The organism is Staphylococcus sp. FSL K6-0223, assembly GCF_038008285.1.
In genome coordinates this window covers 519,045-576,715 of the sequence record NZ_JBBOYX010000002.1, presented here as the reverse complement: position 1 = coordinate 576,715, position 57,671 = coordinate 519,045, and the positions used below count along the sequence as shown (strand labels likewise).

Annotated in this window: 49 protein-coding genes and 2 pseudogenes (2 of these 51 cut by a window edge); 50 read left to right on the top strand and 1 reads right to left on the bottom strand. The window is 33.0% G+C overall.

The window, feature by feature from the left end; all coding sequences use genetic code 11:
* From trmFO to rny, 37 genes and pseudogenes are all read left to right on the top strand, one after another.
* Window positions 1-544, top strand: the end of a protein-coding gene (gene trmFO / locus MHI13_RS13710; RefSeq protein WP_030064791.1) for an FADH(2)-oxidizing methylenetetrahydrofolate--tRNA-(uracil(54)-C(5))-methyltransferase TrmFO. 764 nt of this gene lie to the left of the window's left edge; 544 of the gene's 1,308 nt are visible here — the last part of the coding sequence; the start codon falls outside the window, past its left edge; the stop codon is at window positions 542-544.
* Window positions 545-779: 235 nt separating this feature from the next.
* Complete coding sequence (xerC, locus tag MHI13_RS13705; RefSeq protein WP_064210561.1) at window positions 780-1,670, top strand: tyrosine recombinase XerC; 891 nt, start codon at window positions 780-782, stop codon at window positions 1,668-1,670.
* 3 nt (window positions 1,671-1,673) lie between these two features.
* Window positions 1,674-2,216 (top strand): ATP-dependent protease subunit HslV, encoded by a 543-nt coding sequence (gene hslV / locus MHI13_RS13700; RefSeq protein ID WP_023350393.1) that lies wholly within the window; start codon window positions 1,674-1,676, stop codon window positions 2,214-2,216.
* 83 nt (window positions 2,217-2,299) lie between these two features.
* Window positions 2,300-3,703 carry an ATP-dependent protease ATPase subunit HslU gene (gene hslU / locus MHI13_RS13695; RefSeq protein ID WP_064210562.1) on the top strand — a complete coding sequence of 468 codons (1,404 nt, stop codon included), beginning with the start codon at window positions 2,300-2,302 and terminating at the stop codon, window positions 3,701-3,703.
* A 22-nt stretch (window positions 3,704-3,725) separates the two neighbouring features.
* Complete coding sequence (gene codY / locus MHI13_RS13690; protein WP_002436324.1) at window positions 3,726-4,499, top strand: GTP-sensing pleiotropic transcriptional regulator CodY; 774 nt, start codon at window positions 3,726-3,728, stop codon at window positions 4,497-4,499.
* A gap of 253 nt (window positions 4,500-4,752) precedes the next feature.
* Window positions 4,753-5,541 carry a 30S ribosomal protein S2 gene (gene rpsB / locus MHI13_RS13685; protein WP_002436327.1) on the top strand — a complete coding sequence of 263 codons (789 nt, stop codon included), beginning with the start codon at window positions 4,753-4,755 and terminating at the stop codon, window positions 5,539-5,541.
* Between the two features lie 150 nt (window positions 5,542-5,691).
* Window positions 5,692-6,570 carry a translation elongation factor Ts gene (gene tsf, locus MHI13_RS13680; protein WP_030064793.1) on the top strand — a complete coding sequence of 293 codons (879 nt, stop codon included), beginning with the start codon at window positions 5,692-5,694 and terminating at the stop codon, window positions 6,568-6,570.
* Between the two features lie 136 nt (window positions 6,571-6,706).
* Complete coding sequence (pyrH, locus tag MHI13_RS13675) at window positions 6,707-7,429, top strand: UMP kinase (RefSeq protein ID WP_002436299.1); 723 nt, start codon at window positions 6,707-6,709, stop codon at window positions 7,427-7,429.
* Window positions 7,430-7,445: 16 nt separating this feature from the next.
* Window positions 7,446-8,000 (top strand): ribosome recycling factor, encoded by a 555-nt coding sequence (gene frr, locus MHI13_RS13670; RefSeq protein ID WP_002436295.1) that lies wholly within the window; start codon window positions 7,446-7,448, stop codon window positions 7,998-8,000.
* Between the two features lie 280 nt (window positions 8,001-8,280).
* On the top strand, window positions 8,281-9,051 hold the full coding sequence (locus tag MHI13_RS13665; protein ID WP_002436351.1) for an isoprenyl transferase: 771 nt from the start codon (window positions 8,281-8,283) through the stop codon (window positions 9,049-9,051).
* A gap of 3 nt (window positions 9,052-9,054) precedes the next feature.
* The gene (locus MHI13_RS13660) at window positions 9,055-9,837 is read left to right on the top strand and encodes a phosphatidate cytidylyltransferase (protein ID WP_002436308.1); all 783 of its coding nucleotides are present in this window, start codon (window positions 9,055-9,057) and stop codon (window positions 9,835-9,837) included.
* Window positions 9,838-10,076: 239 nt separating this feature from the next.
* Window positions 10,077-11,363, top strand: coding sequence for an RIP metalloprotease RseP (gene rseP, locus MHI13_RS13655; RefSeq protein ID WP_064210563.1), 1,287 nt, complete (start codon window positions 10,077-10,079; stop codon window positions 11,361-11,363).
* Between the two features lie 19 nt (window positions 11,364-11,382).
* A complete protein-coding gene (locus tag MHI13_RS13650) occupies window positions 11,383-13,086 on the top strand; it encodes a proline--tRNA ligase (RefSeq protein WP_064210564.1) in 1,704 nt (567 codons plus the stop codon).
* Between the two features lie 255 nt (window positions 13,087-13,341).
* Window positions 13,342-17,652 carry a PolC-type DNA polymerase III gene (locus MHI13_RS13645; RefSeq protein ID WP_107361350.1) on the top strand — a complete coding sequence of 1,437 codons (4,311 nt, stop codon included), beginning with the start codon at window positions 13,342-13,344 and terminating at the stop codon, window positions 17,650-17,652.
* Between the two features lie 225 nt (window positions 17,653-17,877).
* Window positions 17,878-18,345, top strand: a complete 468-nt coding sequence (gene rimP / locus MHI13_RS13640; RefSeq protein WP_002436317.1) for a ribosome maturation factor RimP — start codon at window positions 17,878-17,880, stop codon at window positions 18,343-18,345.
* A gap of 20 nt (window positions 18,346-18,365) precedes the next feature.
* Entirely contained in the window at window positions 18,366-19,589 is a 1,224-nt protein-coding gene (gene nusA, locus MHI13_RS13635) for a transcription termination factor NusA (RefSeq protein ID WP_064210566.1), read from the top strand.
* 16 nt (window positions 19,590-19,605) lie between these two features.
* Window positions 19,606-19,890 (top strand): RNase P modulator RnpM, encoded by a 285-nt coding sequence (rnpM, locus tag MHI13_RS13630; protein WP_002436310.1) that lies wholly within the window; start codon window positions 19,606-19,608, stop codon window positions 19,888-19,890.
* Window positions 19,887-20,204, top strand: a complete 318-nt coding sequence (locus MHI13_RS13625) for a L7Ae/L30e/S12e/Gadd45 family ribosomal protein (RefSeq protein ID WP_064210567.1) — start codon at window positions 19,887-19,889, stop codon at window positions 20,202-20,204. Before rnpM ends, MHI13_RS13625 begins: the two co-directional genes overlap by 4 nt.
* A 4-nt stretch (window positions 20,205-20,208) precedes the next feature.
* Complete coding sequence (infB, locus tag MHI13_RS13620; protein ID WP_064210568.1) at window positions 20,209-22,383, top strand: translation initiation factor IF-2; 2,175 nt, start codon at window positions 20,209-20,211, stop codon at window positions 22,381-22,383.
* A 156-nt stretch (window positions 22,384-22,539) separates the two neighbouring features.
* Entirely contained in the window at window positions 22,540-22,890 is a 351-nt protein-coding gene (gene rbfA / locus MHI13_RS13615; protein WP_002436301.1) for a 30S ribosome-binding factor RbfA, read from the top strand.
* 148 nt (window positions 22,891-23,038) lie between these two features.
* Complete coding sequence (gene truB / locus MHI13_RS13610) at window positions 23,039-23,956, top strand: tRNA pseudouridine(55) synthase TruB (RefSeq protein WP_064210569.1); 918 nt, start codon at window positions 23,039-23,041, stop codon at window positions 23,954-23,956.
* A gap of 15 nt (window positions 23,957-23,971) precedes the next feature.
* Window positions 23,972-24,943, top strand: a complete 972-nt coding sequence (gene ribF / locus MHI13_RS13605; protein ID WP_064210570.1) for a riboflavin biosynthesis protein RibF — start codon at window positions 23,972-23,974, stop codon at window positions 24,941-24,943.
* 121 nt (window positions 24,944-25,064) lie between these two features.
* Window positions 25,065-25,334: a 30S ribosomal protein S15 gene (gene rpsO / locus MHI13_RS13600; protein ID WP_340761294.1), complete on the top strand. Its 270-nt coding sequence runs from the start codon at window positions 25,065-25,067 to the stop codon at window positions 25,332-25,334.
* Window positions 25,335-25,651: 317 nt separating this feature from the next.
* A complete protein-coding gene (gene pnp, locus MHI13_RS13595) occupies window positions 25,652-27,751 on the top strand; it encodes a polyribonucleotide nucleotidyltransferase (protein WP_064210571.1) in 2,100 nt (699 codons plus the stop codon).
* A gap of 232 nt (window positions 27,752-27,983) precedes the next feature.
* Window positions 27,984-29,657, top strand: coding sequence for a ribonuclease J2 (rnjB, locus tag MHI13_RS13590; RefSeq protein WP_064210572.1), 1,674 nt, complete (start codon window positions 27,984-27,986; stop codon window positions 29,655-29,657).
* Between the two features lie 257 nt (window positions 29,658-29,914).
* A pseudogene (locus MHI13_RS23490) lies at window positions 29,915-30,862 on the top strand (cell division protein FtsK); the annotation flags it as partial.
* Window positions 30,863-30,874: 12 nt separating this feature from the next.
* A pseudogene (locus MHI13_RS23485) lies at window positions 30,875-32,335 on the top strand (DNA translocase FtsK); the annotation flags it as partial.
* A gap of 2 nt (window positions 32,336-32,337) precedes the next feature.
* Window positions 32,338-33,048 carry a GntR family transcriptional regulator gene (locus MHI13_RS13580; RefSeq protein WP_037548864.1) on the top strand — a complete coding sequence of 237 codons (711 nt, stop codon included), beginning with the start codon at window positions 32,338-32,340 and terminating at the stop codon, window positions 33,046-33,048.
* Between the two features lie 41 nt (window positions 33,049-33,089).
* Window positions 33,090-34,364 carry an EF-P 5-aminopentanol modification-associated protein YfmF gene (gene yfmF, locus MHI13_RS13575; protein WP_081253944.1) on the top strand — a complete coding sequence of 425 codons (1,275 nt, stop codon included), beginning with the start codon at window positions 33,090-33,092 and terminating at the stop codon, window positions 34,362-34,364.
* The gene (yfmH, locus tag MHI13_RS13570) at window positions 34,364-35,650 is read left to right on the top strand and encodes an EF-P 5-aminopentanol modification-associated protein YfmH (protein WP_064210575.1); all 1,287 of its coding nucleotides are present in this window, start codon (window positions 34,364-34,366) and stop codon (window positions 35,648-35,650) included. Before yfmF ends, yfmH begins: the two co-directional genes overlap by 1 nt.
* Complete coding sequence (ymfI, locus tag MHI13_RS13565) at window positions 35,650-36,357, top strand: elongation factor P 5-aminopentanone reductase (RefSeq protein WP_064210576.1); 708 nt, start codon at window positions 35,650-35,652, stop codon at window positions 36,355-36,357. Before yfmH ends, ymfI begins: the two co-directional genes overlap by 1 nt.
* A gap of 158 nt (window positions 36,358-36,515) precedes the next feature.
* Window positions 36,516-37,343: a YmfK family protein gene (locus MHI13_RS13560; protein ID WP_002436330.1), complete on the top strand. Its 828-nt coding sequence runs from the start codon at window positions 36,516-36,518 to the stop codon at window positions 37,341-37,343.
* Window positions 37,344-37,361: 18 nt separating this feature from the next.
* Window positions 37,362-37,754 carry a helix-turn-helix domain-containing protein gene (locus MHI13_RS13555; protein WP_002436354.1) on the top strand — a complete coding sequence of 131 codons (393 nt, stop codon included), beginning with the start codon at window positions 37,362-37,364 and terminating at the stop codon, window positions 37,752-37,754.
* Between the two features lie 27 nt (window positions 37,755-37,781).
* Window positions 37,782-38,363, top strand: a complete 582-nt coding sequence (gene pgsA / locus MHI13_RS13550) for a CDP-diacylglycerol--glycerol-3-phosphate 3-phosphatidyltransferase (protein WP_002469863.1) — start codon at window positions 37,782-37,784, stop codon at window positions 38,361-38,363.
* A gap of 141 nt (window positions 38,364-38,504) precedes the next feature.
* The gene (locus MHI13_RS13545) at window positions 38,505-39,653 is read left to right on the top strand and encodes a CinA family nicotinamide mononucleotide deamidase-related protein (protein ID WP_064210577.1); all 1,149 of its coding nucleotides are present in this window, start codon (window positions 38,505-38,507) and stop codon (window positions 39,651-39,653) included.
* Between the two features lie 168 nt (window positions 39,654-39,821).
* Window positions 39,822-40,874, top strand: a complete 1,053-nt coding sequence (gene recA / locus MHI13_RS13540) for a recombinase RecA (RefSeq protein WP_002437037.1) — start codon at window positions 39,822-39,824, stop codon at window positions 40,872-40,874.
* Window positions 40,875-41,106: 232 nt separating this feature from the next.
* Window positions 41,107-42,666 (top strand): ribonuclease Y, encoded by a 1,560-nt coding sequence (gene rny, locus MHI13_RS13535; RefSeq protein WP_064210578.1) that lies wholly within the window; start codon window positions 41,107-41,109, stop codon window positions 42,664-42,666.
* 343 nt (window positions 42,667-43,009) lie between these two features.
* Here rny and MHI13_RS13530 read toward each other — a convergent pair whose 3' ends face one another.
* A complete protein-coding gene (locus MHI13_RS13530) occupies window positions 43,010-43,225 on the bottom strand; it encodes a hypothetical protein (protein ID WP_002437019.1) in 216 nt (71 codons plus the stop codon).
* A gap of 160 nt (window positions 43,226-43,385) precedes the next feature.
* On the opposite strand from MHI13_RS13530, the gene MHI13_RS13525 reads away from it, so the two are divergent.
* The 13 genes from MHI13_RS13525 to glpK form a co-directional block, all read left to right on the top strand.
* Window positions 43,386-44,180, top strand: a complete 795-nt coding sequence (locus MHI13_RS13525; RefSeq protein WP_064210579.1) for a TIGR00282 family metallophosphoesterase — start codon at window positions 43,386-43,388, stop codon at window positions 44,178-44,180.
* Window positions 44,181-44,314: 134 nt separating this feature from the next.
* Window positions 44,315-46,075: a 2-oxoacid:acceptor oxidoreductase subunit alpha gene (locus MHI13_RS13520; protein ID WP_340761283.1), complete on the top strand. Its 1,761-nt coding sequence runs from the start codon at window positions 44,315-44,317 to the stop codon at window positions 46,073-46,075.
* Window positions 46,076-46,942: a 2-oxoacid:ferredoxin oxidoreductase subunit beta gene (locus MHI13_RS13515; protein ID WP_023350371.1), complete on the top strand. Its 867-nt coding sequence runs from the start codon at window positions 46,076-46,078 to the stop codon at window positions 46,940-46,942.
* Window positions 46,943-47,099: 157 nt separating this feature from the next.
* A complete protein-coding gene (locus tag MHI13_RS13510; RefSeq protein ID WP_064210580.1) occupies window positions 47,100-47,717 on the top strand; it encodes a poly-gamma-glutamate hydrolase family protein in 618 nt (205 codons plus the stop codon).
* 75 nt (window positions 47,718-47,792) lie between these two features.
* Window positions 47,793-48,089, top strand: a complete 297-nt coding sequence (locus MHI13_RS13505; protein WP_030064827.1) for a thiamine-binding protein — start codon at window positions 47,793-47,795, stop codon at window positions 48,087-48,089.
* 192 nt (window positions 48,090-48,281) lie between these two features.
* Window positions 48,282-49,826, top strand: a complete 1,545-nt coding sequence (gene miaB, locus MHI13_RS13500; RefSeq protein WP_064210581.1) for a tRNA (N6-isopentenyl adenosine(37)-C2)-methylthiotransferase MiaB — start codon at window positions 48,282-48,284, stop codon at window positions 49,824-49,826.
* A gap of 3 nt (window positions 49,827-49,829) precedes the next feature.
* The gene (locus MHI13_RS13495; protein WP_023350366.1) at window positions 49,830-50,195 is read left to right on the top strand and encodes a RicAFT regulatory complex protein RicA family protein; all 366 of its coding nucleotides are present in this window, start codon (window positions 49,830-49,832) and stop codon (window positions 50,193-50,195) included.
* A gap of 23 nt (window positions 50,196-50,218) precedes the next feature.
* Window positions 50,219-50,713 (top strand): energy coupling factor transporter S component ThiW, encoded by a 495-nt coding sequence (gene thiW, locus MHI13_RS13490; protein ID WP_064210582.1) that lies wholly within the window; start codon window positions 50,219-50,221, stop codon window positions 50,711-50,713.
* 202 nt (window positions 50,714-50,915) lie between these two features.
* On the top strand, window positions 50,916-53,525 hold the full coding sequence (gene mutS / locus MHI13_RS13485; RefSeq protein WP_064210583.1) for a DNA mismatch repair protein MutS: 2,610 nt from the start codon (window positions 50,916-50,918) through the stop codon (window positions 53,523-53,525).
* 15 nt (window positions 53,526-53,540) lie between these two features.
* Window positions 53,541-55,508 carry a DNA mismatch repair endonuclease MutL gene (mutL, locus tag MHI13_RS13480; protein ID WP_064210584.1) on the top strand — a complete coding sequence of 656 codons (1,968 nt, stop codon included), beginning with the start codon at window positions 53,541-53,543 and terminating at the stop codon, window positions 55,506-55,508.
* Between the two features lie 13 nt (window positions 55,509-55,521).
* Window positions 55,522-56,055, top strand: coding sequence for a glycerol-3-phosphate responsive antiterminator (locus MHI13_RS13475; protein WP_002433652.1), 534 nt, complete (start codon window positions 55,522-55,524; stop codon window positions 56,053-56,055).
* 303 nt (window positions 56,056-56,358) lie between these two features.
* Window positions 56,359-57,177 carry an MIP/aquaporin family protein gene (locus tag MHI13_RS13470; RefSeq protein ID WP_064210585.1) on the top strand — a complete coding sequence of 273 codons (819 nt, stop codon included), beginning with the start codon at window positions 56,359-56,361 and terminating at the stop codon, window positions 57,175-57,177.
* Between the two features lie 148 nt (window positions 57,178-57,325).
* Window positions 57,326-57,671: the beginning of a glycerol kinase GlpK gene (glpK, locus tag MHI13_RS13465; RefSeq protein WP_002433942.1), read on the top strand. It continues 1,154 nt past the right edge of the window; the window shows 346 of its 1,500 coding nt (coding positions 1-346); the start codon lies at window positions 57,326-57,328; the stop codon falls past the right edge of the window.

Genomic DNA, 57,671 nt, shown 5'->3' with positions numbered 1-57,671 from the left:
TGAACGTCCATATGCAGTTGTACAATTGAGACAAGATGATGCAGCAGGAACACTTTACAATATCGTAGGGTTCCAAACACATTTAAAATGGGGCGCGCAAAAAGAAGTTATACGTCTTATTCCTGGATTAGAGAATGTGGATATCGTGAGATATGGTGTGATGCACCGTAATACATTTATCAACTCTCCTGACGTTTTAAATGAAAAATACGAGCTTGAGGGTCATGAGCATCTTTATTTTGCAGGTCAAATGACTGGTGTAGAAGGTTATGTAGAAAGTGCGGCAAGCGGTTTAGTTGCGGGAATTAATCTCGCTCATAAACTTGCTGGTAAAGGAGAAGTTATTTTCCCTAGAGAGACGATGATAGGAAGTATGGCCTATTATATTTCTCATGCTAAAAATGAGAAAAACTTCCAACCTATGAATGCTAATTTCGGCTTATTACCATCATTAGAAAAGCGAATTAAAGATAAAAAAGAAAGATATGAAGCTCAAGCAAATAGAGCGCTCGAATATCTAGATAATTATAAACAAACACTTTGATGAGCATAATAGTTTAACTAGGTAGTAAAATAATTACTACCTAGTTTTTTTATGGAATGATTCGATTGTTTGAGGTGAATAAGTAATATGTAAATCTTGCATTATAGGTTTAATAATTCAAGGATTTATAAATTCTTTTTGACATTAATTCTCTAAAGATTTTGAATTGATTACCAAATTACTGTATGCCCTATCATTCATATGCTACAATGCAATATGATGGAGGGGAATTATATTGAATGAAATCCAAAAAACATTTTTATACATGTTGAAGGTAGAAAGAAATTTTTCAGAATATACTTTGAAATCCTATCATGATGATTTGATTCAATTTAATGACTTTTTAGTTAGTGAACATTTAGAATTAGCTACATTTGAATATAAAGATGCTCGAAATTATTTATCATTTTTATATTCACATAATTTAAAAAGAACGACAGTATCGAGAAAAATTTCTACTTTACGTACTTTTTATGAATATTGGATGACTCAAGATGAATCAATAGTTAACCCCTTTGTTCAACTTGTACACCCTAAGAAAGAACAGTACCTTCCTCAATTCTTCTATGAAGAAGAAATGGAAGCTTTATTTCAAACTGTGGAGCAAGATAGTAAAAAGGGCATGCGAGATAGGGTTATTATTGAATTATTATATGCAACAGGAATACGTGTGTCTGAATTAGTTAATATCAAAATTAAAGATATAGATATGAATTTACCTGGAGTGAAAGTTTTAGGTAAAGGAAATAAAGAACGTTTCATTCCCTTTGGTGAATTTTGTAAGCAGAGTATTGAAAGATATTTAAACGAATTTCAACCTAGAAAAACTAATGACCATGAATATCTTATAGTTAATATGAATGGTGCGCCTATTACTGAACGTGGTGTGAGGTATGTTCTTAATGATGTAGTAAAACGCACTGCTGGTGTCACAGATATACATCCCCATAAACTCAGACATACGTTTGCAACGCATTTATTAAATCAAGGTGCTGATTTGAGGACAGTTCAATCTCTTTTAGGTCACGTTAATTTATCAACGACAGGCCGCTATACTCATGTTTCAAATCAACAACTCCGCAAGGTTTATTTAAATGCACATCCTCGAGCAAAAAAAGGAGAGTAAGTTATGAGTAATACTTTACATGCAACAACTATTTACGCTGTACGTCATAATGGTGAAGCTGCAATGGCAGGTGATGGACAGGTTACTCTTGGTCAACAAGTTATTATGAAACAAACTGCTAGAAAAGTTAGACGTTTGTATGAAGGGAAAGTCTTAGCAGGATTTGCTGGTAGTGTTGCTGATGCATTCACGCTTTTCGAAAAGTTTGAAACAAAACTACAACAATTTAGCGGTAATTTAGAACGTGCGGCAGTTGAATTAGCACAAGAATGGCGTGGAGATAAGCAGTTAAGACAATTAGAAGCAATGCTTATTGTTATGAATAAAGATGCAATTCTTGTTGTAAGTGGTACAGGCGAAGTTATTGCGCCAGATGATGATCTTATCGCTATTGGGTCTGGAGGCAATTATGCTTTAAGTGCTGGTCGAGCGCTTAAAAGACATGCTTCACAACTTTCTGCTAAAGAAATGGCTTATGAGAGCTTGAAAGTTGCTGCAGACATCTGCGTATTTACTAATGATAATATTATCGTTGAAACATTGTAGTTGAATTGCATAATGTGATTTTATTTTTAAGAATTAGGAAATGAATCTTAGTTACAAAGTAACAAGATGGAGGAATGTTATATATGGATACAAATGGAATTAAATTGACTCCAAAAGATATCGTATCTAAATTAAATGAATACATTGTTGGACAAGATGACGCAAAACGTAAAGTAGCGATTGCATTAAGAAATCGCTATAGAAGAAGTTTATTAGATGAAGAAGCTAAACAAGAAATCGCACCTAAAAATATTTTAATGATTGGACCAACTGGGGTAGGTAAAACTGAAATAGCTAGAAGAATGGCTAAAATAGTTGGTGCACCTTTCATTAAAGTTGAGGCTACTAAATTTACTGAGGTAGGTTATGTAGGTCGAGACGTTGAAAGTATGGTAAGAGACTTAGTTGATGTAGCTGTTCGTTTAGTGAAAGAAGAAAAGAAAGCACTCGTCAAAGATGAAGCGATTGCTAAAGCGAATGATAAGCTTGTTAAATTGTTAGTTCCAAGTATGAAGAAGAAGGCTTCTCAAGGAAATAATCCTCTTGAAAATCTTTTCGGAGGTGCAATTCCTAACTTTGGTCAAAATAATGAAGAAGAGGAAGAGCCACCTACTGAAGAGATAAAAACTAAGCGTTCAGAAATTAAGAAGCAATTAGAAGAAGGTAAACTTGAACAAGAAAAAGTAAGAATAAAAGTAGAACAAGATCCAGCAGCTATGGGCATGCTAGGAACGAATCAAAATCAACAAATGCAAGACATGATGAACCAATTGATGCCTAAAAAGAAAGTTGAACGAGAGGTATCTGTTGAAACAGCAAGAAAAATACTTGCTGATGATTATGCTGATGAACTTATAGATCAAGAAACAGCAAACCAAGAGGCTCTAGAGCTTGCAGAACAAATGGGTATTATCTTTATAGATGAAATTGATAAAGTAGCAACAAATAATCAAAATAGTGGTCAAGATGTTTCACGCCAAGGTGTTCAAAGAGATATTTTACCAATCCTTGAAGGTAGCATGATTCAAACTAAGTATGGTACTGTAAATACTGAACACATGCTATTTATTGGCGCTGGTGCGTTTCACGTTTCAAAACCTAGTGATTTGATTCCAGAATTACAAGGTCGTTTCCCAATCAGAGTAGAACTTGAAAGTCTTACTGTTGACGACTTTGTCAGAATTCTTACAGAGCCTAAGTTATCATTAATTAAGCAATACGAAGCGTTGCTTCAAACTGAAGAAGTGACTGTAAACTTCACTGAAGAAGCGGTCAAACGTTTAGCTGAAATTGCTTACCAAGTCAACCAAGACACTGATAATATTGGTGCTCGTAGATTACACACAATTTTAGAAAAGATGCTTGAAGATTTATCATTCGAAGCACCAAATATGCCACATGCTGTTGTAGACATAACACCACAATATGTTGATGATAAACTAAAAACTATCTCAACGAATAAGGATTTAAGTGCATTTATTTTATAATATAAATAGAAGGAGAAAAATTATGAGCTTATTATCTAAAACTAGAGAATTAAACACGTTATTACAAAAACATAAAGGCATTGCAGTAGACTTTAAAGATGTTGCACAAACGATCAGTAGCGTTACAGTCACAAACGTATTTATCGTATCAAGAAGAGGTAAAATTTTAGGGTCGAGTCTTAACGAGTTATTAAAGAGTGAGCGAATTATCAATATGTTAGAGGAAAGACATATTCCTAGTGAGTATACTGAAAAACTTATGGATGTTAAACAAACACAATCTAACATTGACATTGATAATGTTTTAACAGTGTTTCCTCCTGAAAACAAAGACGTTTTTGTAAACAGTAGAACAACTATTTTCCCTATTTTGGGTGGAGGAGAACGACTTGGTACACTCGTTTTAGGTCGAGTTCAAGATGACTTTAATGAGAACGACCTAGTTTTAGGTGAATACGCTGCAACTGTAATTGGTATGGAAATCTTACGTGAGAAACATAACGAAGTTGAAAAAGAGGCTCGTGATAAAGCTGCAATCACAATGGCTATCAATTCACTATCTTATTCTGAAAAAGAAGCGATTGAACATATCTTTGAAGAGTTAGGCGGAAATGAAGGTTTACTTATCGCTTCTAAAGTGGCTGACCGTGTTGGTATTACTAGATCTGTTATTGTAAATGCATTACGTAAATTAGAAAGTGCTGGTGTCATTGAATCACGTTCACTAGGTATGAAAGGTACTTTCATCAAAGTTAAAAAAGAAAAATTCTTAGATGAATTAGAAAGAACAAAATAATTAATAAAACATCAAATATAAAAAAAGAGTGTCAGCTATATCATGAGCGATACTCTTTTTATATGTGATCATAAATATTATTCATTGTTCAGACACAAAGGCATTGCGTTTCTGGACAAGTTATGATATATTAATTGACGGCTATTAAGCCAATACACACATAATTAATGTAAATATAGAGGGTGCAAATCTTTGGATTTGTCTTTATATGAGTTAATTATGGAGGTAAATAACCAATAGGAGGAATTTTAAAATGGCAGTAATTTCTATGAAACAATTACTTGAAGCCGGTGTTCACTTCGGTCACCAAACACGCCGTTGGAACCCAAAAATGAAAAAATATATCTTCACTGAAAGAAATGGTATCTATATCATTGACTTACAAAAGACAGTGAAAAAAGTTGAAGAAGCATACAACTTCCTTAAACAAGTATCAGAAGATGGCGGTAAAGTCTTATTCGTAGGTACTAAAAAACAAGCACAAGAATCAGTTAAAGCTGAAGCAGAACGTGCTGGACAATTCTACGTTAACCAAAGATGGTTAGGTGGAATCTTAACTAACTACAAAACAATCTCTAAACGAATTAAACGTATTTCTGAAATTGAAAAAATGGAAGAAGATGGATTGTTTGAAGTATTACCTAAAAAAGAAGTTGTTGAACTTAAAAAAGAATACGACCGTTTAATTAAATTCTTAGGCGGTATTCGTGATATGAAATCTATGCCTCAAGCATTATTCGTTGTTGACCCTCGTAAAGAGCGCAACGCTATTGCTGAAGCACGTAAATTAAATATTCCTATCGTAGGTATTGTTGACACTAACTGTGATCCAGACGAAATTGATTACGTTATCCCAGCAAACGATGATGCTATCCGTGCCGTTAAATTATTAACAGGCAAAATGGCAGATGCTATCTTAGAAGGTCAACAAGGTGTATCTAATGAAGAAGTAGCTGCAGAACAAAACATCAATTTAGATGAAAAAGAAGAATCTGAACAAGCAGAAACAACTGAAGAAAACACTTCTGTTGAATCAAACTAAGATATAGTTTAAATGGGTGATAAGATACTAATGCTTATCACCTTTTTTTAAAAGTAAAACAAATCATAATAGAGTATTGGAAATATCACCTAAAATAATGGTAAAATTTGGGTATATCATAAATACAATTATATATTGGAGGAGAAATTAATGGCAATTTCAGCAAAACTTGTTAAAGAATTACGTGAAAAAACAGGCGCAGGTATGATGGATTGTAAAAAAGCGCTAACTGAAACTGATGGTGACATCGATAAAGCAATCGACTACTTACGTGAAAAAGGTATCGCGAAAGCAGCTAAAAAGGCTGACCGTATCGCTGCTGAAGGTCTTGTACACGTAGAAGTTAAAGGAAATGAAGCAGCTATCGTTGAAATCAACTCAGAAACTGACTTCGTTGCTCGTAACGAAGGATTCCAAGAATTAGTTAAAGAAATTGCTAACCAAATTCTTGATAGTAAAGCTGAAACAGTTGACGCTTTATTAGAAACTAAATTATCAAGTGGCAAAACTGTTGATGAAAGAATGAAAGAAGCTATCTCTACAATTGGTGAAAAATTAAGTATCCGTCGTTTTGCTATTAGAACTAAATCTGATAATGACGCTTTCGGTTCTTACTTACACATGGGCGGACGCATTGGTGTGTTAACTGTTGTTGAAGGTACAACTGATGAATCAGCTGCAAAAGATGTAGCTATGCACATCGCTGCAATCAACCCTAAATATGTTTCTTCTGATCAAGTAAGCGAAGAAGAAATCAACCACGAAAAAGAAGTATTAAAACAACAAGCATTAAACGAAGGTAAACCAGAAAACATCGTAGAAAAAATGGTTGAAGGTCGTTTACGTAAATATTTACAAGAAATTTGTGCTGTAGATCAAAACTTCGTTAAAAATCCAGATGAAACAGTTGAAGCATTCTTAAAATCAAAAGGTGGTCAACTTACTGACTTCGTTCGTTACGAAGTAGGCGAAGGTATGGAAAAACGCGAAGAAAACTTCGCTGATGAAGTTAAAGGACAAATGAAATAATCTGTCATAATTTTAACAAGAAAGAAGACACCTATTAAGTTTCCTTTCTAATAGTTTTAGAGCTATAGAAAGGAGCCATCCGTGTCTTCTTTACTTATATATTTTTACATATTTCTACTATAGAGAGGATAAGAAAATGGCTCAAACTTCTAAATATAAACGTGTAGTCTTGAAATTGAGTGGAGAAGCTTTAGCTGGAGATAAGGGATTCGGTATCAATCCAATTATCATCAAAAGTGTAGCGAAACAAGTTGCTGAAGTTGCTAAAATGGACTGTGAAATTGCAGTTATTGTTGGTGGCGGAAACATTTGGAGAGGTAAAACAGGCAGCGATTTAGGAATGGATCGAGGCACTGCTGACTATATGGGCATGTTAGCAACTGTAATGAATGCTTTAGCGTTACAAGATAGTTTAGAACAATTAGATTGTGATACACGTGTTTTAACTTCAATTGAAATGAAACAAGTTGCTGAACCATATATTCGTCGACGTGCAATCAGACATCTAGAGAAGAAGCGCGTAGTTATCTTTGCAGCTGGTATAGGTAACCCTTACTTCTCAACTGATACTACAGCAGCTTTACGAGCAGCTGAAGTTGAAGCAGATGTAATCTTAATGGGTAAAAATAATGTAGATGGTGTTTATTCAGCTGACCCTAAAGTTGATGAAAATGCCGTTAAATATGAACATTTAACACATATTCAAATGTTACAAGAAGGTTTACAAGTAATGGATTCTACTGCTTCATCATTCTGCATGGACAATAATATTCCATTAAATGTATTCTCAATTATGGAAGAAGGAAATATTAAGCGCGCCGTTATGGGAGAAAAAATCGGTACGCTGATTACAAAATAAATTAGAGGTGTAAAAAATGAGTGACATTATTAAAGATACTAAAGCTAGAATGCAAAAATCTATCGACAACTTATCACGTGAATTAGCTAACATCAGTGCTGGTCGAGCTAATTCAAATTTACTAAATGGTGTAACAGTTGATTACTATGGTGCACCAACACCAGTACAACAATTAGCAAGTATCAATGTTCCTGAAGCACGTTTATTAGTAATTTCACCATATGATAAAACTTCAGTAGATGATATTGAGAAAGCAATCATCGCAGCAAACTTGGGCGTTAACCCAACAAGTGACGGTGAGGTCATCCGAATTTCTGTTCCTGCATTAACAGAAGAAAGACGTAAAGAACTAGTGAAAAACGTTAAAAAAATTGGTGAAGATGCAAAAGTTTCAATTAGAAATATTCGCCGTGACATCAATGATCATCTTAAAAAAGAAGAGAAAAATGGTGACATTACTGAGGATGACTTAAGAAGTCAAACTGATGACGTTCAAAAAGCAACTGATAACTCTATTAAAGAAATAGATCAGTTAGTTGACGATAAAGAACAAGATATCATGTCTGTTTAATCATGTGACTTGTCACTGAGTAGATTAAAATTTATAACTACTCTTCACATGATATTTATAAAGTGTCTAAGAATGAATTAGTGAGCTCGACTTGAGGTCATACTTCTTTAATACTTTATGAATCTTTATGTTTTAATAGTCTAAACTGTACCAAGTAGGACTTTGGTACAGTTTTTTTATTTGCTTATTCAATGGAATAAATGAGTATGATAAAATGGTAGATGATTGTTTAATTAACCTATACAATAAAACAGAGATGATCAGGCTCGGAGGAAAGACCATGTTTAAAAAGCTAAAAAATAAAAATAAGACTGAAAATAATCTAAATAATGATTTAGATTTACATAATATTCCTGAACATGTTGCCATCATTATGGATGGAAATGGTCGATGGGCTAAAAAACGTAAAATGCCAAGAATAAAAGGACATTATGAAGGCATGCAAACAATCAAAAAAATTACTCGAGAAGCGAGTAATATTGGTATTAAGTATTTAACACTTTATGCTTTCTCCACAGAGAATTGGTCTAGACCTGAAAGCGAAGTTAATTATATTATGAATCTGCCTGTTAATTTTCTTAAAACATTTTTACCAGAGTTAATTGAAAAAAATGTTAAAGTTGAAACAATTGGATTCGGTGAAGGCTTACCCCAATCAACTATTGAAGCTATTAATCAAGCGAAAGAAAAGACGAAGAATAATACAGGATTAACATTAATTTTCGCTATTAATTATGGTGGACGTGCTGAAATTATTCAAAGTATGAAAGAAATATTTGAAGAGTTACAATCTGCGCATCAAAGTTCTGAAGCTATTGATGAAAATCTATTAAACAAACATTTAATGACTCGCGATTACCCTGATCCGGAATTACTAATTCGTACTTCTGGAGAACAAAGAATTAGTAACTTTTTAATTTGGCAAGCTTCATACAGTGAATTTATTTTTAATGAGAAGTTATGGCCAGATTTCGATGAAAATGAATTAAAAGAATGTTTAAAAATTTATCAATCGCGCCAAAGACGCTTTGGGGGATTAAGTGAGGAGTAAAGTATGAAAGTAAGAACATTAACTGCAATTATTGCCTTATTAATATTCTTGCCATTCTTACTAAAAGGTGGCATGATTTTAATGCTTTTCGCTTACTTATTAGCTTTAATTGCATTAAAAGAACTATTAAACATGAACATGATTAAGTTCTTATCTATACCAGGATTTATTAGTGCATTAGCCTTAATTATTATTATGTTGCCTCAAGATGCTGGGGAATGGGTACAAACTATACAACTTAAAAGCTTAATAGCTATGAGTTTTATTGTCCTAAGTTATACAGTGTTATCTAAGAACAGATTTAGTTTTATGGATGCAGCTTTTTGTCTTATGTCGGTAGCATATGTAGGTATTGGATTTATGTATTTCTATGAAACACGTTCAGAGGGATTACATTACATATTATTTGCCTTTCTAATAGTTTGGTTAACAGATACTGGAGCATATATTTTCGGTCGATTGATGGGTAAACATAAATTATGGCCTGTGATTAGCCCTAATAAAACGATTGAAGGTTTTATTGGGGGAATCATTTGTAGTTTACTCGTACCTTTAATTATGCAATTTTTCGTGAATTTCCATCTAAACATATGGCTGTTATTAATAGTTACAGTGATTTTAAGTATGTTTGGCCAATTAGGAGATTTAGTTGAATCTGGATTTAAGCGACACTTTGGTGTCAAAGATTCAGGCCGTATTTTACCAGGTCACGGTGGTATTTTAGATAGATTTGATAGTTTTATGTTTGTTTTACCACTATTAAATATTTTATTAATCCAAATTTAATTTGTGGTACAGTCTATAAAATAAAATAGATGTTATAATAAAGGAGTTATTGAGATATTGGAGAGAGTGCAATGTCTCTTAACTCCTTTTGAACACTATCACTGTATAAATCGTTAACTACAATTATACATATTTATTCGAGAATGAATCTAAGCGTATTATAATGTTTTATATTATTTGTTTATTCTAGTACTTAGATTTTTTGAAAATTAAACATAATATCAATAGAGGTGTAGAGTATGAGCTATTTAATAACAATAGTTTCATTTATCATCGTATTTGGTGTACTAGTTACTGTACATGAATACGGTCATATGTTCTTTGCTAAAAGAGCAGGTATCATGTGTCCTGAATTCGCGATTGGCATGGGGCCTAAAATTTTTAGTTTTAGAAAAGATGAAACATTATACACAATACGTTTATTACCTGTAGGCGGTTATGTAAGAATGGCTGGAGATGGACTTGAAGAGCCACCAGTTCAACCAGGTATGAACGTAAAAATTAAATTAAATGAAAAAGATGAAATTACGCATATTATTTTAGATGATCAACATAAATTCCAACAAATTGAAGCTATAGAAGTTAAAAAATGTGACTTTAAAGATGATTTATATATAGAAGGTATAACATCTTATGATGAAGAAAGACATCATTACTCAATCGCTAAGAAGGCATATTTTGTTGAAAATGGAAGTCTTATACAAATCGCCCCTAGAGATAGACAGTTTGCACATAAGAAACCATTACCCAAATTTTTAACACTTTTTGCCGGCCCGCTCTTCAATTTTATTCTAGCATTAGTGTTATTTATAGGTTTAGCTTATTACCAAGGTACGCCTACAAATACAATTGGAGAAGTAGTAAAGCATTCACCTGCAGATCAAGCTGGGTTACATAAAGGTGATAAAATTGTTGAAATCGGTGATCATAAAATTAAAGACTTTAGTGAAATAAGAAAAGTATTAGATGATAATAAAACTTCTAAAACAACAATTAAAGTACAAAGAGATCACCATTCAAAAACAATGCAACTTGAACCCAAAAAGGTAGAAAACAAAATTAGCAAAAACAAAAAGCAAACAAGTTACCAAATCGGATTTGCACCTAAGTTGGAGCACAGTATCTTTAAACCAATCAGTTATGGAATTTATAATTTCTTTGATAAAGGTAAATACATCTTCTCAGCGGTTGTTGGTATGATTGCTAGCATCTTTACTGGTGGTTTTTCATTCGACATGCTTAATGGTCCAGTAGGTATTTACCATAATGTGGACTCAGTTGTAAAGTCTGGTATTATCAACCTAATAGGCTATACAGCATTATTAAGTGTAAACTTAGGTATCATGAACTTATTACCTATTCCAGCGTTAGATGGTGGTCGAATTTTATTTGTATTATATGAGGCTATTTTCAGAAAGCCAGTGAATAAAAAGGCTGAAACAGCTATTATTGCAACAGGTGCATTATTTGTTGTTATTATTATGATTATCGTAACTTGGAACGATATACAACGGTATTTCTTATAATTAGGGAGGAAAATAGAGAATGAAACAATCTAAAGTATTTATACCAACGATGAGAGAAGTTCCTGCAGAAGCTGAAGCACTAAGTCATCGTTTATTACTTAAAGCAGGTTTAATCAAACAAAGTACTAGTGGAATCTATAGTTATTTACCACTAGCAACAAGAGTTTTAAATAACATTTCTAACATCGTACGAGAAGAAATGGAAAGTATTGATGCCGTTGAAATTTTAATGCCCGCTTTACAACAAGCTGAATTATGGGAAGAATCTGGACGTTGGGGAGCTTATGGTCCAGAGTTAATGCGACTCAAAGATAGAAATGGAAGAGAATTCGCATTGGGGCCTACGCATGAAGAGGTTGTAACTTCTCTAGTTAGAGACGAACTAAAATCATACAAACGTCTACCTCTTACCTTATTCCAAATTCAATCAAAATACCGTGATGAAAAGAGACCCCGCTTTGGATTATTACGCGGCAGAGAATTTATTATGAAAGATGCATATTCTTTCCACGCTGACGAAGAATCTTTAGATGCAACATATCAAGATATGTACAATGCATATAGTAAAATTTTCAAGCGTGTTGGGATTAACGCACGCCCTGTAGTCGCTGATTCAGGAGCGATTGGTGGTAATCACACTCATGAATTTATGGCACTAAGTGAAATTGGCGAAGATACAATTGTTTATAGTAACGAAAGTGACTATGCTGCTAATATTGAAAAAGCAGAAGTTATTTATCATCCTTCAGAAAAACATACTGAAACAGCTGAACTATCAAAAATTGAAACACCAAATGTCAAAACAGCACAAGAACTCGCAGATTTCTTAAATCGTCCACTAGATGAAATTGTTAAAACAATGATTTTCAAAGTAGATGGCGAATTTATTATGATTCTAATAAGAGGGCACCATGAATTAAACGATGTTAAATTAAAAGCATATTTCGGTACTGAAAATGTTGAAATGGCATCACAAGATGAAATTGTCAATTTAGTTGGTGCAAATCCTGGTTCTTTAGGCCCAATTCATAATAAAGAAATTAAGATATACGCAGATAACTATGTAAAAGATTTAAATAATCTTGTTATAGGTGCTAATGAAGATGGCTATCATTATGTTAATGCTAATGTAGAAAGAGATTTTAACATTGATGAATATGGTGATTTTAGATTTATTTTAGAAGGCGAAATGTTAAGTGATGGTTCTGGTAAAGCTCAATTTGCAGAAGGTATTGAAGTTGGTCAAGTCTTCAAGTTGGGTACAAAATACTCTGAAGCAATGAACGCTACTTTCCTTGATAATCAAGGTAAAGCGCAACCATTAATTATGGGATGCTACGGTATTGGTATTTCGAGAACTCTTAGCGCCATTGTTGAACAAAATAATGATGACAATGGTATTATTTGGCCGAAATCAGTCACACCATTTGATTTACACCTAATAACAATTAACCCTAAAAAAGATGATCAACGTGAATTAGGAGATCAATTATATGACCAATTAAATGGTAAATTCGATATTCTTTATGATGATAGAAAAGAACGCGCAGGTGTTAAATTTAACGATGCTGACTTAATTGGATTACCATTGCGAGTTGTAGTCGGTAAAAGAGCTGAAGAGGGTATTGTTGAGGTCAAACAACGCTTGAATGGTGAAAGTGAAGAGATTCACGTTAATGATTTAGAAAATTATTTAAAAGATTTATATGACAATTTAAAATAGATTTAGATTTTGAAAGTTAACTAGTTGAAGTAGGGCGGGGAATGAATTTTGAGTTTGAAATTCAAACCTGCTCTTCTTTATTGTTTTAAATATACAAATAATTTCTCATGAAAATTAATCAAATGAGTAGTATAATATGAATCAAATTTGCTATAAGATTTGAGTGTGCAGCAATAGTAGTTCTTATCACATACATAATTAGAATTTAAATAAAAGTACAAGTATTAAAAATTTAAGGTGGTTATTATTTTGGCAATGACAAATCAAGAAAAATTCAAAGTACTTGCCGATCAAATTAAAATATCAAATCAATTAGAGACTGATATTCTAAATGAGGGTGAACTGACTCGAATTGATGTTTCTAATAAGAATAGAACATGGGAATTTCAAATCTCATTACCACGTTTTCTTTCACATGAAGATTACCTATTATTTACTCATGCAATTGAAGAAGAGTTTAAAGAAATAGCCACAGTTACCATCCATTTCTCAATTAAAGATACAACTAACCAAGACGAACATGCATTAAAATACTTTGCCCATTGTATTGATCAAACGAGATTATCACCTAAAGTTAAAGGTCAATTAAAACAAAAGAAATTGATTATGTCTGGTAATGTAATCAAAGTTTTAGTATCCAATGATATTGAACGTAACCATTTTGACAAAGCATGTAATGGAAGTTTAGTTAAAGCTTTTCAAAAATGTGGTTTTAATATAGACAAGATTATCTTTGAAACAGATACTACGAATCATGATGATGATTTAGCCTCATTAGAAGCTCATATTCAACAAGAAGATGAACAAAGTGCTAGAGAAGCTACTGAAAAATTAGAAAAAATGAAGGCTGAAAAGGCTAAACAACAAGATAACAATGAAAGTTCTGTTGATAAGTGTCAAATTGGGAAAACAATTCAAGTTGAAAACATTCGCTCTATTGATTCAATTATCGAAGAAGAATTCAAAGTAGCAATTGAAGGTGTTATTTTCGATATAAATTTAAAAGAATTAAAAAGTGGACGTCATATCGTAGAGCTTAAAGTGACAGACTATACAGATTCTTTAGTTTTAAAAATGTTTACTCGTAAAAATAAAGATGACCTAGACCATTTTAAAGCTTTAAGTGTAGGAAAATGGGTCAGAGCACAAGGGCGTATTGAAGAAGATACATTTGTGCGTGATTTAGTCATGATGATGTCAGATATTGAAGAAATAAAAAAAGCACCAAAAAAAGACAAAGCTGATGAAAAACGTGTAGAATTTCACTTGCATACTGCAATGAGTCAAATGGACGGTATACCAAATATTGGTTCTTATGTTGAACAAGCTGCTGAGTGGGGTCATTCAGCTATTGCAGTTACTGATCATAATGTCGTTCAAGCATTTCCAGACGCACATAATGCTGCAGAGAAACACGGTATCAAAATGATTTATGGAATGGAGGGCATGCTTGTTGATGACGGTGTGCCTATCGCTTACAAACCTACTGATCGAGTATTAAAAGATGCTACTTATGTGGTATTTGACGTGGAAACAACTGGTTTATCTAATCAATACGATAAAATTATTGAGTTGGCAGCTGTCAAAGTTCATAATGGTGAAATTATTGATAAATTTGAGCGCTTTAGCAATCCTCATGAACGTTTATCTGAAACTATCATTAACTTAACTCATATTACAGACGATATGTTAACTGATGCTCCCGAAATTGAAGAAGTATTAACTGAATTTAAAGAATGGGTTGGAGACGCGATATTTGTAGCTCACAATGCCTCATTTGATATGGGATTTATTGATACTGGTTATGAGCGCTTAGGCTTTGGACCATCTACTAACGGAGTGATCGATACATTAGAACTTTCACGTACGATTAATACAGAATACGGTAAACACGGTTTAAACTTCCTTGCTAAAAAGTATGGCGTCGAACTTACACAACACCATAGAGCCATTTATGATACAGAAGCAACCGCTTATATTTTCATTAAAATGATTCAACAAATGACGGAACTGGGCGTTCTCAATCACAATGAAATAAATAAAAAACTAACAAATGAAGACGCATATAAAAGAGCACGTCCATCTCATGTAACACTTATAGTTCAAAACCAAGAGGGACTTAAAAATTTATTTAAAATTGTGAGTGCATCCTTAGTTAAATACTATTATCGTACGCCTAGAATTCCACGATCTCTTTTAAATGAATATAGAGAAGGTATATTAGTTGGTACTGCTTGTGATGAAGGTGAATTATTTACTGCTGTTATGCAGAAAGACCAAGCACAAGTTGAGAAAATTGCTAAGTACTATGACTTTATAGAAGTTCAACCACCTGCATTGTATCAGGACTTAATGGATAGAGAATTAATCCGAGATAACGAAACATTAACAGAGATTTATCAACGGTTAATTGAAGCGGGAGATAGTGTAAATATTCCAGTTATTGCGACAGGAAATGCACATTATTTATATGAACATGATGCAATTGCACGAAAAATTTTAATAGCGTCACAACCGGGTAATCCTTTAAATCGTACTACATTACCAGAAGCGCATTTTAGAACTACAGATGAAATGCTAGATGAGTTTCATTTTCTAGGAGAAGAGAAAGCTTATGAAATCGTAGTTAAAAATACGAATGAATTAGCAGAACGTATTGAAAGAGTTGTACCGATTAAAGATAAATTATTTACACCCAGAATGGAAGGTGCAAATGATGAGATCCGTGAGTTAAGTTACTCAAATGCTAAAAAGTTATATGGGGAAGATTTACCACAAATCGTTATAGATCGATTAGAAAAGGAATTAGAAAGTATTATAGGTAATGGTTTCTCTGTAATTTACTTAATTTCACAAAGATTAGTTAAAAAATCACTAGATGATGGTTATTTAGTAGGATCACGTGGTTCAGTAGGATCAAGTTTCGTAGCTACTATGACTGAAATAACCGAAGTCAATCCTTTACCACCTCATTATATATGTTCACATTGTAAAACAAGTGAGTTCTTCAATGATGGTTCAGTAGGTTCAGGTTTCGATCTTCCTGATAAAAAATGTCCTACATGTGGCAATGAACTCATAAAAGAGGGACAAGATATTCCTTTCGAAACATTCTTAGGTTTCAAAGGAGATAAAGTTCCCGATATTGATTTAAACTTTAGTGGGGAATATCAACCAAATGCGCATAACTATACCAAAGTTTTATTCGGAGAAGATAAGGTTTTCCGTGCAGGAACAATTGGTACAGTTGCTGAAAAAACTGCTTTCGGTTTTGTAAAAGGATACCTAAATGATCAAGGTATTCATAAACGTGGAGCTGAGATTGATAGATTGGTTAAAGGTTGTACTGGTGTAAAACGTACGACTGGACAACATCCGGGTGGTATTATAGTAGTCCCTGATTATATGGATATTTATGATTTTACACCTATACAGTTTCCGGCAGATGATCAAAGTGCAGCTTGGATGACAACTCACTTTGACTTCCACTCCATTCATGATAACGTATTAAAACTCGATATCCTTGGTCACGATGATCCAACAATGATACGTATGCTTCAAGACTTATCAGGTATTGATCCTAAAACTATTCCAGTTGATGATAAGGATACGATGCAGATTTTCAGTGGACCTGAAAGTTTAGGCGTTACTGAAGATGAAATACTATGTAAAACTGGTACATTTGGAGTTCCTGAATTTGGTACTGGGTTCGTTAGACAAATGTTAGAAGATACGAAACCAACAACCTTCTCAGAACTTGTACAAATTTCTGGATTATCACATGGTACTGATGTGTGGCTTGGTAATGCTCAAGAATTGATACGGCAAGGTATTTGTGATTTATCAAGCGTAATAGGTTGTCGTGATGATATCATGGTCTATCTTATGTATGCAGGATTAGAACCATCTATGGCCTTTAAAACAATGGAGTTTGTACGTAAAGGCCGTGGATTAACCGATGAAATGGTTGAAGCTATGAAAGAAAATGATGTACCTGACTGGTATTTAGATTCATGCCGAAAAATTAAATACATGTTCCCTAAGGCACATGCTGCAGCATATGTTCTAATGGCAGTAAGAATTGCTTATTTTAAAGTACATCATCCTTTATATTATTACGCAGCGTACTTCACAATAAGGGCTTCTGACTTTGATCTCATTACAATGATTAAAGATAAAACGAGTATACGTAACACTGTTAAAGATATGTACTCACGTTATATGGACTTAGGCAAAAAAGAAAAAGATGTTTTAACAGTTTTAGAAATTATGAACGAAATGGCACATCGAGGGTTCCGTATGCAACCAATTAGTCTCGAAAAAAGTCAGGCTTTCGACTTTGTTATTGAAGAAGATACGCTTATTCCTCCGTTTGTTGCAGTACCAGGTCTAGGTGAGAATGTTGCCAAACGGATTGTTGAAGCACGTGAAGAAGGACCTTTCTTATCCAAAGAAGATTTAAATAAGAAAGCAGGACTTTCACAAAAAGTTATTGATTACTTAGATGAGATGGGATCCTTACCAGGTTTACCAGATAAAGCACAATTATCTATTTTTGATATGTAATTTCCCCTTGAAAATGATTGCTATATATCAAATAGATTACCAAAATACAGGATTTAGGTGCTAAACAATAGAATGATAATAGCACCTCTATCCCTTCTACAACTTATGAAATTTGTTTAGTATCATGAGTTATGATATACTTTAATTGTGTAAAAAATGATTAAACTCAGGCAGAAGAGTGGGCATATACCCGCTCTTTTCTATTTGCCAAAAAAGGAGGCCTGTATGAGTAAAATTACTGAACAAGTAGAAACTATAATTCAGCCTATATTAGATGATTTAAAATTTGAACTTGTTGAAATTGAATATGTTAAAGAAGGTAAAGATCGCTTTCTTAGAGTGTCCATCGATAAAGAAGGTGGCGTAGATCTTAATGATTGTACTTTAGCTTCAGAAAAAATTAGTGAAGCAATGGATGAAAATGACCCTATCCCGGAAATGTATTACCTTGATGTAGCATCTCCAGGGGCAGAACGACCTATTAAAAAAGATAAAGATTTTCAAAATGCTGTAAGTCAACCTATATTTGTTTCACTTTATGCACCAATCGAAGGTGATAAAGAGTGGTTGGGAATATTAAAATCTGTAGATGAAGACAATATAGTTATGGAAGTAAAAGAAAAATCAAAAACCAAAGAAATTGAAATACCAAGAAATAAAATCGCTAAAGCACGTCACGCTGTTATGATTTAACGTGATGAGGAGGAAAAACTGTGTCAAGTAATGAATTATTATTAGCTACTGAATATTTAGAAAAGGAAAAGAAAATTCCTAGAGAAGTACTTATCGATGCTATTGAAGCTGCGCTAATCACTGCATATAAGAAAAATTATGACAGTGCAAGAAATGTAAGAGTAGAATTGAACATGGACGAAGGTTCGTTTAGAGTAATTGCTCGAAAAGAAGTCGTAGAGGAAGTCTTCGATGATAGAGATGAAGTAGATCTAAGCACTGCATTGGTAAAAAATCCAGCTTATGAAATTGGTGATATCTATGAAGAAGATGTTACTCCTAAAGACTTTGGACGAGTAGGCGCACAAGCAGCTAAACAAGCAGTTATGCAACGTTTAAGAGACGCTGAAAGAGAAATCCTATATGATGAATTTATTGATAAAGAAGAAGATATTTTAACAGGTGTGATTGACCGTGTCGATCATCGCTATGTTTACGTAAATTTAGGTAGAATTGAAGCTGTTTTATCTGAAGCTGAAAGAAGCCCTAACGAAAGTTACATCCCTAATGAACGTATTAAAGTTTATGTAAACAAAGTTGAACAAACAACAAAAGGACCTCAGATTTATGTTTCAAGAAGTCATCCTGGTTTATTAAAACGTTTATTTGAACAAGAAGTTCCAGAAATTTATGATGGAACTGTCATTGTTAAATCTGTAGCACGTGAAGCAGGAGACCGTTCTAAAATCAGTGTTTACTCTGATAATGCAGATATCGACGCAGTAGGTGCATGTGTAGGTTCTAAAGGTGCACGTGTTGAAGCTGTTGTTGAAGAACTTGGTGGAGAGAAAATAGACATTGTTCAATGGAATGAGGATCCGAAAGTATTCGTTAGAAATGCTTTAAGCCCATCACAAGTTCTAGAAGTTATTGTTGACGAAGAAAATCAATCAACAGTAGTAGTTGTACCTGATTACCAACTTTCTCTAGCAATAGGTAAACGTGGTCAAAATGCGCGTCTAGCAGCTAAATTAACTGGTTGGAAGATTGATATTAAATCTGAATCTGATGCACGTGAAGCAGGCGTTTACCCTGTAATTGAATCTGAAGAAGTTGCAGATGAAATCGTAAACACTGGTGATGAAGCTGTTGAATTTGATGACGTTAATTTAGAAGAATCTAATTTAACAACAGCAGAATTAGCTGCAGAGACTGATGAAGAAAAAGACTCTGATGCTGAAGAAGATAAAAATACAGAAGAATAGATTGGAGTGTTAACTTATGAAAAAGAAAAAAATTCCAATGCGAAAATGTATTATATCTAATGAAATGCATCCAAAGAAAGATATGATTCGAGTAGTCATCAATAAAGAAGGCGAAATCTTTGCAGATGCGACTGGTAAGAAACAAGGTCGTGGAGCATATGTTTCTAAAGATGTTTCTCTAGTTGAAAAGGCTCAACAAAAAGAGTTACTTGAAAAGTACTTTAACGCCTCTAAAGAAACACTAGAGCCGGTATATAAAGAAATTATTCGTTTAATTTATAGAGAAGAGATTCCTAAATGATTAAAGATCAAATATTTAATTTCCTGGGCTTAGCAATGAGAGCAGGAAAAGTTAAAAGTGGAGAATCTGTTATTTTAAACGACATTAAAACCAATAAGATTAAACTCGTAATCGTAGCAAACGACGCGTCTGACAATACTTTGAAAGTTATGAAAGATAAGTGCAAAAGCAATCAAGTTCCATTAAGGAATTTTGGAACGAGGGCTGAATTAGGGGGAGCACTTGGTAAAGGCGAGAGAGTTAATATTGGTGTAACAGATAATGGTTTTGCTAAAAAGTTATTATCAATGATAGATGAATATCGTAAGGAGTGATTATATGAGTAAAAAAAGAATTTACGAATATGCAAAAGAATTGAATCTAAAGAGTAAAGAGATTATAGATGAGTTAAAAAGTATGAACGTTGAAGTGTCGAACCATATGCAAGCTTTAGAAGACGACCAAATTAAAGCTTTAGATAAAAAGTTCAAAAAAGAACAAAACACAGACGACAAACAAAATACTCAAAATAATCACCAAAAATCTAATAATAAACAAAATCAAAATAATAAAGGCAATCAATCGAATAAAGATAAACAAAATAACAAAGGTAATCAACAAAAAAACAATAACCAACAAAAGAATCAAAACAAAAAAAATGGTCAGAACAATAAAGGCAAGCAACAAAATAAAAATAATAAAAGCAATAAAAATAACAAAAATAATAAACAGCTAAATCAAGATGCAGAACCTAAAGAAATGCCTTCAAAAATTACTTATCAAGAAGGAATTACTGTTGGTGAATTAGCTGAAAAACTTAATGTTGAATCTTCAGGTATCATCAAAAAATTATTCTTATTAGGAATTATGGCTAACATTAACCAATCATTAGATGAAGAAACATTAGAATTAATTGCAGATGATTATGGTGTGGAAATTGAACAAGAAGTAGTTATTGATGAAGAAGATTTATCTATTTATTTCGATGATGAAACTGAAGATCCTGATGCGATTGAAAGACCAGCTGTTGTTACAATTATGGGACACGTTGACCATGGTAAAACAACATTATTAGACTCTATTCGTCATACTAAAGTTACTGAAGGAGAAGCTGGAGGTATCACTCAACATATTGGTGCTTACCAAATTGAAAATAATGGAAAGAAAATTACTTTCTTAGATACTCCTGGACACGCAGCATTTACAACTATGCGTGCGCGTGGTGCTCAAGTAACAGATATTACAATTCTTGTAGTAGCTGCTGACGATGGTGTTATGCCACAAACAATTGAAGCAATCAACCACGCAAAAGAAGCAGATGTCCCTACAATTGTGGCAGTTAACAAAATTGATAAACCAACTGCAAATCCTGACCGTGTAATGCAAGAATTAACGGAATATGGTTTAATCCCAGAGGATTGGGGCGGTGACACAATCTTTGTACCACTTTCTGCTTTAAGTGGTGATGGTATCGAGGATTTACTAGAAATGATTGGACTTGTTGCAGAAGTTCAAGAACTTAAAGCTAATCCTGACAAACGTGCAGTAGGTACAGTTATTGAAGCTGAACTTGATAAATCACGTGGACCAGCTGCTTCCTTATTAGTACAAAACGGTACATTAAACGTTGGTGATTCAATTGTAGTAGGTAATACGTATGGTCGTATCCGAGCAATGGTTAATGACTTAGGTAAACGTATTAAATCAGCAGGCCCTTCAACACCTGTAGAAATCACTGGTATCAATGATGTACCACTTGCTGGAGATCGATTTGTAGTATTTAGTGATGAGAAACAAGCACGTCGTATAGGTGAAGCGCGTCATGAAGCAAGCGTGATTCAACAACGTCAAGAAAGTAAAAATGTTTCATTAGATAACTTATTTGAACAAATGAAACAAGGTGAAATGAAAGATTTAAATGTAATTATTAAAGGTGACGTTCAAGGTTCAGTAGAAGCATTAGCTGCTTCATTAATGAAAATTGATGTAGAAGGCGTAAATGTACGTATTATCCACACTGCAGTAGGTGCAGTTAATGAATCAGACGTAACATTAGCAAATGCTTCTAATGGTATCATCATTGGCTTTAACGTACGACCAGATGCTGGCGCAAAACGTGCTGCTGAAGCTGAAAATGTTGATATGAGATTACACCGCGTTATCTATAACGTAATTGAAGAAATTGAATCTGCTATGAAAGGTTTACTGGACCCTGAATATGAAGAACAAGTGATTGGTCAAGCTGAAGTTCGTCAAACATTCAAGGTGTCTAAAGTTGGTACAATTGCTGGTAGTTACGTGACTGAAGGTAAAATCACACGTAATGCGGGTGTACGAGTAATTAGAGACGGTATTGTATTATTCGAAGGTGAATTAGATACATTAAAACGTTTCAAAGATGATGCTAAAGAAGTAGCTCAAGGTTATGAGTGTGGTATTACTATTGAAAAATATAATGACCTAAAAGAAGGCGACATTATCGAAGCGTTTGAAATGGTTGAAATTCAACGATAATAAATATTTGAACTAATGAAATCTCCTCGCTATTTAGTAAAATAGGGAGGAGATTTTTAATAAAGCACATTGCTAAGAATAATATGATTTAATAAAATATTACTTGCTAAAGTAAATTTAATTTTAAAGAAAAATAAAATAAAGAGGTGAAATAAGATGAGTAATATGAGAGCTGAACGTGTTGGAGAACAAATGAAACAAGAAATCATGGATATCGTTAATAATAAAGTAAAAGATCCAAGAGTGGGATTCCTAACTATTACTGACGTTGAACTAACTAATGACTTATCTCACGCTAAAGTTTATCTCACAGTATTAGGTAGTAAAAAAGAGGTCGACAACACATTTAAAGCACTTGAAAAAGCTAAAGGTTTCATTAAATCTGAGCTAGGTTCAAGAATGCGTTTAAGAATTATTCCTGACTTAACATTTGAATATGATGAATCAATAGAATACGGAAATAAAATTGAACGCATGATTCAAGATTTACACAAAGAAGATAAATAAATTCTCAATTATAGTAGGTAGGCAGATTCATACAAATTTAAATGTATCTGCTTACCTACTTTTTTATATAAAAATAGTGGGCAATTATATCTAAAGAGATGTTATAATGATTGAGGTAAAATTAACTATAAATTAAAGGTGTGACAACATGTATAACGGTATATTACCCGTATTCAAAGAAAGAGGTTTGACGAGCCATGATGTCGTTTTTAAACTTAGAAAAATATTAAAAATGAAGAAGATCGGACACACAGGTACGTTGGACCCTGAAGTGGATGGGGTTCTGCCAATATGCCTTGGTAATGCTACTAGAGTGAGCGATTATGTGATGGAAATGGGAAAAACATATAAAGCTAAAGTTACTCTAGGAGTAAGCACAACAACTGAAGATCAAACTGGGGATACATTAGAGGTTAAAGGAATTAATAAAGACGATGTTACAGAACGGGATATTGATCAAACGCTTGAGAAATTTTTAGGCGTTATCGAACAAATTCCACCAATGTATTCATCAGTTAAAGTTAAAGGAAAAAAACTTTATGAGTATGCCCGTAATAATGAAGAAGTCGAAAGACCTGTAAAACATGTTCTTATCAAAAATATTTATAGAACTTCAAATTTAACTTTTCAAAATAACCAATGTCATTTTGAAATTGAAGTGAGTTGCGGTAAAGGCACATACATCAGAACTTTAGCTACTGATATTGGTAAGAAATTAGGTTATCCAGCGCATATGTCACGTTTGACAAGAGTTTCCTCAGGTGGTTTTCAAATCGACAAAAGTTTTAAATTAAAACAAATTAAGGACATGCATGAGCATGATTCATTACAAGATAAGCTATTTCCTATAGAATATGGCTTAAAAGGATTGCAAGAGATTGAAATAAATGATGAAGCATTTAAGAAAAGAATTTTAAATGGACAAAAATTTAATGTTATGGACTTAGATCAAGAAATAGAGTCACAGTTTGTTTTTATTGATCAAATGTCAAAAAAAGCATTAGCCATTTATATGGTACATCCTGAGAAGATAAATGAAATTAAACCGAAAAAAGTATTTAACTAAAGGAGAAATACATTTATGAAAGTGATAGAAGTTACCCATCCCATTCAAAAAAATCAATTAATTAATGAAAATGTTGCGATGGCGTTTGGTTTCTTTGATGGCATGCATCGAGGTCATGACAAGGTGTTTCAAGCTTTGAATCAAAAAGCGGAAGAAAATAATCTTAAGAAAGCTGTAATGACATTTGACCCGCATCCATCTGTTGTTTTGAATCCCGAACGTAAACGTACGACTTATTTAACACCACTTTCAGATAAATTAGAAATGATTGAACATCATGACGTTGACTACTGCATAGTTATTAATTTTTCTTCTCGTTTCGCTAGCGTCACTTCTGAAGAATTTATTCAAGAATATGTAATTAATAATAATGTAAAAGAAGTGATTGCTGGATTTGATTTTACTTTTGGGAAATTCGGAAAAGGGAACATGACTGTTTTACAAGAATCTAATGATTTTAAAACTACAATCGTAGGTAAACAAGAATTGGATTCTGAAAAGATTTCAACTACAGCTATAAGAGAAGCATTAACTGAAGGCAATTTAAGAAAAGCAAACGAAGAACTTGGTTATCTTTATAGAATTAAAGGAACAGTTGTTCAAGGAGAGAAACGAGGCAGAACTATAGGCTTCCCAACGGCAAACGTTCAACCAAGCGACGATTATGTGTTACCAAAAAAAGGTGTATATGCTGTTAGTATGGAAATTGGTCCAGAAAGTAAAATATATAGAGGCGTGGCCAATGTAGGAGTTAAACCAACTTTCCATGATCCTGCTAAAGCTGAAGTGGTTATAGAAGTAAATATTTTTGATTTTGATGAAAATATTTATGGCGAACGAGTTACTGTGTATTGGCACTATTTCTTGAGACCGGAAGTTAAATTTTCAGGTATAGATCCATTAGTTGAACAAATGAATGAAGATAAAGACCAAGCAAAATATTTATTATCTGTTGATTTCGGTGATGATGTATCGTATAATATTTAAAGTTGAGGAAGAAAAGCTAAGATAAATAGCTTACTTCTAAAATACCTTTTTCTTAGTAGGTCGAGTCTCCGACGCCTAACTCAGATTAAGGAGTTAAATTATATTAAGGAGGAAATTGATTATGGCAATTTCACAAGAACGTAAAGATGAATTAATTAAACAATACCGTGTACACGAAATTGATACTGGTTCTCCAGAGGTTCAAATCGCTGTTTTAACTGCAGAAATCGCTGCATTAAACGAGCATTTACGTGAACACAAAAAAGACCACCATTCACGTCGTGGATTATTAAAAATGGTAGGTCGTCGTAGACACTTATTAAACTACTTACGTAGTAAAGATATTCAACGTTACCGTGAATTAATTAAATCATTAGGTATCCGTCGTTAATCTTAATATAGAATTACGAAAGTACCAGTTGAATGATACTTTTATTATAGTTTACTACTAAATAAATTTAATTAAGATGACTGTTTGAAAGCACTTTTCAAACGAGGAGTCAAAATGTATTACGGCGGGATTTTACTATTAGTAAATGAGCTAGTCATGCATAAGACGACAATGAGTGAAAGAGCTTGTCTACAGTCAAAGGAAAGCACCAGTTGAATGGTACTTTCCTTTTTTTATTATCGTACATAATAAAAAATATAAAAATATGTGAATAAATGATATGATGTAAGTAATAGAATGAAGAGAGGAGATTCATAATGTCTCAAGAGAAGAAAGTTTTCAAAACTGAATGGGCTGGACGCTCTTTAACGATTGAGACAGGGCAATTAGCTAAACAAGCTAATGGTGCTGTGTTAGTACGTTATGGAGATACAGTTGTGTTATCAACTGCTACTGCTTCAAAGGAACCTAGAGATGGTGACTTTTTCCCATTAACAGTGAACTATGAAGAAAAAATGTATGCAGCAGGTAAAATTCCTGGTGGATTTAAAAAAAGAGAAGGACGACCAGGTGATGAAGCGACGCTGACAGCTCGTTTAATCGATAGACCTATTCGTCCCCTTTTCCCTAAAGGATACAGACATGATGTTCAGATTATGAATATCGTCTTAAGTGCTGATCCAGATTGTTCACCTGAAATGGCTGCAATGATTGGTTCTTCAATGGCTTTAAGCGTCTCAGATATTCCTTTCCAAGGACCAATCGCAGGCGTAAACGTAGGTTATGTTGATGGAAATTATGTTATTAACCCTTCAGTTGATGAAAAGGAAGTTTCTAGATTAGATTTAGAAGTAGCTGGCCATAAAGATGCCGTAAATATGGTAGAAGCTGGAGCTAGCGAAATTACAGAAAGTGAAATGCTTGAGGCAATCTTCTTTGGACATGAAGAAATCAAACGTTTAGTTGCATTCCAACAAGAAATCATCGATCATATTCAACCTGAGAAACAAGAATTTATTCCAGTTGAACGTGATGAAGCACTCGTTGAAAAAGTAAAAGCTTTAACTGAAGAAAAAGGATTAAAAGAAACAGTTTTAACTTTTGATAAACAACAGCGTGATGAAAATCTAGATGCGCTAAAAGAAGAAGTAGTTGCACATTTTATTGATAAAGAAGATCCAGAAAACGAAGCGCTTATTAATGAAGTGTACGCAATTTTAAACGATTTAGTGAAAGAAGAAGTTAGACGTTTAATTGCAGATGAAAAAATTCGTCCAGATGGTCGAAAAGTTGATGAAATACGACCACTTGATTCAGAAGTTGGCTTGCTTCCAAGAGCTCATGGTTCTGGATTGTTCACACGTGGTCAAACACAAGCGTTATCCGTGTTAACGTTAGGTGCTTTAGGTGATTATCAACTTATTGATGGTTTAGGGCCAGAAGTAGAAAAACGCTTTATGCATCATTATAATTTCCCTAACTTCTCAGTAGGTGAGACAGGACCTGTTCGTGCACCAGGACGTCGTGAAATTGGTCATGGTGCTCTAGGTGAAAGAGCTTTACGTTATATTATTCCTGACACAGCTGATTTCCCTTACACAATTCGTATAGTAAGTGAAGTATTAGAATCAAATGGTTCTTCTTCGCAAGCATCAATTTGTGGATCAACATTAGCTTTAATGGATGCCGGCGTACCTATTAAAGCTCCTGTAGCGGGTATTGCAATGGGTCTTGTGACTCGTGATGATAGCTATACTATTTTAACTGATATTCAAGGTATGGAAGACGCACTTGGTGATATGGACTTCAAAGTGGCTGGTACTAAAGAAGGTATTACTGCTATTCAAATGGATATTAAGATAGATGGATTGACACGTGAAGTTATTGAAGAAGCACTTGAACAAGCACGTCAAGGCCGATTAGCTATTATGGATCATATGCTACAAACAATTGATCATCCTCGAAAAGAACTAAGTGCTTATGCACCGAAAGTTGTTACTATGCATATTAATCCTGATAAAATCAGAGATGTTATAGGACCTGGTGGTAAAAAAATTAACGAAATTATTGATGAAACAGGTGTCAAATTAGATATCGAACAAGACGGTACAATCTTTATAGGTGCTGTAGATCAAGCTATGATTGATCGTGCGAAAGAAATTATTGAGGATATTACACGTGAAGCTGAAGTAGGTCAAGTTTATAATGCTAAAGTTAAACGTATTGAGAAATATGGTGCTTTCGTCGAATTATTCCCAGGAAAGGACGCATTACTTCACATTTCACAAATATCTAAAGAACGAATCAATAAAGTTGAAGATGTATTAAACATTGGCGATTCAATTGAAGTTAAAATTACAGAAATTGATAAACAAGGTCGTGTCAATGCATCTCATAAAGCTTTATTAGATGATTAGATTTAACTATTAAGGTTGAGTATTCTTAAATGAATGCTCAATCTTTTTATTTTATTGTAAAAATAAAATCAGTTTAAAAGTTTCATTTCAATTAGTTATTTTAATTTAAATGATAATTCAAAATGTTCAAGCGGTTCAACCGTGCAATAATAGTGTACATCACGCATATTTTAACTTATAATAAATGGTGAGTTTATATATGGACGGGTCATTATTTATAGGAGGTAACATTTTGAATTTAATAAAGAAAAAAAATAAAGATATTCGCATCATACCACTTGGTGGTGTAGGCGAAATCGCTAAAAATATGTACATCGTTGAAGTAGACGATGAAATGTTTATGTTAGATGCGGGATTAATGTTCCCTGAAGATGAAATGTTAGGTGTGGATATCGTTATTCCTGACATTCAGTACGTAATTGAAAACAAAGATAAATTAAAAGGTATTTTCCTTTCACATGGTCATGAGCACGCAATTGGTGCAGTTAGCTATATTTTAGAGCAAATTGACGCGCCAGTTTATGGTTCTAAATTAACGATTGCACTTATTAAAGAAAATATGAAGGCCCGTAATATTAAGAAAAAAGTGCGCTACTATACAGTATCTCATGATTCAGTAATGAAATTTAAAAATGTGAATGTGAGCTTCTTTAATACTACACACAGTATTCCAGATAGCTTGGGGATTTGCATTCATACTTCTTATGGTTCAATTGTATATACAGGAGAATTTAAATTCGACCAAAGTTTACATGGTCAATATGCACCTGATATGAAGCGCATGGCTGAAATTGGTGATGAAGGTGTATTTGCTTTAATTAGTGATTCTACAGAAGCAGAAAAACCTGGCTATAACACTCCTGAAAATGTCATTGAACATCACATGTATGACGCATTCACTAAAGTTAAAGGAAGACTTATTGTTTCTTGCTATGCATCAAATTTTATTCGCATACAACAAGTTCTAAATATAGCTAGTAAATTGAATCGAAAAGTATCATTCTTAGGTCGCTCACTTGAAAGTTCATTTAATATTGCTCGTAAGATGGGATATTTTGATATTCCGAAGGATTTATTAATTCCTATCAATGAAGTTGATAATTATCCTAAAAATGAAGTTATTATTATTGCAACTGGTATGCAAGGCGAACCTGTAGAGGCTTTAAGCCAAATGGCTCAAAAGAAACATAAAATTATGAATATTGAAGAAGGCGATTCAGTATTCTTAGCAATCACGGCTTCTGCTAATATGGAAGTTATCATAGCTGATACTTTAAATGAACTTGTACGTGCAGGGGCACACATCATCCCTAACAATAAAAAAATCCATGCTTCAAGTCATGGTTGTATGGAAGAATTAAAAATGATGTTAAATATAATGAAACCTGAATACTTTATTCCAGTGCAAGGTGAATTTAAAATGCAAATTGCTCACGCTAAATTAGCAGCAGAATCAGGTGTAGCACCTGAAAAGATTTTCTTAGTTGAAAAAGGTGATGTGATCAATTACAACGGTAAAGATATGGTACTCAATGAAAAGGTAAATTCAGGTAATGTACTTATCGATGGTATTGGTGTCGGAGACGTAGGTAATATTGTCTTAAGAGACCGCCATTTATTAGCTGAAGATGGAATTTTCATTGCTGTTGTCACGCTAGATCCTAAGAATAGACGTATCGCTGCAGGACCTGAAATTCAATCAAGAGGGTTCGTTTATGTTAGAGAAAGTGAAGAATTATTAAATGAAGCCGAAGAAAAAGTGCGTACAATTGTAGAAGCAGGTTTACAAGAAAAACGTATAGAATGGTCTGAAATTAAGCAAAATATGCGAGATCAAATTAGCAAATTATTATTTGAAAGCACGAAACGTCGTCCAATGATTATTCCAGTAATTTCTGAGATTTAATCTTAATAAATAACATTTGAAGAGGTTGGGACAATTGTGTATAGCAAATCATTTAAGGGATTTAAGATGATTATGCTCTGCAACGAGGTCTTCTTAATTTTTGTTCAAACATATCTAATTGGGATATAAGAATAATTGAGATGGCTTTAAACAATTAATTGTCCCTGCCTCTTTCATCTTATTAAATATATACATAATAGTTATTATTAGGCCGTAATTAAATAACTGTGAAAGATTAAAAAAGAAGGTGTGAAATCTTGCCACAAACAAAGAAAAAAACAACGACTAGAAGGAAAAGTAATGCTACGCGTAAAAATAGTAAAAGAAAAAAACAAAATGAGAGCCCTTTACGCTACATCATTGCTATTGTCATAATCATTCTTGTCGTTTTAGGAGCTTTTCAATTAGGCATAGTTGGTCAAATGATTGATAGTTTCTTCAATTATCTATTCGGTATGAGTAGATTTCTGACTTATATTTTAGTGATTCTAGGTACAGTCTTCATTACATATTCTAAAAAAATTCCTAAAACGCGTCGAAGTATTGGTGCGCTTGTTTTGCAATTTGCTTTGCTATGTATAACGCAACTTTATTACCATTTTAGTAAAGGCGTGTCATCTGAAAGAGAGCCAGTATTATCATATGTTTATAAATCATATGAACATACACACTTTCCTAACTTCGGAGGAGGTTTAATAGGTTTTTACTTATTTAAATTATTAATACCTCTTATATCAATAGCTGGCGTTATAATTATTACTGTTCTACTAATAGCTTCAAGTATCATACTTTTATCAAACTTAAGACATAGAGATGTAAGTAAAAGCCTATTTGAAAGTATGAAATCATCTAGTAAAAGTGCTTCAGAATCATTTAGAGACAAAAGAGAAACGAGTAAAGCTAGAAAAGAAGAGAGGGCTCAATTAAAAGCAGAGAGATCTGAAGAGAAAAAGAGAAAGAAAGAACAAGAAAGATTGCAACAAGAAAATGTCAAAGATGTTAGTGATCTTCCTGAAGTTCCACAAAATAATGACATACCTATTTACGGGCACAGTGACCAAGAAGATAAAAGCAATAGTGCACCTAAGACACGTAAAAAGCGTATTTTTGATCATGAGGCTAATAGTAGTGGAATCACTTCAAACTCACAAGATATTAAACAGAGTGACAACAAAGGTAATGTTTCAAGTTCTAATGAAGACAATGACAATGATAGCAGTAACGCTGAAGGATCAATCTCTGAAGCTGGAGAAGTAGCAAATGTGGAGTATGTGGTTCCACCTTTATCATTACTTAATCAACCAGCTAAACAACAGTCTACTTCTAAAGCTGAAGTTCAAAGAAAAGGTCAGGTCTTAGAATCTACAATGAAGAATTTTGGTGTCAATGCGAAAGTGACCCAAATTAAAATTGGTCCTGCGGTAACTCAATATGAAGTTCAGCCAGCTCAAGGTGTTAAAGTAAGTAAAATCGTTAACTTACATAATGACATTGCTTTAGCATTAGCAGCGAAAGATGTTCGTATAGAAGCTCCTATTCCTGGACGTTCAGCAGTAGGAATCGAAGTTCCTAATGACAAAATTTCATTAGTATCACTTAAAGAAGTTTTAGAAGAGAAGTTTCCATCTCAACATAAATTAGAAGTTGGTATTGGACGAGATATATCTGGAGAACCTGTATCTATACAACTCAATGAAATGCCTCATTTACTTGTAGCAGGTTCTACAGGTAGTGGTAAATCAGTATGTATCAATGGAATAATCACAAGCATTTTACTTAATGCTAAGCCGCATGAGGTAAAACTTATGTTAATTGATCCGAAAATGGTAGAATTAAACGTATATAATGGCATACCTCATCTACTTATCCCGGTAGTAACTAATCCACACAAGGCATCGCAAGCGCTTGATAAAGTAGTTGCAGAAATGGAACGTCGTTATGATTTATTCCAACATTCTTCAACAAGAAATATCGAAGGATATAATCAGTATATTCGTAAACAAAATGAAGAGTTAGAAGAGAAACAATCAGAACTTCCTTACATTGTAGTTATTGTTGATGAGTTAGCAGATTTAATGATGGTCGCAGGTAAAGAAGTTGAAAATGCGATTCAACGAATTACTCAAATGGCTAGAGCTGCAGGTATTCATTTAATAGTAGCCACTCAAAGACCTTCAGTAGACGTAATCACTGGTATCATTAAAAATAATATTCCTTCACGTATAGCTTTTGCAGTAAGTTCACAAACTGATTCTAGAACTATTATAGGTTCAGGTGGTGCCGATAAGTTATTAGGTAAAGGCGATATGTTATATATTGGTAATGGTGAATCGACTCAAACACGTATCCAAGGTGCCTTCTTGAGCGATAAGGAGGTTCAAGATGTAGTGGACTACGTTGTAGAACAACAAAAAGCAAATTATGTAAAAGAAATGGAACCTGACGCACCAGTTGATAAATCAGAGATGAAAAGTGAAGATTCCTTATATGATGAAGCCTACTTGTTTGTAATAGAACAACAAAAAGCGAGCACATCTTTATTACAAAGACAATTTAGAATTGGTTATAATCGTGCTTCACGATTAATGGACGATTTAGAACGTAATCAAGTCATCGGTCCTCAAAAAGGAAGTAAACCAAGACAAATTCTAGTTGATTTAGATAATGATGAGGTGTAAAAATGTCGGAAATGAATGCGATTTATAGAGTTAAACAATACATTTTAAAGTTAATAAAAAATGGAGAATTGGATAATACTGGTAAGCTACCAAGTAATTTATCAATTGCACGTGCACTCAACGTGAAAACGGACGATGTTTATGATGGGATTGGTGAATTAATTACCGAACAAATTGTAACTGATAATTTTGAAGAGGGGACTAGTGTTAAAAAACAGCCTCCCTTCTTTTATCCATTAGATAAGTTAGTAAGTATTAGTAATATGATTGAAGAAGCTGGGTATAAAGCAGGTATAGAATATTTAAATTTTGATGAACAACCAGCAACTATTCTTGATGCTGAATTATTAGAAATAAGTGATAAAGAACCTGTGACTATCATTGAAAGATTAAGAACGGCTGATCAAATACCAGTAGTTTACTGTTTAGATAAAATCGCTAAACAAAATCTAACTTGTACAGACTATCAAAAAAGTAGTGGCTCTATGTTAAGAGCTATTAAAGAATCAACAGGACATGAGGTTAAACATGCAGAAATGGACTTAGAAGCAATTAGTTATGAACCTCATATTTCAGAAGTGTTAAACGCTTCTCCACATGAAGGTTTAATGCTATTAAAGGTTGTTCATTATGATGAGCAAGATCAACCTATTTTATATTCATTAAACTATATTAAAAGTAGTTTGGTTAAATTTAAAATAAATAAAAGCTAAGTAAATATTAAATGTTTTTACAGGAATGGGAGGTATGCCGTTTGGAAAATAATACATTAGACAATTCCAATATACATATTAACGTTTTACCAACTAAAAAATTTAAAACAACCATGGTGACCTTTAAATTTATGGCGCCATTAGATTATAAAACAATAACGGCGCGTTCAATTTTAAGTAAAGTCTTAGTACGTGCTACACAACAATGGCCTAACGATAAAGTGTTAAATAGACATTTATCATCATTATATGGTGCATATATCAATAGTTTTGTATCTAAATTTAAGGATAAACATGTGATTACAATTTCTTTAGAAATTGCTAATGAGCGTTATTTAAAGGACTCAACTCCATTATTTGAGAAGGGTCTTAAGACGCTTAAAGAACTTATTTGGAATCCTTTAATTATTGATGAACAGTTTAATGAGAACTATGTAGCACAGGAAAAATCTTTGCTTACTAAAAAGCTTGAAGCAATGATTGATAATAAAGCTCAATATTCATTTTTAAAATTAATGAATCATATGTTTGAAAATGAACCCTATAAATATTTAGCTACAGGTCAAGTAGAACAAATACCTCATGTTACTGCTAAAAACTTGTATGATACATATAAATCAATGTTACATAACGATGATTGTGCAATTTACGTAGTTGGAAATGTAGATAAACAAAATGTGATAGATACAATACAAGAAAACTTTAATATTAAACCATTCAAATTTGAAAGTAATACTCGACCTGAGCATATAGATCCAAATAAATCATCTAAATTTATCATTGATAATGATGAAGTGGACCAAGCTAAACTCAATCTTGGTTATCGTTTCCCAACTTATTTTGGGAAAGAGAACTATTATGCATTCGTAGTTTTAAACATGATGTTTGGTGGCGACCCTTCTTCAGTGCTATTCAATGAAGTTCGAGAAAAGCAAAGTTTGGCCTATTCTATACATTCACAAATCGATGGAAAGAATGGATTTTTATTTGTTCTTAGTGGAGTTTCGGCTTCTAAATATGAGATTGCCAAAGTTACTATTTTAGATGAATTTGAAAAATTAAAGGATGGTAATTTTGATGATGATAAATTAGAATTGGCAAAGAAAATTATTATCTCTCATAGACATGAATCTACTGACAGACCTAAAAGTATTATCGAACTATTACATAATCAGGTGTTATTAGACAAACCTCAATCTGAAGAAGAATTCATCACTGCAATTAATGCTGTCACAAGAGAAGATGTTATAAAATTAGCTAATGAAGCCATGCTAGATACAATCTATGTTTTAACGAAAGGAGGTCAAAGTGAATAATGAAGGTACATAATTATGAATTGATAGATGAGAAAGTCTATGAACATGAACTTGATAATGGGCTTAAGCTGTTTATAATACCTAAACCAGGATTCCAAAAAACATTTGTGACTTATACGACACAATTTGGTTCTTTGGATAATCATTTCAAATCTATTGGAAGCCAACAATTTGTAAAAGTGCCAGATGGTGTAGCACATTTTTTAGAACATAAACTTTTTGAAAAAGAAGAAGAAGATTTATTTACAGCTTTTGCTGAGGAAAATGCTCAAGCTAACGCATTTACAAGTTTTGACCGTACAAGTTATTTATTTAGTGCTACAAGCAATATTGAAAGTAATATTAAGCGTTTATTAGATATGGTTGAAACGCCTTATTTTACTGAGGAAACGGTTAATAAGGAAAAGGGTATCATTGCTGAAGAAATTAAAATGTACCAAGAACAACCTGGTTACAAATTAATGTTCAATACTTTGAGAGCGATGTATTCAAACCATCCTATTCGCGTCGATATTGCTGGTAGTGTGGAGAGTATTTACGATATCACTAAGGATGATTTATACCTTTGTTATGAAACTTTTTATCATCCATCAAATATGGTTTTATTTATTGTTGGTGACGTAAACCCTCAAAATATGATTGATTTAGTAGAACAACATGAGGCAAAGCGAAATAAGACCAACCAACCTAAGATTGAGCGTGCAGAAATTGATGAACCCATTGAAGTGAATCAACACAACGTTACAGAGCAGATGAAATTGCAATCTTCAAGGTTAATGTTAGGTTTTAAAAATCAACCACTTAAAGAAAACTCGGAAAAATATGTACAAAGAGATTTAGAAATGACATTTTTCTATGAGTTGATTTTTGGAGAAGAAACGGATTTTTATCAAAACTTATTAAATAAAGATTTAATTGATGAAACTTTTGGATATCAATTTGTGCTTGAACCTAGCTATAGCTTTTCTATTATTACCAGTGCAACACAGCAACCGGATGAATTAAAAGAATTATTACTCAATGAATTGAAGAAGTACAGAGGACAATTAGTTGATCAAGAAGCTTTCGACTTATTAAAAAAACAATTTATCGGAGAGTTTATTTCAAGTTTAAATTCACCTGAGTACATTGCTAATCAATATGCGAAATTATATTTTGAAGGTGTAAGTGTTTTTGACATGTTAGAAATTGTTGAAAATATAACACTCGAAAGTGTTAATGAAACATCTGAACTATTTCTAAATTTTGAACAACTTGTCGATAGTCGTTTGGAGATGAAACCATAATGAAAGCACTCGTACTTGGTGGTTCAGGTACTATAGGTTCAGCGATTGTCAAGCAACTCTTAAACGAAGGGTATCACGTAACTGTTCACTATCATTCTTCTAAATTAGAAGCCTTGAAACAAAAATTTAATCATAACCAAAATGTAGAATTTCTCAAATGTGATCTATCTCAAAATATAAAATTAGAGGATTATTTTGGACACATTAATGAATTAGACTGTCTCGTTTATACTAGCGGCACAGCATTATATGGCATGTTACAAGATATGAGCGATGATGATATTGATAAAAGTTACGCTCTTCACTTAAGACAATTTATTCGTTTATCCAAATTTTTTGTAGATATTTTAAGAAGAAGTGAAAACGGCCGAATTGTAGTTATTTCTTCTATTTGGGGAGAAACAGGTGCAAGCATGGAAACTATTTACTCAGCTATGAAAAGTGCTCAAATAGGTTTCGTTAAAGCGCTTAGTCAAGAACTTGCGCTTACGTCAGTAACCGTAAATGCTATAACTCCAGGATTTGTTTCAGGTAATATGAGCAAGGTGTGGTCAGAAGAGGAAAGAGATTCAATACTTCAAGAATTACCTCAGAATAGAATGATTGAACCTGAAGAGGTGGCCCATGTCTGTGCGTATTTGTGTCATCCCATGTCTAGAAGTATTACAGGTACTGTTCAAAAGGTAAATGGAGCATGGTATTTATAAAAATTTAAAGTATTTTGTAAGTAATTTAGGTTTTGATTTTATATGAAAATAAATACAATTCCTAAGTGCGCGTTTCCTAATCGATGTTATAATGTTTTTAAATCATACTTTGAAAAAAGCTTTCAAGTGCGTGATTGAAAACAAGGGGTGGTTAAATCATGGCAGTAGCAGAAAGAAAAGAATGGTATCTTGAATATGAGATTACAATTAATCGTGCAGGATTACTTGGGGACATATCAAGTTTATTAGGTATGTTAGGAATTAGTATTGTTACAATTAATGGTGTTGATCAAGGCAAAAGGGGTTTACTTATCAAAACTGATAAACTAGAAAAAGTTGAACGTTTTGAACAAATAGTTAAAGAAATTAATGAAATTGACATTACCAAATTAAGAATACCAGAACTTAGAGATCGTCTTGCAGTTAGACATGGTAGATACATAGAACAAGATGCGGATGATAAAAAAACGTTTAAATTTGAGAGAGAAGATTTAGGTTTACTTGTAGACTTTTTGGCTGAACTTTTTAAAGAAGAAGGACATAAGTTAATAGGAATACGAGGTATGCCACGTGTGGGTAAGACAGAATCAATCGTGGCTGGAAGCGTATGTGCGCATAAAAGATGGCTGTTTATTAGTTCTACTTTAATTAAGCAGACAGTAAGAAGTTCTTTAATCAAAGGTGAATATGATTCAAATCATGTTTATATTATTGATGGAGCAGTGACGGCTCGTGAATCTAATCCTAAGCACCAAGATTTAGTTAGAGAAGTTATGACACTCCCTTCGATTAAAGTAGTTGAGCATCCAGATTTATTTGTAGAAGCGTGTAATTATAGTATGGAAGACTTTGACTATATCATTGAATTAAGAGAAAATGAAAATCAAGAAATACATTATGATGAAATGAAAAAACAGACGATTCAAAGTAAAAATAATTTAGATTTCGGTGATCCATTTGGTGGAGGATTTGGATTCTTTGAATAGGTTTGAGGAGGGCTATGTGTGAAAACTGTTGGTGAAGCATTAAAAGGTAGACGTGAAAGATTAGGTATGACTTTAAATGAACTTGAGCAACGAACACAACTTAAGCGTCAAACTCTGATACATATAGAGAATAATGATTTTGATTTATTAGCCAAAAAGGATTACACAGAGGGATTTATCCGTAAATATGCTAATGTAGTCAACATTGAACCTAATCAACTTATTGAGGCTCATCGTGACGAAATACCAAATAATCAGAATCAAATTGATGAATTAATTGCTGCTTTCTCGAACGGTGAAGCTCCCTCGTATCGAAGTAAGTCAAAAGAAACGATGCAATTGATAATGCTAATTGGTTTTATAGTAATAGTTTCTTTAATACTTTGGATTCTTGCAGTGTTAATTATATAAATAAAGTTTAAGAAATGAGGATTTATTATGAATATACCGAATCAGATTACGGTATTTAGAGTTATATTGATACCCGTTTTCATACTATTTGCGTTAGTAGATTTCGGATTTGGAAAGGTATCTTTTTTAGGCGGGTATCACATTAGAATTGAAATTTTAATAAGTGCAATTATTTTTATTCTTGCATCGTTAAGTGACTTTGCAGATGGATATTTAGCACGTAAATGGCAACTTGTTACAAATATGGGTAAATTTTTAGATCCATTAGCTGATAAACTTTTAGTAGCGAGTGCTCTTATTGTAATGGTGCAATTAGGTTTTACGAATTCAGTTGTAGCTATAATAATTATTGCACGTGAATTTGCGGTTACAGGCTTACGTTTATTACAAATTGAACAAGGATTTGTAAGTGCGGCGGGTCAACTAGGTAAAATTAAAACAGCAGTCACAATGGTTGCGATTATTTGGATACTACTAGGTGATCCACTCGTTCATTATATTCATTTTCCACTCGGTGTGACATTACTTTATATAGGAGTGTTCTTCACTATCCTTTCTGGCATTGAGTATTTCTACAAAGGTAGAGATGTATTTAAACAATCTAAATAACATACGAATTTACAAGACTAGGCTTTATAAAAGTATGATTATAAAGTTTAGTCTTTTTTGAACTCTTTTTTTAGATTTATTAAATCAGAAAATATATAATGAATTTATTGCGAAAAAAGATGGTCAAAGGGGTGAAAGTTGATGAAAGTATCTATAATTGCTGTAGGTTCTGAATTACTTTTAGGTCAAATAGCAAACACGAATGGTCAGTATTTATCCAAACTATTTAATAGTATTGGTAAAAACGTGGTTGAGCATACTGTAATTGGAGATAATCCGGAAAGATTGGAATACATTATCAGTCAAGGATTAGAACGTTTTGATACTCTTGTGTTAACAGGTGGGTTAGGACCTACTAAAGACGATTTAACTAAACATACTGTAGCTAAAGTTTTAGGTAAAGAATTAGTTACTGACGAGGCTTCTCTAGAATATATTGAGAGTTATTTTAAAGAGCAAGGACAAGAAATGACACCTAATAATAAACAACAAGCATTGGTTATTGATGGTTGCAAAGTATTACCAAATAAAACTGGTATGGCGCCGGGAATGTTAATTGAAAAGAATGATAAAAAGGTTGTGCTTTTACCAGGGCCTCCTAGTGAAATGAAGCCCATGGCAAAGAATGAGCTATTACCTTACTTACTAGATGACGATAGCGTCATTTTTTCAGAGTTATTAAGATTTGCCGGAATAGGTGAATCTAAAGTTGAGACGATACTCATGGATCTTATAGAAAATCAAACTAATCCAACTATAGCTCCTTTAGCTGGAACACATGAAGTTTATATTAGAATTACTGCCAATTCTGATTCAAAGAATGATTGCAAAAATCTTATTGCCCCCGTCAAGAGGGAAATACTCGACCGTATAGGTGATTATTACTATGGATCTGATGACATTACTCTTGAAGAGGCTGTGATGTCTAGAATAAATGAAACGTTTGCTATATATGATGGAGTAACAAATGGTGCTTTATATACAAGACTTAAAAATGTAGATCAAAATAATGTACTTAATGGATTGTTACCACACAATGGTTTATTTATAGACACTACAGATAGTATCCACGACCAATTATTTAATGCAGCGCAATATGTAAAAGATTTATACCAAACTGATTTGGGTATTGTTTTATTACATGAAAATGAAGACGTCTACTTAGCAATGTACGATGGAGAGGTATTAAACGTCGATACTTTTAAAATGACTCAAAGTAGAAATTTATTAAGAAGCAGAAGTCAAAATTATGCGATGATTAAATTATTAAAATGGTTTGAAAATCAATGATTATTCTTTTACTGTTTTAAAAATAAGTACGTTTGTTCGATTTTGCATCACTTATTATTAGAATTACACGAACAAATATTCGTAAAACGCTTGTGTTTTAAATGGATAGCTTGTATAGTAAAGATAAGATATTAAAAAAGATTACTTTCGTAATTAGGAGGTCTCGCTTTGGATAACGAACGTCAAAAAGCTTTAGATACAGTTATAAAAAATATGGAGAAATCATTTGGTAAAGGTGCTGTTATGAAATTAGGCGACAATAAAGGTCGTAAAGTATCAAGCACATCAAGTGGTTCTGTAACAGTGGATAATGCCCTAGGTGTAGGTGGTTATCCTAAAGGAAGAATTATAGAAATTTATGGACCTGAGAGTTCAGGTAAAACAACAGTTGCTTTACATGCAATTGCAGAGGTTCAAAAAAACGGTGGAGTAGCTGCATTCATTGATGCTGAACATGCACTTGATCCTGTATACGCTCAAGCTTTAGGCGTAGATATTGACAACTTATACTTATCTCAACCTGATCATGGGGAACAGGGACTTGAAATTGCTGAAGCATTTGTTCGAAGTGGTGCAGTTGACATCGTCGTGGTTGACTCAGTGGCAGCATTAACTCCTAAAGCTGAAATTGAAGGTGAAATGGGAGATACACATGTCGGTTTACAAGCAAGATTAATGTCTCAAGCTTTAAGAAAATTATCCGGTGCAATTTCTAAATCAAACACAACTGCAATCTTTATTAACCAAATTCGTGAAAAAGTTGGTGTGATGTTTGGTAACCCAGAAACTACACCAGGTGGACGTGCATTAAAATTCTATAGTTCTGTAAGATTAGAAGTAAGAAGAGCTGAACAATTAAAACAAGGCCAAGATATCGTAGGTAACAGAACTAAAATTAAAGTTGTTAAAAATAAAGTAGCACCTCCATTCAGAGTAGCTGAAGTAGATATTATGTACGGTCAAGGTATTTCTAAAGAAGGCGAATTAATTGACTTAGGTGTTGAAAATGACATCGTTGATAAATCTGGTGCTTGGTACTCTTATAATGGTGATCGAATGGGTCAAGGTAAAGAAAACGTTAAAACTTATTTAAAAGAAAACCCTCAAATTAAAGAAGAAATTGATCGTAAATTACGAGAAAAATTAGGTATATTCGATGGAGACGTTGAAGAAACAGACGCTGAAGAAGAAGCACCTAAAACTTTATTTGATGAAGAATAATTTTTATTCAAAAGCATATATGTAAGTTTAAAATGGATGGCTTTTTGCTATCCATTTTTTTAGACTAAATTTTCACAATAACTAAGGATTTTAAACGTAGGATAAGGAATTTCATACCTTGACACTTCTCTGTCGAAAAACGTACAATTAGTGTGTATGATTCTTATATAATTTCATATAATCATATTGATTTTGATATACAGAGCAAACCCTAGATAAAGGAGGTGTTTATGTGAATTTATTAAGCCTCCTACTCATTTTGCTGGGGATAATTCTAGGCGTTGTTGTAGGGTATGTCGTTGCCCGAAATTTATTACACCAAAAACAAGTTCAAGCAAGACAAACTGCCGAAGATATTGTCGCTTATGCTAATAAAGAAGCTGACAATATTAAAAAAGAAAAGTTACTTGAGGCAAAAGAAGAGAACCAAATTTTAAGAGAACAAACTGAAAGTGAACTGCGTGAAAGACGTGGGGAACTTCAAAGACAAGAAACCCGACTTCTTCAAAAAGAAGAGAACTTGGATCGAAAATCTGATCTTTTAGATAAAAAAGATGAGATTTTAGAACAAAAAGAATCAAAAATTGAAGAAAGACAACAACAAGTAGATGCAAAAGAGAGTAGTGTTCAAACATTAATAATGAAGCATGAACAAGAATTAGAACGCATCTCCGGTCTCACTCAAGAAGAAGCTGTAAATGAACAACTTCAACGAGTTGAAGAAGAACTGTCACAAGATATTGCAATACTTGTTAAAGAAAAAGAAAAAGAAGCGAAAGAAAAAGTAGATAAAACAGCAAAAGAATTACTTGCTACTACAGTACAGAGATTAGCAGCCGATCATACAACTGAATCAACTGTATCAGTTGTTAATTTACCTAATGATGAAATGAAAGGTCGTATCATAGGTAGAGAAGGTCGAAATATTCGTACATTAGAAACGCTTACTGGTATAGACTTGATTATTGATGATACTCCAGAAGCGGTTATTTTATCAGGCTTTGACCCAATTCGACGAGAAATAGCTAGAACAGCATTAGTTAACTTAGTTTCAGATGGTCGTATTCATCCTGGTCGTATTGAAGATATGGTTGAGAAAGCTAGAAAAGAAGTTGACGATATTATTAGAGATGCAGGTGAACAAGCTACATTTGAAATTAATGTTCATAACATGCATCCTGATCTAGTTAAAATACTTGGTCGATTAAACTATCGTACTAGTTATGGCCAAAATGTGCTTAAACATTCTATTGAAGTGGCGCACCTTTCAGGTATGTTAGCTGCAGAGTTAGGCGAAGACGTTACTCTTGCTAAGCGTGCAGGTTTACTTCATGATGTTGGTAAAGCTATTGACCATGAGGTTGAGGGAAGTCACGTAGAAATAGGTGTTGAATTAGCTAAGAAATATGGTGAGAATGAAACAGTAACTAATGCTATTCACTCACATCATGGTGATGTAGAGCCAACTTCTATTATTTCTATTTTAGTTGCGGCTGCAGATGCCTTATCAGCAGCGAGACCGGGTGCTCGTAAAGAGACACTTGAAAACTATATTAGAAGATTAGAAAGATTAGAAGCTTTATCTGAGAGCTATGATGGAGTTGAAAAAGCATTTGCAATTCAAGCAGGTAGAGAAATTCGTGTAGTTGTCTCACCTGAAGAAATTGATGATTTAAAATCATACAGATTGGCTAGAGATATCAAAGATCAAATCGAAGAAGAATTACAATATCCTGGTCACATCAAAGTGACAGTTGTTCGAGAGACTAGAGCAGTAGAATATGCAAAATAATTTTAGAGCCACTTACCGAGTCATCGGTTAGTGGCTCTTATGCTTGAAACGAAGATTCAAGTATGACGAAAAACTTACCGGTAAATCGGTTAGTGGCTCTTATGCTTGAATCAAAGATTCAAGTATGACAATGAAACTTACCGAGACATCGGTTAGTGGCTCTTATGCTTGAAACGAAGATTCAAGTATGACAATGAAACTTACCGAGAAATCGGTTAGTGGCTCTTATGCTTGAAACGAAGATTCAAGTATGACGAAAGAGTTTGGCATAAAATAAAAATCAACATAATCAATTGATTATGTTGATTCCTAAAAACTTATTTTTTAATAATTAGTTTTTAAATTATTTTAATTGTAGGTCTGCATCATTGATTTCTTTAATGATTTCAGCTGTATCGTAACAATTAGTAGCAATGTTTGAATATTTTTCAGCTAAACGGTAAGCATTAATATAGAGTGTTAAGCTTTCTTTAGCAATATCTTCTGGTTCATCAGATTTTGCTGGATTCGCGTTTACTACTAATTCTGCAAATTTTTCAGGATCAATATTAATAGACATGTATGATTTACAACTCCTAGAATTTTGTTAACTTCATATTAACATATTAAATAAATACAAAAAAGAAAAGTCTTTTAATATTCAGAATAATTAATTTGTACTGGATACTTTAATTATATGACGGTATCTATTAAACTATTTATGAGAGGATGAACGATTTATGAGAATATTGTTTATTGGAGATATCGTTGGAAAAATCGGTAGAAAAGCAATTTCTACATATTTACCAAAAATAAAACAAAGTTATCGCCCTACAGTCTCCATTGTAAATGCTGAAAATGCAGCACATGGCAAAGGGTTAACAGAGAAGATTTATAAACAATTATTAAGAGAAGGCGTAGATTTCATGACTATGGGTAACCATACTTATGGTCAAAGAGAAATTTATGACTTTATCGATGATGCACATCGCATGGTTCGTCCGGCTAATTTTCCAGAAGAAGCGCCAGGAGTTGGAATGCGTTATATTCAAATTAATGAAATAAAATTAGCTATTATTAACATACAAGGACGTTCATTTATGCAAGATATTGATGACCCCTTTAAAAAGGCGGATCAATTGATAGAAGAAGCAAGAAAAGTCACTCCTTACATCTTCGTCGACTTTCATGCAGAAACAACTTCTGAGAAAAATGCTATGGGTTGGTATCTAGATGGTAGAGTGAGTGCAGTAGTTGGAACACATACTCACATTCAGACTTCTGATAATCGCGTCTTACCAAACGGGACTGGCTATATCACTGATGTGGGTATGACAGGATATTATGATGGAATTTTAGGTATCAATCGCGAAGAAGTGATTAATAGATTTATTACAAGTTTACCTCAAAGACACGTCGTACCAGATGAAGGGCGCAGTGTTTTATCTGGCGTCATTATTGATTTAGATAAAGAAGGTAAAACAACACAAATTGAAAGAATATTAATAAATGACGACAATCCTTTTCAGGGATAAACCCCTGTCTTAATAGTGTTTAAAGGTTATCGTCCATTAGTATGAATTTAATTTTGTACCACTGTTTACATAGTAAAACGGTGGTTTCTTTTGTTATTATTAAATATGAATTATATCCACAGGAGGCATGTGATATGAAATCACAACTATCATGGAAAGTGGGCGGACAACAAGGTGAAGGTATCGAATCTACTGGAGAAATCTTCGCTACTGCAATGAATAGGAAGGGATACTTTTTATATGGTTACAGACACTTTTCAAGTCGAATTAAAGGTGGTCATACTAACAATAAAATAAGAGTATCAACTACGCCTGTTCATGCCATTAGTGATGATTTAGATATCTTAATTGCATTTGATCAAGAAACGATTGAGTTAAATCATCATGAAATGAGAGAGGATAGTATTATAATTGCGGATTCTAAGGCTAAACCGACGAAACCAGAAGGCTGTAAAGCGCAACTTATAGATTTACCGTTTACAAGCACTGCTAAAGAACTTGGGACAGCACTGATGAAAAACATGGTGGCTATTGGAGCTACTTCAGCGCTTATGAATTTAGACACAACTACTTTTGAAGAATTAATTACGAACATGTTCTCTAAAAAGGGAGAAAAAGTAGTTGATATGAATATCGAAGCGCTTAACGAAGGTTATCGTTTAATGAAAGAACACCTAAGTTCTATTCAGGGAGACTTTGAATTAGAAGCAATTAATGAAGATCCTCACTTGTATATGATAGGTAATGATGCAATTGGATTAGGAGCAATATCAGCAGGTTCTAAATTTATGGCTGCTTATCCTATTACTCCAGCATCTGAAATTATGGAGTATATGATTGCTAATCTTCCTAAAGTCGGTGGCACTGTTGTTCAAACGGAAGATGAAATTGCTGCAGCTACAATGGCTATAGGGTCTAACTATGCTGGTGTAAGAGGGTTTACAGCAAGTGCAGGTCCTGGTTTATCATTGATGATGGAATCAATTGGTTTATCAGGAATGACTGAAACACCATTCGTAGTCATCAACACTCAACGTGGAGGACCTTCAACAGGTTTACCTACTAAACAAGAACAATCAGATTTAATGCAAATGATATATGGTACACACGGTGATATTCCAAAAATTGTAGTTGCTCCAACTGATGCTGAAGATGCATTCTATCTTACAGTAGAGGCATTCAATATAGCAGAGGAATATCAATGTCCTGTCATTATTTTAAGTGATCTACAACTTTCTTTAGGTAAACAAACAGTTAAGTCATTAGATTATAATAAGATTCAAATTAAACGTGGCGAATTACTTCAATCTGATATAGAACGTGAAGAAGATGATAAAGGCTACTTTAGAAGATATGCCTTAACAGGTAATGGAATTTCACCTCGTCCTATTCCGGGTGTAAAAGGTGGCATTCATCACATCACTGGTGTTGAACATAATGAAGAAGGTAAACCTAGTGAAGCGGCTTCTAATAGACAAGCACAAATGGAAAAACGTATGCGTAAAACAGAAAATCTAGTTATAGAAAAACCTATTGAATCTAATGAAAAATATGATGAGGCAGATTTATTATATATAGGTTTTATTTCTACCAAAGGTGCTATTAACGAAGGCGCAGAACGTTTGGAATCTCAAGGTATTAAAGTTAATACTATACAAATTCGTCAGTTACATCCATTCCCTAAAGATACGATTCAACATGCAATCGATAAAGCATCTAAAGTGATTGTAGCTGAACATAATTATCAAGGTCAGTTATCTAATATTTTAAAAATGAACACAAAAGTAGAAGAAAAATTAGTGAACCAAACTAAATATGATGGTACACCTTTCTTACCTCATGAAATTGAAGATAAAGGATTAGAGATAGTCAAGGAAATTAAGGAGTTGGTTTAATTGGCTACATTCAAAGATTTTAGAAATAATGTTAAGCCAAATTGGTGCCCAGGATGTGGAGATTTCTCTGTACAAGCGGCCATACAAAAAGCAGCTGCCAATGTAGGTTTGGAACCTGAAGAAGTTGCAATTATTACAGGTATTGGATGTTCTGGTAGATTATCAGGATACATTAATTCTTATGGTGTTCACGCTATACATGGACGTGCCTTACCTTTAGCACAGGGTGTTAAAATGGCGAACAAAGATTTAACTGTTATTGCTTCAGGTGGCGATGGAGACGGTTATGCAATCGGTATGGGGCATACGATTCATGCATTAAGAAGAAACATGAATATGACATACATTGTCATGGATAATCAGATTTACGGTTTAACTAAAGGTCAGACCTCACCTTCTTCAGCAGTAGGTTTTGTAACTAAATCTACACCTAAAGGGAATATTGAGAAAAATGTAGCCCCATTAGAATTAGCACTTTCATCAGGTGCTACATTTGTAGCACAAGGTTTTTCAAGTGATATTAAAGCATTAACTAAAATGATTGAGGATGCGATTAATCATGATGGATTTTCATTTGTTAATGTATTCTCACCTTGTGTAACATATAACAAAGTTAACACTTATGATTGGTTTAAAGAGCATTTAACTAGCATTGATGATATTGACGATTATGATAATTCAGATAAACAGTTAGCTATGCGAACAGTTTTAGAGCACGAATCGCTAGTTAAAGGTATTGTCTATCAAGATACTGAAACGCCTTCATACGAATCTCAAATTAATGAACTTGAAGATGAGGCTCTAGCTAAAAAAGATGTTCATATTTCAGAAGATACGTTTAATGATTTGACAGCTCAATTTATATAATTTTTTGTTATCTGAGTGCCTTCATGGGGTGCTCAGTTTTTTTATGATGAAAATCTATATTTTAATTCTTGATTAAAAATATTTAAATTGCGTAAATGACTTTTTAAATTATTTATTTTGGGAATATGCAAAATAAACAATCTTATTGGAGGTAGTCATGGATAGATTTAAATCAATGAAAGAATTAGAAAACGTAACTGTGGAAAATGAAGATTGGGAAATTGAAACAGATGATAAAGATAGTAATGTATCAATCTTAGCGATTCACGGTGGTGGTATTGAACCAGCTACGACTGAGTTAGCACAAGTGATTGCTGATAAAGGAAATTATAATTATTTTTCTTTTAAGGGATTACGTAGTAAAGGCAATAATGAATTGCATGTTACATCTACAAATTACGATGACCCACAAGCTATTAAAATTGTTGAAAAAAGTGAAAGAGCGATAGCATTGCATGGTTGTAAAGGCGAAGATAGTGTGGCTTATCTTGGAGGCAATGATCAGCAACTTATTGATATATTAAGTGATACGTTATCAGATGTAGGTATAAAGGTACAAGAAGCGCCGAATACGATGGCTGGGAAGCAAGATGAAAATATTATTAATTTAACTAAGAATAATGCTGGCGTTCAAATCGAGTTAACTTCAAGTCTTAGAAAAGAATTATTTGTGAATAACAAAAGTTCACGTAAAAGTCGTGAAGACCGAGATAACTGGGGTGACTTAATGTACGACTTTGCAGATGCAACAATTAAAGCACTACAACAAGTTTAGTCTTTAGCGTATACTTACTTTATGAATGTTAAAATATGAGTATATGATTGTATAAATAAAAGGAGTGATATTGTAGTGCAAGATACTTTAATGAGTGTACAAATAATTCCTAGAACTCCAAACAATGAAGATGTGATTCCTTATGTTGATGAGGCAATTAAAATTATTGATGAATCAGGAATGCATTATAGAGTAGGGCCATTGGAAACAACTGTTCAAGGAGAAATGAGTGAGTGTCTTATTCTAATTCAAAAACTTAATGAGAGAATGGTTGAATTAGAATGTCCAAGTATTATTAGCCAAGTTAAATTTTATCACGTCCCTGAAGGAATTGATATTGAGACATTAACTGGCAAATATGATGAAGAATAAACTAAGCATCACATAATATACTAATTTTAAATTTTTTATAATAGGTTAGAGACAAATTAAGCTTAAAAGGTTTGATTTGTCTCTTTTTATATGTCATTTTTGAAAAATAAAACAAAACGTCTTTTTGCACTTTAACTTTAAATTTAATATAATGTAGTAATGATTATGGGCTTATAGAAAGGATTTTTCAAAGTGAATGAAGAACAAAGAAAAGCTGGTACGATAAACATTTTAGCTGAGCGTGATCGTAAAGCTGAAAAAGACTATAGCAAATACTTTGAACAAGTGTATCAACCACCTAGTTTAAAAGAAGCAAAAAAACGTGGGAAACAAGAGGTACAATATAATAGAGACTTTCATATTGATGAAAAGTATAAAAACATGGGTAACGGTCGTACTTTTTTAATTAAAACGTATGGTTGTCAAATGAATGCACATGATACTGAAGTTATGGCGGGGATATTAAAGGCTTTAGGTTATAGTGCGACAACTGATATTAATCAAGCAGATGTAATTTTAATTAATACTTGTGCTATTCGGGAAAATGCGGAAAACAAAGTTTTTAGTGAAATTGGAAATTTAAAACATCTTAAAAAAGAACGTCCTGATTGTCTAATCGGGGTATGTGGATGTATGTCTCAAGAAGAATCAGTAGTAAATAAAATTCTAAAATCTTATCAAAATGTAGACATGATATTTGGTACACATAACATCCATCACTTACCTGAAATTTTAGAAGAAGCGTATTTATCTAAAGCAATGGTAGTAGAAGTTTGGTCTAAAGAGGGAGATGTTATTGAAAATCTTCCTAAGGTAAGAGAAGGTAGTATTAAAGCTTGGGTTAATATTATGTATGGATGTGATAAATTCTGTACATATTGTATCGTACCTTTCACGAGAGGTAAGGAACGTAGCCGTCGCCCTGAAGATATTATTAATGAAGTAAGAGAATTAGCAAGAGAAGGCTATCAAGAAATTACTTTATTAGGTCAAAATGTAAATTCCTATGGTAAAGATATTGAAGATCTAGATTATGGACTTGGTGATTTACTAGAAGATATATCTAAGATTGATATACCAAGAGTAAGATTTACAACAAGTCACCCTTGGGACTTTACGGATCGTATGATTGAAGTTATAGCAAATGGTGGTAATATAGTTCCTCACATTCATCTACCAGTTCAATCAGGAAACAATGCCGTTTTAAAAATTATGGGTCGTAAATATACTCGTGAAAGCTATCTTGATTTAGTAAATAGAATAAAAACTGCAATTCCTAATATAGCGTTAACAACAGATATTATTGTAGGATATCCTAATGAAACTGAAGAACAATTTGAAGAAACGCTATCGTTATATGATGAAGTAGAATTTGAACATGCTTATACTTATCTATACTCTCAAAGAGATGGAACACCAGCTGCTAAAATGAAAGATAATGTGTCTACTGAAGTGAAAAAAGAACGATTACAAAGGTTAAATAAAAAAGTAGGTGAATACTCTCAAAAAGCTATGAGTAAGTATGAAGGTAAAATCGTTACAGTATTGTGTGAAGGAGCTAGTAAAAAGGATGACACAGTATTAGCTGGTTACACTGATAAAAATAAACTAGTCAACTTTAAAGCTCCTAAAGAAATGATTGGAAAACTTGTTGATGTTAAAATCGATGAAGCAAAACAATATTCATTAAATGGAACATTTGTGAAAGAACATCAAAAGGCAATGGTGGTTCATTAAACAATGTATTCAAAAGAGGATATCTTAAAACATGCAGATATACTAGCGCAACGCATTAATGACCTAGATGTTGTTAAAGATTACCAATCGATTGAACAGCAAATCCATAATAATAAAACAATTGAAAGTAAGATGAAAAGTCTAAAAAATCAACAAAAACAATCTGTCAACTTTCAAAATTATGGGAAAGATACTGCCTTCCGACAATCTGAAAATCAAATTCATCATATTGAAGATGAAATAAATAATTTACCAATAGTCGAAGAATTTCGTTCTGCACAATACGATGCAAATGATTTATTACAAATGATGATCAAAACAATGGAAGATAGACTTAATGAACATAACAAACGAGAGCATAAGGAATAAAAGCTAATTGAGGAGTAAATGCTATGAAAATAAGGAATTTGACTATAACCGCATTTTTAATCGCAATCAACGTTGTATTAAGTAGTCTTATTGTAATACCTTTGGGACCTATAAAAGCAGCGCCAGTTCAACATTTTATTAATGTTTTATGCGCTGTGTTTGTTGGACCATGGTATGGATTAGCTCAAGCGCTTATTTCTTCCATTTTAAGAATTAGTTTTGGAACAGGTAGTCCTTTTGCTTTCCCGGGTAGTATGATTGGAGTTCTCTTGTCTAGTATATTCTACATGTATAGAAAACATATTTTCATGGCATCAGTTGGAGAAGTTTTAGGAACTGGTGTCATAGGAAGTTTAATGTGTATACCTTTAGCATGGTTTATGGGAATGGAAGACTTCTTTGTAAAACCATTAATGATAGCGTTTATGGTTTCAAGTGTAATTGGTTCTCTAATTAGCTATATAATACTTATTATTTTAAAAAGACGCGGGTTATTAGATAAATTTAAAAAGAAATAATTAATTATCATGTACGCTTTATTATTAAGGGATTAAATAAATGGGGTAACTCTGTTTAATTCGTATAATAGAGCGTGCTTTTTTATTCACTTTTTGATTAAGCGAGTTACATATTTATATGTTAAAATGTATGAGTTAAAACAGTGCGTAAAAAATTTTAAAAATAGAAAAATATTTATAAATAAGGGTTGTGAAAATAGAAATGGCGAATGTAACACCGATGATGCAACAATATTTAAAAATAAAATCAGAATATGATGATTGTTTATTATTTTTTAGACTCGGCGATTTCTATGAAATGTTCTTTGAAGATGCCAAAGAAGCCTCAAGAGTACTTGAAATCACCTTAACTAAAAGAGACGCTAAAAAAGAAAATCCAATCCCAATGTGTGGCGTACCGTATCATTCAGCAGATAGTTATATTGAAACCTTAATTAATAATGGTTATAAAGTAGCGATTTGTGAACAGATGGAAGACCCTAAACAAACAAAAGGCATGGTTAAAAGAGAAGTTGTAAGAATTGTCACTCCTGGTACAGTCATGGAACAAGGTGGCGTAGATGAAAAACAAAATAACTACATTCTTAGTTTTGTAAAAGATGAAGGAATAGCACTTAGTTATTGTGATGTTTCTACTGGAGAATTTAAGTCTACCCATTTTCAAGACGAAGCGACGTTATTAAATGAAATAACGACGATAAATCCTAATGAAATTGTTGTTAATGAAGCATTATCTGAAGAACTCAAACGCCAAATTAGTATGACTACAGAAACAATTACAGTACGTGAGACTCTATCAAATGAACAATACGAGACTAATAAGCTTACTCATAATCTAATGTATAAATCTGCACAATTATTACTAGATTATATTCATCATACTCAAAAGAGAGACTTATCTCATATAGAAGAAGTTGTACAATATGCGGCTGTTGATTTCATGAAGATGGACTTCTATGCCAAACGTAATCTAGAACTAACAGAGAGTATTAGACTCAAATCTAAAAAGGGTACTTTACTTTGGTTGATGGATGAAACAAAAACACCAATGGGTGCTAGAAGATTAAAACAATGGGTAGATAGACCTTTAATTAGTAAAGACCAAATTAATGATCGATTAAATATAGTTGAAGAATTTATTAATCGTTTTATCGAAAGAGATACCTTACGAAATTATTTAAATCAAGTTTATGATATTGAAAGATTGGTAGGTAGAGTCAGTTATGGCAACGTGAATGCCAGAGATTTAATTCAGCTCAAGCACTCAATATCAGAGATTCCACATATTAAAGAATTACTTAATGAATTAGATGCTCAAACTACTACTCAATTTAGTGAGCTTGAGCCGTTAGATGATCTTTTAGAATTATTAGAAGAGAGTTTAGTAGAAGAACCTCCAATTTCAGTTAAAGATGGTGGATTATTCAAGACAGGTTTCAATGAACAACTAGATGAATACTTAGAAGCTTCTAAGAACGGTAAAAATTGGTTAGCAGAATTACAGGCTAAGGAACGTGAGCGTACAGGTATCAAGTCTCTTAAGATAAGTTTTAATAAGGTTTTTGGTTATTTTATTGAAATCACACGTGCTAATTTGCAAGGATTTGAACCTAGCGATTATGGCTACAATCGCAAACAAACATTATCCAATGCAGAGCGTTTTATTACAGATGAATTGAAAGAAAAAGAGGATATCATTTTAGGTGCCGAAGATAAAGCGATTGAATTAGAGTATCAATTATTCGTTAAATTGCGTGAGCACATTAAAACTTACACCGAAAGGTTACAACAACAAGCTAAAATTATTTCTGAATTAGATTGTCTACAGAGTTTTGCTGAAATTGCGCAAAAATATAATTATGTAAGACCATCTTTCAGTGATGATAAAACCTTACATTTAGAGAATTCGAGACATCCAGTGGTTGAGAGAGTTATGGATCATAACGATTATGTGCCGAACGATTGTAGTTTAAACAATGATACATTTATTTATCTCATAACTGGGCCAAATATGTCTGGTAAGTCAACTTACATGAGACAAGTAGCAATTATTAGCATTATGGCACAAATGGGAGCATACGTACCTTGTGATTCTGCTATATTACCTATATTTGATCAAATTTTTACTAGAATAGGTGCAGCTGACGACTTAGTTTCAGGTAAAAGTACATTTATGGTAGAGATGTTGGAAGCACAAAAAGCGTTAACTTATGCTACAGAAAATAGTTTAATTATTTTTGATGAAATTGGTAGAGGGACATCTACTTATGATGGACTTGCTTTAGCACAAGCCATGATTGAGTATGTAGCACAAACTTCTCATGCTAAAACATTATTTTCAACTCATTATCATGAATTAACTTCACTAGATCAAATGTTACCATGTTTAAAAAATGTACATGTAGCTGCTGATGAATATCAAGGAGAACTGATATTCTTGCATAAAGTTAAAGATGGAGCCGTCGATGATAGTTATGGTATACAAGTAGCTAAATTAGCTGATTTGCCAGAAGAAGTAATAAGTCGAGCTCAAGTAATACTAGATGAATTTGAACAAAAACCATCTAATCAAATTATGCCTAATGAATTACCAAATAATCATACAAATGATGAAAATGTAAAAAATGAGCATCACAATAGTGACGACAAATCAATGATCAAAGATTCATTTGAACAAGCTGCATTTGATTTATTTGATAATAGTGAAGAACAAAGTGAATTAGAATTAGAAATTAAAAATTTGAATTTATCCAATATGACGCCTATAGAAGCACTTGTGAAATTAAGTGAGTTACAGAATCAATTAAGATAGAGGTAGGTGTAAGAAATGGGAAAAATAAAAGAATTACAAACCTCATTAGCTAACAAAATTGCAGCCGGCGAAGTTGTAGAGAGACCCAGCTCTGTAGTTAAAGAATTATTGGAGAACGCGATTGATGCAAAATCCACCGAGATAAATATTGAAGTGGAACAATCAGGTATTTCTTCAATTAGAGTTGTTGATAACGGCACAGGTATTGAGCAAGATGATTTAAGTCTTGTCTTTCATAGACACGCAACAAGCAAATTAGATGTTGATGATGACTTATTCCATATTAGAACTTTAGGATTTCGTGGTGAGGCTTTAGCCAGTATTTCATCAGTATCTAAAGTGACATTAAAAACGTGTACAGATAATGAAAATGGCTTTGAAGTATATGCTGAAAATGGTGAGATCGTTAATCGTAAGCCAGCAAAAGCTAAAAAAGGTACAGACATATTAGTTGAATCCTTATTCTATAATACACCAGCGCGCTTAAAATATATTAAAAGTCTTTATACAGAATTAGGGAAGATAACTGATATTGTTAATCGAATGGCGATGAGTCATCCTGATATTAGAATCTCTTTAGTGTCTGATGGCAAAACACTAATAAGCACGAACGGTTCAGGTCGCACGAATGAAGTGATGGCAGAGATATATGGAATGAGAGTTGCTAAAGATTTAGTACATATTTCAGGAGATACAAGTGATTATCATCTTGAAGGTTTCTTTGCAAAGCCTGAACATTCAAGAAGTAACAAGCATTATATTTCAATTTTTATTAATGGTAGATATATCAAGAATTTTATTCTTAACAAAGCTATTTTAGAAGGATACCATACATTATTAACTATAGGCAGATATCCAATTTGCTATATCAACATTGAAATGGATCCTATTTTAGTAGATGTTAATGTGCATCCAACTAAGTTAGAAGTTCGTTTATCAAAAGAGGACCAGTTATATGATTTAATAGTTGAAAAAATTAGAGAGGCCTTCAAAGATAGAATTCTAATACCTCAAAATGATTTAGACCGAACACCTAAAAAGAATAAAGTCCTTGAATCATTTGAACAACAAAAAATGGATTTCGAAAAAAGAAATTCTGAAGTGGCAAATGACGACTCAACAACCGCCCATCCTTCATCTAATAAGGACCATTACAATACTAATGATTCAGAAATTAGAGAAGGTATCAATAATTACCAAGATACAAATACTACTTTATCAAACCATGAAAATGAGCAAGAATTTACCTCTCATAATATACAACGTTCCGAAGAGGATAATTACTCTCAAGTTCAAAAAGACATACTTAATGATATGGAGGACGATTACCTTTTAAATACTGAATCAACCTCTAAAAACGAAGAAGATATTAAAGGTACAGTGAGTCAAGATCCTAAGCGACGTGTACCATACATGGAAGTTGTGGGCCAAGTTCATGGAACGTATATTATTGCTCAAAATGAAAATGGTATGTTTATGATAGATCAACACGCAGCGCAAGAGAGAATAAAGTATGAATATTTTAGAGATAAAATAGGAGAAGTATCTAACGAAGTTCAAAATTTACTTATACCTCTTACATTTCATTTCTCAAAAGATGAACAAATGATTATTGACCAGTATATAGATGAATTAGATAAAGTCGGAATACACCTAGAGCATTTTGGTGGTCATGATTATATTGTAAATAGTTATCCAGTATGGTTTCCAAAAGCTGAAGCACAGGAAATAATTAAAGATATGATTGAGTTAGTTTTAGAAAATAAAAAAGTAGATGTGAAAAAGATAAGAGAAGATGCAGCGATTATGATGTCTTGTAAGAAATCTATTAAAGCTAATCATTATTTAAAAAATAATGAAATGTCAGATTTAATTGACCAACTAAGAGAAGCAGAAGATCCATTTACGTGTCCGCATGGTAGACCAATTATAATCAATTTTTCAAATTATGAATTAGAAAAACTATTTAAACGAGTGATGTAGAGGAGCTGTTATCTTGAAAGAAAATATTTTACCAGCTATTAGAAACATGAGGGATCTTGAAAGATTAACGAAGACGAACTATAAAGCTTGTGTATTGTTAGATATGCATATCGGCCATTTGAAAAGTATTATGGGGTTACTAAAGCAATATAATATAGAGTGTTATATTCATATCGATTTGATTAAAGGATTGAGCCATGATGAATTTGCTTGTGAATATATCATTCAACAATATCAACCAAAAGGTATCGTTTCTACAAAAACAAAAGTGATTAGGAAAGCTAAATCATTAAATACCTTAACGATATTTAGAGTGTTTATTATTGATAGCCAAGCACTTACTAGAAGTATAGAGTTAATTAAAAAAGTCGAACCAGATTTTGTCGAAGTATTACCAGGTATAGCTAGTAAAGCGATTAATCAAATTCAAAAAGAGACTACAACATCAGTCATTGCGGGCGGATTAATCAATGATGAAGCAGAAATTCAAGAAGCCATATCTAGTGGAGCTAAATATGTTACTACAAGCTATCAAAAGCTCTGGTAGTTACAAATTATGAGTTGTTTAAAGAATGATTTTCTTCTTTGAGCAACTCTTTTTTTATAAAAAATTATCAATAAAACTAAAATATTTAATAAGTGTTTTGGTTATCAATAATATTTCATCACTATTTTTATAATTATAAATACTAATTATGACAATTATTTTACAAAGTTATTGACAACGCTTACAACACAATAGTAAAATTGTATCAAGTTTAAAAGTTAATAATAGAACAGAGACTGGGAGATTTCTACGAGCTTAATATCGCTATGGTAGGGGTCTCTCTGTTTTTTGGGAGGAATTTATATGAATGCTTATTTAGCAGAATTTTTAGGAACTGCGATTCTAATCCTTTTCGGGGGTGGCGTATGTGCAAACGTCAACTTGAAGAGAAGTGCAGGCAACAACGCTGACTGGATTGTTATCGCAGCGGGTTGGGGACTTGCCGTGTCAATGGGTGCCTACGCTGTCGGTAAATTCTCAGGTGCACATTTAAACCCAGCTGTAACTATAGCTCTTGCCATGGATGGCGGATTCAGTTGGGCTCAAGTACCAGGATATATCATTTGCCAGATGTTAGGTGGTATCGTTGGTGGTGCCCTCGTTTGGTTAATGTATCTTCCACATTGGAAAGTCACTGAAGAACCTGACGTTAAATTAGGCGTGTTCTCTACAGCACCTGGTATCAAAAATTATTTCGCTAACTTTTTAAGTGAGATAATCGGTACAATGGCTTTAACTTTAGGTATTCTATTTATTGGTGTAAATAAAATTGCTGACGGATTAAACCCGCTTATTGTTGGCGCTTTAATTGTAGCAATTGGTTTAAGTTTAGGAGGCCCTACTGGTTATGCAATTAACCCAGCTCGTGACTTAGGCCCACGTATTGCCCATGCAATATTGCCAATTGCAGGAAAGGGTAAATCTAATTGGTCATATGCTATAGTGCCTGTGTTAGGTCCTATTGCAGGTGGTATGCTCGGTGCAGTCATTTACGAAGTATTTTATAAACAAACATTTAATGTAAGTTGTGTCGTTGGAATTTTAGTAGTAGTAATCACTCTAGTATTAGGGTTGATTTTAAATAAATCTTCAAAAAAAGGTGACATTGAATCAATTTACTAATAGTAACAATATATTAGATAATTATAATTATCGGGATTAAAATTTCTCAATTATGTGTATAGATATAATGGTTGATACTTTATAAATAGTTTTAAAATGTTAACTTTATAAAGCTTATTATTAATCACATCAAAAGGAGTCAAAACCTATGGAAAAATATATTTTATCAATCGATCAGGGAACAACAAGTTCACGTGCAATCTTATTTAATAAAGATGGAGAAATTAAAGGCGTTTCTCAACGTGAATTTAAACAACATTTTCCACACTCAGGTTGGGTAGAACATGATGCTAACGAAATTTGGACTTCAGTTCTTTCAGTAATGGCTGAAGTTATGAATGAAAATGATATTCAATCTGAACAAATTGAAGGTATCGGTATTACTAACCAACGTGAAACAACAGTGGTTTGGGATAAAAATACCGGACGACCAATTTATCACGCGATAGTTTGGCAATCACGTCAAACGCAAGATATTTGTACTGAATTAAAAG

Coding starts and splice junctions, on each gene's coding strand:
- frr (WP_002436295.1), top strand. CDS start 7,446: ATGAGTGACATTATTAAAGATACTAAAGCTAGAATGCAAAAATCTATC.
- rpsB (WP_002436327.1), top strand. CDS start 4,753: ATGGCAGTAATTTCTATGAAACAATTACTTGAAGCCGGTGTTCACTTC.
- pyrH (WP_002436299.1), top strand. CDS start 6,707: ATGGCTCAAACTTCTAAATATAAACGTGTAGTCTTGAAATTGAGTGGA.
- pgsA (WP_002469863.1), top strand. CDS start 37,782: ATGAATATACCGAATCAGATTACGGTATTTAGAGTTATATTGATACCC.
- MHI13_RS13520 (WP_340761283.1), top strand. CDS start 44,315: ATGAAATCACAACTATCATGGAAAGTGGGCGGACAACAAGGTGAAGGT.
- pnp (WP_064210571.1), top strand. CDS start 25,652: ATGTCTCAAGAGAAGAAAGTTTTCAAAACTGAATGGGCTGGACGCTCT.
- hslV (WP_023350393.1), top strand. CDS start 1,674: ATGAGTAATACTTTACATGCAACAACTATTTACGCTGTACGTCATAAT.
- MHI13_RS13545 (WP_064210577.1), top strand. CDS start 38,505: ATGAAAGTATCTATAATTGCTGTAGGTTCTGAATTACTTTTAGGTCAA.
- rimP (WP_002436317.1), top strand. CDS start 17,878: ATGAGTAAAATTACTGAACAAGTAGAAACTATAATTCAGCCTATATTA.
- mutL (WP_064210584.1), top strand. CDS start 53,541: ATGGGAAAAATAAAAGAATTACAAACCTCATTAGCTAACAAAATTGCA.
- rnpM (WP_002436310.1), top strand. CDS start 19,606: ATGAAAAAGAAAAAAATTCCAATGCGAAAATGTATTATATCTAATGAA.
- MHI13_RS13580 (WP_037548864.1), top strand. CDS start 32,338: ATGTCGGAAATGAATGCGATTTATAGAGTTAAACAATACATTTTAAAG.
- MHI13_RS13660 (WP_002436308.1), top strand. CDS start 9,055: ATGAAAGTAAGAACATTAACTGCAATTATTGCCTTATTAATATTCTTG.
- rseP (WP_064210563.1), top strand. CDS start 10,077: ATGAGCTATTTAATAACAATAGTTTCATTTATCATCGTATTTGGTGTA.
- truB (WP_064210569.1), top strand. CDS start 23,039: ATGTATAACGGTATATTACCCGTATTCAAAGAAAGAGGTTTGACGAGC.
- MHI13_RS13470 (WP_064210585.1), top strand. CDS start 56,359: ATGAATGCTTATTTAGCAGAATTTTTAGGAACTGCGATTCTAATCCTT.
- ribF (WP_064210570.1), top strand. CDS start 23,972: ATGAAAGTGATAGAAGTTACCCATCCCATTCAAAAAAATCAATTAATT.
- thiW (WP_064210582.1), top strand. CDS start 50,219: ATGAAAATAAGGAATTTGACTATAACCGCATTTTTAATCGCAATCAAC.
- tsf (WP_030064793.1), top strand. CDS start 5,692: ATGGCAATTTCAGCAAAACTTGTTAAAGAATTACGTGAAAAAACAGGC.
- mutS (WP_064210583.1), top strand. CDS start 50,916: ATGGCGAATGTAACACCGATGATGCAACAATATTTAAAAATAAAATCA.
- hslU (WP_064210562.1), top strand. CDS start 2,300: ATGGATACAAATGGAATTAAATTGACTCCAAAAGATATCGTATCTAAA.
- MHI13_RS13645 (WP_107361350.1), top strand. CDS start 13,342: ATGACAAATCAAGAAAAATTCAAAGTACTTGCCGATCAAATTAAAATA.
- MHI13_RS13665 (WP_002436351.1), top strand. CDS start 8,281: ATGTTTAAAAAGCTAAAAAATAAAAATAAGACTGAAAATAATCTAAAT.
- yfmH (WP_064210575.1), top strand. CDS start 34,364: ATGAAGGTACATAATTATGAATTGATAGATGAGAAAGTCTATGAACAT.
- infB (WP_064210568.1), top strand. CDS start 20,209: ATGAGTAAAAAAAGAATTTACGAATATGCAAAAGAATTGAATCTAAAG.
- rbfA (WP_002436301.1), top strand. CDS start 22,540: ATGAGTAATATGAGAGCTGAACGTGTTGGAGAACAAATGAAACAAGAA.
- MHI13_RS13530 (WP_002437019.1), bottom strand. CDS start 43,225: ATGTCTATTAATATTGATCCTGAAAAATTTGCAGAATTAGTAGTAAAC.
- rpsO (WP_340761294.1), top strand. CDS start 25,065: ATGGCAATTTCACAAGAACGTAAAGATGAATTAATTAAACAATACCGT.
- ymfI (WP_064210576.1), top strand. CDS start 35,650: ATGAAAGCACTCGTACTTGGTGGTTCAGGTACTATAGGTTCAGCGATT.
- MHI13_RS13625 (WP_064210567.1), top strand. CDS start 19,887: ATGATTAAAGATCAAATATTTAATTTCCTGGGCTTAGCAATGAGAGCA.
- codY (WP_002436324.1), top strand. CDS start 3,726: ATGAGCTTATTATCTAAAACTAGAGAATTAAACACGTTATTACAAAAA.
- MHI13_RS13560 (WP_002436330.1), top strand. CDS start 36,516: ATGGCAGTAGCAGAAAGAAAAGAATGGTATCTTGAATATGAGATTACA.
- MHI13_RS13650 (WP_064210564.1), top strand. CDS start 11,383: ATGAAACAATCTAAAGTATTTATACCAACGATGAGAGAAGTTCCTGCA.
- MHI13_RS13525 (WP_064210579.1), top strand. CDS start 43,386: ATGAGAATATTGTTTATTGGAGATATCGTTGGAAAAATCGGTAGAAAA.
- MHI13_RS13510 (WP_064210580.1), top strand. CDS start 47,100: ATGGATAGATTTAAATCAATGAAAGAATTAGAAAACGTAACTGTGGAA.
- MHI13_RS13495 (WP_023350366.1), top strand. CDS start 49,830: ATGTATTCAAAAGAGGATATCTTAAAACATGCAGATATACTAGCGCAA.